Annotated in this window: 71 protein-coding genes (1 of these 71 running past the window's edge); 39 read left to right on the top strand and 32 right to left on the bottom strand. The window is 69.9% G+C overall.

The genetic code is table 11. The features are described from left to right. The 7 genes from AAEP80_RS02855 to AAEP80_RS02825 all read left to right on the top strand — a co-directional run. A protein-coding gene (locus AAEP80_RS02855; RefSeq protein WP_420365887.1) for a hypothetical protein crosses the window boundary here: on the top strand, positions 1-17 show its end. 982 nt of this gene lie to the left of the window's left edge; 17 of the gene's 999 nt are visible here — the last part of the coding sequence; the start codon falls outside the window, past its left edge; it ends in the stop codon at positions 15-17. Between the two features lie 1,906 nt (positions 18-1,923). Then, the gene (locus AAEP80_RS02850; RefSeq protein ID WP_420365886.1) at positions 1,924-2,247 is read left to right on the top strand and encodes a YegP family protein; all 324 of its coding nucleotides are present in this window, start codon (positions 1,924-1,926) and stop codon (positions 2,245-2,247) included. Between the two features lie 85 nt (positions 2,248-2,332). Continuing rightward, entirely contained in the window at positions 2,333-2,572 is a 240-nt protein-coding gene (locus tag AAEP80_RS02845; RefSeq protein ID WP_420365885.1) for a DUF2188 domain-containing protein, read from the top strand. 673 nt (positions 2,573-3,245) lie between these two features. Beyond that, positions 3,246-3,458, top strand: coding sequence for a type II toxin-antitoxin system HicA family toxin (locus tag AAEP80_RS02840; protein WP_420365884.1), 213 nt, complete (start codon positions 3,246-3,248; stop codon positions 3,456-3,458). Further along, complete coding sequence (locus AAEP80_RS02835) at positions 3,458-4,087, top strand: DUF2188 domain-containing protein (RefSeq protein WP_420365883.1); 630 nt, start codon at positions 3,458-3,460, stop codon at positions 4,085-4,087. Before AAEP80_RS02840 ends, AAEP80_RS02835 begins: the two co-directional genes overlap by 1 nt. 44 nt (positions 4,088-4,131) lie before the next feature. Beyond that, positions 4,132-4,494, top strand: a complete 363-nt coding sequence (locus tag AAEP80_RS02830; RefSeq protein ID WP_420365882.1) for a hypothetical protein — start codon at positions 4,132-4,134, stop codon at positions 4,492-4,494. A gap of 199 nt (positions 4,495-4,693) precedes the next feature. Continuing rightward, positions 4,694-4,924, top strand: a complete 231-nt coding sequence (locus AAEP80_RS02825) for a DUF2188 domain-containing protein (protein WP_420365881.1) — start codon at positions 4,694-4,696, stop codon at positions 4,922-4,924. Positions 4,925-4,994: 70 nt separating this feature from the next. On the opposite strand, the gene AAEP80_RS02820 is transcribed toward AAEP80_RS02825, so the two are convergent. After that, the gene (locus AAEP80_RS02820) at positions 4,995-5,345 is read right to left on the bottom strand and encodes a hypothetical protein (protein ID WP_420365880.1); all 351 of its coding nucleotides are present in this window, start codon (positions 5,343-5,345) and stop codon (positions 4,995-4,997) included. A 7-nt stretch (positions 5,346-5,352) separates the two neighbouring features. Further along, the gene (locus tag AAEP80_RS02815) at positions 5,353-5,685 is read right to left on the bottom strand and encodes a hypothetical protein (RefSeq protein WP_420365879.1); all 333 of its coding nucleotides are present in this window, start codon (positions 5,683-5,685) and stop codon (positions 5,353-5,355) included. A 1,621-nt stretch (positions 5,686-7,306) separates the two neighbouring features. On the opposite strand from AAEP80_RS02815, the gene AAEP80_RS02810 reads away from it, so the two are divergent. Beyond that, entirely contained in the window at positions 7,307-7,768 is a 462-nt protein-coding gene (locus AAEP80_RS02810) for a hypothetical protein (RefSeq protein ID WP_420365878.1), read from the top strand. A gap of 70 nt (positions 7,769-7,838) precedes the next feature. On the opposite strand, the gene AAEP80_RS02805 is transcribed toward AAEP80_RS02810, so the two are convergent. The 3 genes from AAEP80_RS02805 to AAEP80_RS02795 all read right to left on the bottom strand — a co-directional run bounded on the left by AAEP80_RS02805 (position 7,839) and on the right by AAEP80_RS02795 (position 11,265). Then, a complete protein-coding gene (locus AAEP80_RS02805) occupies positions 7,839-8,366 on the bottom strand; it encodes a hypothetical protein (protein ID WP_420365877.1) in 528 nt (175 codons plus the stop codon). Between the two features lie 835 nt (positions 8,367-9,201). Then, positions 9,202-10,608 carry an amidase gene (locus AAEP80_RS02800; RefSeq protein WP_420365876.1) on the bottom strand — a complete coding sequence of 469 codons (1,407 nt, stop codon included), beginning with the start codon at positions 10,606-10,608 and terminating at the stop codon, positions 9,202-9,204. A gap of 69 nt (positions 10,609-10,677) precedes the next feature. Next, positions 10,678-11,265 carry a TetR/AcrR family transcriptional regulator gene (locus tag AAEP80_RS02795; protein ID WP_420365875.1) on the bottom strand — a complete coding sequence of 196 codons (588 nt, stop codon included), beginning with the start codon at positions 11,263-11,265 and terminating at the stop codon, positions 10,678-10,680. Positions 11,266-11,401: 136 nt separating this feature from the next. Here AAEP80_RS02795 and AAEP80_RS02790 point away from each other — a divergent pair, with 136 nt between their 5' ends. Continuing rightward, complete coding sequence (locus AAEP80_RS02790; protein WP_420365874.1) at positions 11,402-12,364, top strand: GNAT family N-acetyltransferase; 963 nt, start codon at positions 11,402-11,404, stop codon at positions 12,362-12,364. 45 nt (positions 12,365-12,409) lie between these two features. Here the strand turns inward: AAEP80_RS02790 and AAEP80_RS02785 are convergent, their stop codons facing one another. Next, positions 12,410-12,835, bottom strand: a complete 426-nt coding sequence (locus AAEP80_RS02785) for a MerR family transcriptional regulator (protein ID WP_281266262.1) — start codon at positions 12,833-12,835, stop codon at positions 12,410-12,412. An 87-nt stretch (positions 12,836-12,922) separates the two neighbouring features. Between AAEP80_RS02785 and AAEP80_RS02780 the strand changes: the two genes are divergently transcribed. After that, entirely contained in the window at positions 12,923-13,750 is an 828-nt protein-coding gene (locus AAEP80_RS02780) for an SDR family oxidoreductase (protein ID WP_420365873.1), read from the top strand. An 81-nt stretch (positions 13,751-13,831) separates the two neighbouring features. On the opposite strand, the gene AAEP80_RS02775 is transcribed toward AAEP80_RS02780, so the two are convergent. Then, positions 13,832-14,515 carry an SDR family NAD(P)-dependent oxidoreductase gene (locus tag AAEP80_RS02775; protein WP_420365872.1) on the bottom strand — a complete coding sequence of 228 codons (684 nt, stop codon included), beginning with the start codon at positions 14,513-14,515 and terminating at the stop codon, positions 13,832-13,834. A gap of 64 nt (positions 14,516-14,579) precedes the next feature. On the opposite strand from AAEP80_RS02775, the gene AAEP80_RS02770 reads away from it, so the two are divergent. Continuing rightward, the gene (locus AAEP80_RS02770; RefSeq protein WP_420366838.1) at positions 14,580-15,443 is read left to right on the top strand and encodes a helix-turn-helix transcriptional regulator; all 864 of its coding nucleotides are present in this window, start codon (positions 14,580-14,582) and stop codon (positions 15,441-15,443) included. Between the two features lie 25 nt (positions 15,444-15,468). Here AAEP80_RS02770 and AAEP80_RS02765 read toward each other — a convergent pair whose 3' ends face one another. Continuing rightward, positions 15,469-15,975 carry a VanZ family protein gene (locus tag AAEP80_RS02765; protein ID WP_420365871.1) on the bottom strand — a complete coding sequence of 169 codons (507 nt, stop codon included), beginning with the start codon at positions 15,973-15,975 and terminating at the stop codon, positions 15,469-15,471. Then, complete coding sequence (locus AAEP80_RS02760; protein WP_420365870.1) at positions 15,972-16,682, bottom strand: TetR/AcrR family transcriptional regulator; 711 nt, start codon at positions 16,680-16,682, stop codon at positions 15,972-15,974. Before AAEP80_RS02760 ends, AAEP80_RS02765 begins: the two co-directional genes overlap by 4 nt. A gap of 96 nt (positions 16,683-16,778) precedes the next feature. Here AAEP80_RS02760 and AAEP80_RS02755 point away from each other — a divergent pair, with 96 nt between their 5' ends. Together AAEP80_RS02755 and AAEP80_RS02750 are read left to right on the top strand one after the other, a co-directional pair. Then, positions 16,779-17,519 (top strand): SDR family oxidoreductase, encoded by a 741-nt coding sequence (locus AAEP80_RS02755; protein WP_413600497.1) that lies wholly within the window; start codon positions 16,779-16,781, stop codon positions 17,517-17,519. Positions 17,520-17,651: 132 nt separating this feature from the next. Then, positions 17,652-17,858, top strand: coding sequence for a tautomerase family protein (locus tag AAEP80_RS02750; RefSeq protein WP_420365869.1), 207 nt, complete (start codon positions 17,652-17,654; stop codon positions 17,856-17,858). A 45-nt stretch (positions 17,859-17,903) separates the two neighbouring features. Here AAEP80_RS02750 and AAEP80_RS02745 read toward each other — a convergent pair whose 3' ends face one another. Then, the gene (locus AAEP80_RS02745) at positions 17,904-18,509 is read right to left on the bottom strand and encodes a TetR/AcrR family transcriptional regulator (RefSeq protein WP_420365868.1); all 606 of its coding nucleotides are present in this window, start codon (positions 18,507-18,509) and stop codon (positions 17,904-17,906) included. Positions 18,510-18,560: 51 nt separating this feature from the next. On the opposite strand from AAEP80_RS02745, the gene AAEP80_RS02740 reads away from it, so the two are divergent. Then, positions 18,561-19,439 (top strand): SDR family NAD(P)-dependent oxidoreductase, encoded by an 879-nt coding sequence (locus tag AAEP80_RS02740; protein ID WP_420365867.1) that lies wholly within the window; start codon positions 18,561-18,563, stop codon positions 19,437-19,439. An 87-nt stretch (positions 19,440-19,526) separates the two neighbouring features. On the opposite strand, the gene AAEP80_RS02735 is transcribed toward AAEP80_RS02740, so the two are convergent. After that, positions 19,527-20,525: an AraC family transcriptional regulator gene (locus AAEP80_RS02735; RefSeq protein ID WP_420365866.1), complete on the bottom strand. Its 999-nt coding sequence runs from the start codon at positions 20,523-20,525 to the stop codon at positions 19,527-19,529. Positions 20,526-20,676: 151 nt separating this feature from the next. Between AAEP80_RS02735 and AAEP80_RS02730 the strand changes: the two genes are divergently transcribed. Continuing rightward, positions 20,677-21,729: a hypothetical protein gene (locus AAEP80_RS02730; RefSeq protein ID WP_420365865.1), complete on the top strand. Its 1,053-nt coding sequence runs from the start codon at positions 20,677-20,679 to the stop codon at positions 21,727-21,729. Positions 21,730-21,998: 269 nt separating this feature from the next. Further along, entirely contained in the window at positions 21,999-23,231 is a 1,233-nt protein-coding gene (locus AAEP80_RS02725; RefSeq protein WP_420365864.1) for an ice-binding family protein, read from the top strand. A 107-nt stretch (positions 23,232-23,338) separates the two neighbouring features. On the opposite strand, the gene AAEP80_RS02720 is transcribed toward AAEP80_RS02725, so the two are convergent. The 3 genes from AAEP80_RS02720 to AAEP80_RS02710 are packed head-to-tail and all read right to left on the bottom strand — an operon-like array spanning position 23,339 to position 24,302. Then, positions 23,339-23,662, bottom strand: a complete 324-nt coding sequence (locus AAEP80_RS02720; RefSeq protein ID WP_420365863.1) for an ArsR/SmtB family transcription factor — start codon at positions 23,660-23,662, stop codon at positions 23,339-23,341. Further along, positions 23,646-24,083 carry an SRPBCC domain-containing protein gene (locus tag AAEP80_RS02715; protein WP_402727472.1) on the bottom strand — a complete coding sequence of 146 codons (438 nt, stop codon included), beginning with the start codon at positions 24,081-24,083 and terminating at the stop codon, positions 23,646-23,648. The genes AAEP80_RS02720 and AAEP80_RS02715 overlap by 17 nt, the downstream gene beginning before the upstream one ends. Positions 24,084-24,116: 33 nt before the next feature. Continuing rightward, on the bottom strand, positions 24,117-24,302 hold the full coding sequence (locus tag AAEP80_RS02710; RefSeq protein WP_420365862.1) for a hypothetical protein: 186 nt from the start codon (positions 24,300-24,302) through the stop codon (positions 24,117-24,119). Between the two features lie 131 nt (positions 24,303-24,433). Between AAEP80_RS02710 and msrA the strand changes: the two genes are divergently transcribed. Beyond that, positions 24,434-24,955, top strand: coding sequence for a peptide-methionine (S)-S-oxide reductase MsrA (gene msrA / locus AAEP80_RS02705; protein ID WP_413600505.1), 522 nt, complete (start codon positions 24,434-24,436; stop codon positions 24,953-24,955). Positions 24,956-25,017: 62 nt separating this feature from the next. On the opposite strand, the gene AAEP80_RS02700 is transcribed toward msrA, so the two are convergent. Further along, positions 25,018-25,809 (bottom strand): phosphatase PAP2 family protein, encoded by a 792-nt coding sequence (locus AAEP80_RS02700; protein WP_420365861.1) that lies wholly within the window; start codon positions 25,807-25,809, stop codon positions 25,018-25,020. A gap of 77 nt (positions 25,810-25,886) precedes the next feature. Here AAEP80_RS02700 and AAEP80_RS02695 point away from each other — a divergent pair, with 77 nt between their 5' ends. The 4 genes from AAEP80_RS02695 (at position 25,887) to AAEP80_RS02680 (ending at position 28,678) form a co-directional block, all read left to right on the top strand. Next, a complete protein-coding gene (locus AAEP80_RS02695; protein ID WP_281266246.1) occupies positions 25,887-26,261 on the top strand; it encodes a GntR family transcriptional regulator in 375 nt (124 codons plus the stop codon). Further along, positions 26,246-27,136 (top strand): ABC transporter ATP-binding protein, encoded by an 891-nt coding sequence (locus tag AAEP80_RS02690; protein WP_420365860.1) that lies wholly within the window; start codon positions 26,246-26,248, stop codon positions 27,134-27,136. Before AAEP80_RS02695 ends, AAEP80_RS02690 begins: the two co-directional genes overlap by 16 nt. Further along, a complete protein-coding gene (locus tag AAEP80_RS02685) occupies positions 27,133-27,789 on the top strand; it encodes an ABC-2 transporter permease (protein ID WP_420365859.1) in 657 nt (218 codons plus the stop codon). Before AAEP80_RS02690 ends, AAEP80_RS02685 begins: the two co-directional genes overlap by 4 nt. A 121-nt stretch (positions 27,790-27,910) precedes the next feature. Beyond that, positions 27,911-28,678: an SDR family NAD(P)-dependent oxidoreductase gene (locus tag AAEP80_RS02680; protein ID WP_420365858.1), complete on the top strand. Its 768-nt coding sequence runs from the start codon at positions 27,911-27,913 to the stop codon at positions 28,676-28,678. A 182-nt stretch (positions 28,679-28,860) separates the two neighbouring features. On the opposite strand, the gene AAEP80_RS02675 is transcribed toward AAEP80_RS02680, so the two are convergent. Continuing rightward, positions 28,861-29,145: a YrhK family protein gene (locus AAEP80_RS02675; RefSeq protein WP_413600510.1), complete on the bottom strand. Its 285-nt coding sequence runs from the start codon at positions 29,143-29,145 to the stop codon at positions 28,861-28,863. Positions 29,146-29,296: 151 nt separating this feature from the next. On the opposite strand from AAEP80_RS02675, the gene AAEP80_RS02670 reads away from it, so the two are divergent. After that, on the top strand, positions 29,297-29,542 hold the full coding sequence (locus AAEP80_RS02670) for a PLD nuclease N-terminal domain-containing protein (protein WP_420365857.1): 246 nt from the start codon (positions 29,297-29,299) through the stop codon (positions 29,540-29,542). A gap of 105 nt (positions 29,543-29,647) precedes the next feature. Here the strand turns inward: AAEP80_RS02670 and AAEP80_RS02665 are convergent, their stop codons facing one another. Next, positions 29,648-30,241: a hypothetical protein gene (locus AAEP80_RS02665; protein ID WP_420365856.1), complete on the bottom strand. Its 594-nt coding sequence runs from the start codon at positions 30,239-30,241 to the stop codon at positions 29,648-29,650. 45 nt (positions 30,242-30,286) lie between these two features. Here AAEP80_RS02665 and AAEP80_RS02660 point away from each other — a divergent pair, with 45 nt between their 5' ends. Then, entirely contained in the window at positions 30,287-30,823 is a 537-nt protein-coding gene (locus tag AAEP80_RS02660) for a cysteine hydrolase family protein (protein WP_420365855.1), read from the top strand. 12 nt (positions 30,824-30,835) lie between these two features. On the opposite strand, the gene AAEP80_RS02655 is transcribed toward AAEP80_RS02660, so the two are convergent. After that, entirely contained in the window at positions 30,836-31,705 is an 870-nt protein-coding gene (locus AAEP80_RS02655; RefSeq protein ID WP_420365854.1) for an alpha/beta hydrolase family esterase, read from the bottom strand. 107 nt (positions 31,706-31,812) lie between these two features. Here AAEP80_RS02655 and AAEP80_RS02650 point away from each other — a divergent pair, with 107 nt between their 5' ends. Then, complete coding sequence (locus AAEP80_RS02650) at positions 31,813-32,154, top strand: MerR family transcriptional regulator (protein ID WP_281266238.1); 342 nt, start codon at positions 31,813-31,815, stop codon at positions 32,152-32,154. Positions 32,155-32,184: 30 nt separating this feature from the next. Here the strand turns inward: AAEP80_RS02650 and AAEP80_RS02645 are convergent, their stop codons facing one another. Together AAEP80_RS02645 and AAEP80_RS02640 are read right to left on the bottom strand one after the other, a co-directional pair. Beyond that, positions 32,185-32,610, bottom strand: a complete 426-nt coding sequence (locus AAEP80_RS02645; RefSeq protein WP_420365853.1) for a RidA family protein — start codon at positions 32,608-32,610, stop codon at positions 32,185-32,187. A gap of 4 nt (positions 32,611-32,614) precedes the next feature. Then, positions 32,615-32,854, bottom strand: coding sequence for a hypothetical protein (locus AAEP80_RS02640; RefSeq protein WP_420365852.1), 240 nt, complete (start codon positions 32,852-32,854; stop codon positions 32,615-32,617). A gap of 77 nt (positions 32,855-32,931) precedes the next feature. Between AAEP80_RS02640 and AAEP80_RS02635 the strand changes: the two genes are divergently transcribed. From AAEP80_RS02635 to AAEP80_RS02620, 4 genes are read left to right on the top strand one after another with little or no spacing between them, the layout of a single operon-like run. Further along, positions 32,932-33,471 (top strand): histidine phosphatase family protein, encoded by a 540-nt coding sequence (locus AAEP80_RS02635; RefSeq protein WP_420365851.1) that lies wholly within the window; start codon positions 32,932-32,934, stop codon positions 33,469-33,471. Then, positions 33,468-34,214: a hypothetical protein gene (locus AAEP80_RS02630; protein ID WP_420365850.1), complete on the top strand. Its 747-nt coding sequence runs from the start codon at positions 33,468-33,470 to the stop codon at positions 34,212-34,214. Before AAEP80_RS02635 ends, AAEP80_RS02630 begins: the two co-directional genes overlap by 4 nt. 38 nt (positions 34,215-34,252) lie before the next feature. Beyond that, positions 34,253-34,906, top strand: coding sequence for a GNAT family N-acetyltransferase (locus AAEP80_RS02625; protein ID WP_420365849.1), 654 nt, complete (start codon positions 34,253-34,255; stop codon positions 34,904-34,906). Then, positions 34,903-35,799, top strand: a complete 897-nt coding sequence (locus AAEP80_RS02620; protein WP_420365848.1) for an aminoglycoside phosphotransferase family protein — start codon at positions 34,903-34,905, stop codon at positions 35,797-35,799. Before AAEP80_RS02625 ends, AAEP80_RS02620 begins: the two co-directional genes overlap by 4 nt. Positions 35,800-35,893: 94 nt before the next feature. Here the strand turns inward: AAEP80_RS02620 and AAEP80_RS02615 are convergent, their stop codons facing one another. Both AAEP80_RS02615 and AAEP80_RS02610 read right to left on the bottom strand, forming a co-directional pair. Continuing rightward, complete coding sequence (locus AAEP80_RS02615; RefSeq protein WP_420365847.1) at positions 35,894-36,775, bottom strand: SMP-30/gluconolactonase/LRE family protein; 882 nt, start codon at positions 36,773-36,775, stop codon at positions 35,894-35,896. A 45-nt stretch (positions 36,776-36,820) separates the two neighbouring features. Continuing rightward, entirely contained in the window at positions 36,821-38,221 is a 1,401-nt protein-coding gene (locus AAEP80_RS02610; protein ID WP_420365846.1) for a serine hydrolase domain-containing protein, read from the bottom strand. Between the two features lie 100 nt (positions 38,222-38,321). On the opposite strand from AAEP80_RS02610, the gene AAEP80_RS02605 reads away from it, so the two are divergent. Further along, the gene (locus AAEP80_RS02605) at positions 38,322-38,882 is read left to right on the top strand and encodes an MOSC domain-containing protein (protein WP_420365845.1); all 561 of its coding nucleotides are present in this window, start codon (positions 38,322-38,324) and stop codon (positions 38,880-38,882) included. Positions 38,883-38,913: 31 nt separating this feature from the next. On the opposite strand, the gene AAEP80_RS02600 is transcribed toward AAEP80_RS02605, so the two are convergent. Then, the gene (locus AAEP80_RS02600; protein ID WP_420365844.1) at positions 38,914-39,318 is read right to left on the bottom strand and encodes a GNAT family N-acetyltransferase; all 405 of its coding nucleotides are present in this window, start codon (positions 39,316-39,318) and stop codon (positions 38,914-38,916) included. Positions 39,319-39,497: 179 nt separating this feature from the next. Then, a complete protein-coding gene (locus tag AAEP80_RS02595; protein ID WP_413600526.1) occupies positions 39,498-39,677 on the bottom strand; it encodes a hypothetical protein in 180 nt (59 codons plus the stop codon). An 80-nt stretch (positions 39,678-39,757) separates the two neighbouring features. Between AAEP80_RS02595 and AAEP80_RS02590 the strand changes: the two genes are divergently transcribed. Together AAEP80_RS02590 and AAEP80_RS02585 are read left to right on the top strand one after the other, a co-directional pair. Beyond that, positions 39,758-40,675 (top strand): phosphotransferase, encoded by a 918-nt coding sequence (locus AAEP80_RS02590; protein ID WP_420365843.1) that lies wholly within the window; start codon positions 39,758-39,760, stop codon positions 40,673-40,675. After that, positions 40,668-41,321: a hypothetical protein gene (locus AAEP80_RS02585; protein WP_420365842.1), complete on the top strand. Its 654-nt coding sequence runs from the start codon at positions 40,668-40,670 to the stop codon at positions 41,319-41,321. Before AAEP80_RS02590 ends, AAEP80_RS02585 begins: the two co-directional genes overlap by 8 nt. Here the strand turns inward: AAEP80_RS02585 and AAEP80_RS02580 are convergent. Further along, complete coding sequence (locus AAEP80_RS02580) at positions 41,290-41,790, bottom strand: GNAT family N-acetyltransferase (RefSeq protein ID WP_420365841.1); 501 nt, start codon at positions 41,788-41,790, stop codon at positions 41,290-41,292. The genes AAEP80_RS02585 and AAEP80_RS02580 overlap by 32 nt on opposite strands. Positions 41,791-41,878: 88 nt before the next feature. Here AAEP80_RS02580 and AAEP80_RS02575 point away from each other — a divergent pair, with 88 nt between their 5' ends. After that, positions 41,879-42,604 (top strand): hypothetical protein, encoded by a 726-nt coding sequence (locus tag AAEP80_RS02575; RefSeq protein WP_420365840.1) that lies wholly within the window; start codon positions 41,879-41,881, stop codon positions 42,602-42,604. Between the two features lie 68 nt (positions 42,605-42,672). After that, positions 42,673-43,614, top strand: coding sequence for a prolyl aminopeptidase (pip, locus tag AAEP80_RS02570; protein WP_420365839.1), 942 nt, complete (start codon positions 42,673-42,675; stop codon positions 43,612-43,614). Here pip and AAEP80_RS02565 read toward each other — a convergent pair. Continuing rightward, the gene (locus tag AAEP80_RS02565; RefSeq protein ID WP_420365838.1) at positions 43,571-44,776 is read right to left on the bottom strand and encodes an MFS transporter; all 1,206 of its coding nucleotides are present in this window, start codon (positions 44,774-44,776) and stop codon (positions 43,571-43,573) included. The genes pip and AAEP80_RS02565 overlap by 44 nt on opposite strands. Before the next feature lie 77 nt (positions 44,777-44,853). Here AAEP80_RS02565 and AAEP80_RS02560 point away from each other — a divergent pair, with 77 nt between their 5' ends. Then, entirely contained in the window at positions 44,854-45,423 is a 570-nt protein-coding gene (locus AAEP80_RS02560) for a TetR/AcrR family transcriptional regulator (RefSeq protein WP_420365837.1), read from the top strand. Positions 45,424-45,627: 204 nt separating this feature from the next. Continuing rightward, positions 45,628-45,759 (top strand): hypothetical protein, encoded by a 132-nt coding sequence (locus AAEP80_RS02555; protein WP_420365836.1) that lies wholly within the window; start codon positions 45,628-45,630, stop codon positions 45,757-45,759. Here AAEP80_RS02555 and AAEP80_RS02550 read toward each other — a convergent pair. Then, the gene (locus tag AAEP80_RS02550; protein ID WP_420365835.1) at positions 45,743-46,261 is read right to left on the bottom strand and encodes a phosphotransferase-like protein; all 519 of its coding nucleotides are present in this window, start codon (positions 46,259-46,261) and stop codon (positions 45,743-45,745) included. The two genes, AAEP80_RS02555 and AAEP80_RS02550, sit on opposite strands and share 17 nt — an antisense overlap. Before the next feature lie 46 nt (positions 46,262-46,307). Here AAEP80_RS02550 and AAEP80_RS02545 point away from each other — a divergent pair, with 46 nt between their 5' ends. Beyond that, a complete protein-coding gene (locus AAEP80_RS02545) occupies positions 46,308-46,574 on the top strand; it encodes a hypothetical protein (RefSeq protein WP_420365834.1) in 267 nt (88 codons plus the stop codon). 112 nt (positions 46,575-46,686) lie between these two features. On the opposite strand, the gene AAEP80_RS02540 is transcribed toward AAEP80_RS02545, so the two are convergent. Beyond that, a complete protein-coding gene (locus tag AAEP80_RS02540; protein WP_420365833.1) occupies positions 46,687-47,148 on the bottom strand; it encodes a MarR family winged helix-turn-helix transcriptional regulator in 462 nt (153 codons plus the stop codon). 62 nt (positions 47,149-47,210) lie between these two features. On the opposite strand from AAEP80_RS02540, the gene AAEP80_RS02535 reads away from it, so the two are divergent. Further along, complete coding sequence (locus AAEP80_RS02535) at positions 47,211-47,579, top strand: VOC family protein (protein ID WP_420365832.1); 369 nt, start codon at positions 47,211-47,213, stop codon at positions 47,577-47,579. A gap of 78 nt (positions 47,580-47,657) precedes the next feature. Here AAEP80_RS02535 and AAEP80_RS02530 read toward each other — a convergent pair whose 3' ends face one another. Both AAEP80_RS02530 and AAEP80_RS02525 read right to left on the bottom strand, forming a co-directional pair. Next, on the bottom strand, positions 47,658-48,095 hold the full coding sequence (locus AAEP80_RS02530) for a VOC family protein (RefSeq protein ID WP_420365831.1): 438 nt from the start codon (positions 48,093-48,095) through the stop codon (positions 47,658-47,660). A 10-nt stretch (positions 48,096-48,105) separates the two neighbouring features. Next, positions 48,106-48,684, bottom strand: a complete 579-nt coding sequence (locus tag AAEP80_RS02525) for a TetR/AcrR family transcriptional regulator (RefSeq protein WP_420365830.1) — start codon at positions 48,682-48,684, stop codon at positions 48,106-48,108. Between the two features lie 83 nt (positions 48,685-48,767). On the opposite strand from AAEP80_RS02525, the gene AAEP80_RS02520 reads away from it, so the two are divergent. Continuing rightward, positions 48,768-49,649, top strand: coding sequence for an NAD-dependent epimerase/dehydratase family protein (locus AAEP80_RS02520; protein ID WP_420365829.1), 882 nt, complete (start codon positions 48,768-48,770; stop codon positions 49,647-49,649). A gap of 15 nt (positions 49,650-49,664) precedes the next feature. On the opposite strand, the gene AAEP80_RS02515 is transcribed toward AAEP80_RS02520, so the two are convergent. Continuing rightward, positions 49,665-50,171, bottom strand: a complete 507-nt coding sequence (locus AAEP80_RS02515; RefSeq protein ID WP_420365828.1) for a DUF6611 family protein — start codon at positions 50,169-50,171, stop codon at positions 49,665-49,667. Beyond that, on the bottom strand, positions 50,168-50,707 hold the full coding sequence (locus AAEP80_RS02510) for a hypothetical protein (RefSeq protein WP_420365827.1): 540 nt from the start codon (positions 50,705-50,707) through the stop codon (positions 50,168-50,170). Before AAEP80_RS02510 ends, AAEP80_RS02515 begins: the two co-directional genes overlap by 4 nt. 135 nt (positions 50,708-50,842) lie before the next feature. Between AAEP80_RS02510 and arr the strand changes: the two genes are divergently transcribed. After that, positions 50,843-51,253, top strand: a complete 411-nt coding sequence (arr, locus tag AAEP80_RS02505; protein ID WP_281266208.1) for an NAD(+)--rifampin ADP-ribosyltransferase — start codon at positions 50,843-50,845, stop codon at positions 51,251-51,253. The last annotated feature ends 24 nt before the right edge of the window (positions 51,254-51,277 follow it).

The following is a 51,277-nucleotide window of genomic DNA, read 5'->3' as shown; positions in this document are numbered from 1 at the left end:
TGCCTTCAGAGACTTGACGGCGGGTCGCCTACCTGCAGCCACCTCCCGATGACCGAGAGAACTTGTGGATGCGAAACAGGTAAGCGAGGTCCGATCCCATAGCGGCACCATGCGAGCTTCGTATCTCGCTTTCATGGCGTCCGGTACCCGGACCAAGGCCCGGTAGCGCAGACGGCGTTGATCCGGACGTCGGCGGCGGCATGCTCGGCGTCGTAGCGGGTCACGAAAACACGACCCGATCGAGCGACAGCGATACGAGCGCGGCACGCTCGCCAACGCCATTCGTCGACCGCATTAACATAGACCTCGAAACGAACCGTCGGGCAGAGCGCTCTGAACCTGGCCGCGGCCCGCTGCGCGCTGCGCGCTGCGCGCTGGTGTCGAAGCCTTGCCCTGACCGCGCGAGCAACTCGTTCTCCGAATTGTGCAAACGCCAGACGAACTGGCCGTTCTGCATCGGGACGGACGTAAATCGAAGGGACACTGCGCCCCACTTCTGTCGCGGATGAGGTGAGGACCCCACGATTTGCGGTCTGCTGCTGCGAGTAGCGATGGTGCGCCCGCATCGCTGGGCGGGCGACGAGGTGAAGCCAGGTGCGTGGCCGGCAGCACGAGGCGAGTCCACGAACGATTGGACTGGACGCTCGCTGCCCACCGACCGACACCGACGGGACCCTCGAGGACACCGCACTTGCGTCGTGCTCTGGAGATCAGTTGATGGCCACCGACGTGCCGTGTTCGATTGAGCGCGGATCGCGGTGCACGGTTCGGCTCAGTTGAGCTGGCGCGGATCGTGTGCAGTCGCCGTTCTCGGCCTCGATCTGGCCGAGAGGTGGGCTCTGGTGAGGTGCCCTTGTCCTCACGTTGGCAACCTACATCGCGGAGACGACGTGTGCACCGTTTCCGCTCGGCCGCGCTCGTACACATTGACCCACAGACCACGGCACCCATGGCGCATCGCCTTCTTGCGTGCTGTTGTCGCTGCTCAGCCAACCTGTTGGATGCGCAGCACTATGTGTCAGCGAGGAGGGTCGAGACACGTGCAGCTGCGTGAGCACGGCACGTCGTGAGGTTGTCGGCTGCTGTCGAAGCTCTCTTGCGATCCGGCGTTCGTGGCAGGCGTAGGTCAGCAGCTTGATGCCCGCGCCGCTGACCTCCGGCAAGGCGCCCGGGTCCCCCGCTGCGTCACAACGACCGCGGGCTCCCCTCGTAAGCACGCCGTCCCCGGTCCTGTCCGGAGCGGCCGCGCGCCGAACTGTGACTCAACGGATGCCATCGGGGCGGCGCGACGAGGTAGTCCCCTCAATCTGCCGTGTCGGCTGCACCGCGACACGCCGAACGCTGTCGCTCCACACCGGTGGATAGCTCTCTAGTTGCACTGTGGAGAAGTGCTTGCCGGGGCCTCCACATCGCCCGGATTTCGGGGTACGAGCAGCTGTCCGCACTGTGGAGGACGTTGTGGAGAACTACACGGCTGTAACACTTTCTCTTGTGGTCAGCGCTGCAACCAGCCACCAGATGTAGTGTTTCTGAGGGAGCGGTCATCCGCCTCAACAGCAACAAACCCCCGACCGGGTCTTCCAGTCGAGGGCTGTCACGACGCACGTTGCGCGCCAAAGTTTCCTAGGCCCAAGCGCTCACCGTGCTCTGCACACCAGATCGGAGACACCAATTGGTCACCCTCACCGGCTGAACCTCACTGTACCCACGAGGACCCGACTCGCGTCGCGCAGCCGCTCAATCTTGCGGTTCCCCATCACGCAGTTGGGCGTGTCGGCGCAGCAATACGCTGCCGATCCTCGCGTCGGTCCCTCTCTGTGGACCGACCATGTGCAGCCACGACTTCGTGGCCGTACCTCCTCGCCGCCGATAAGCGGCACCCCCGTTGCAGAACACACTGCCAACACGAGAGGAGAGGGCACCGTGACCCTCCGTTTTCAGATTCAGCCCACCCAGAACGCTCAGTGGTCCTGGTGGCTGTACGCCGCCAACAACGAGATGGTCGCCTGGGCGGGCGAGACATTCGTCTCCTCCACCCACGCGCAGCGCGCCGCCACCGACTTCAGGACGGGGTCACTCACGGCGCGATACGAGGTTTACGTCGACCTCGCCGGCAAGTGGCGCTGGCGAGCATGGCGCTCGAGCGACAACGTCGCTGCCTCGGGTGAGGCCTTCGCATCCATGAGCAACGCGCAGCGTGCAGCGAACACCGTCCAGACGAACGCGTTCATCGCCACCGGCGCGTAACCCCATCACACCCGACGGTGGTCGGCGAGCAACGCCTCGTCGACCACCACCAGCGCCGCGACCCGCGGCAGAACGGACGAACATCGTGACCAAGCCCAACAACCGACACGTCGTTCCCAACCCCAACGGCGGCTGGGACGTGAAGGCACCCGGAGCGAGCCGATCCTCCGCCCACACCGACACGCAGGCGCAGGCCATCAGCCGGGGCCGGCAGATCATCGGAAACGCCGGCGGCGGAGAGCTGAATATTCACGGCGTCGACGGTCAGATCCGGGCGAAGGACACCATCGCACCCGGCAACGACCCCCGCAGCACCCGCGGCTGAGCCGAGATAAGGGTGAGCCAGGTGGCGCCGAACCCGAGGCGGCACCTGGCTCACACGGGACAAGGAGGGACTGATGGGAGCGGGCCCGTCAACGGCGCCGCATCGGTGCCGGCACTTCGACGTCCACCCAAAACGCAAGCTGGAACGAACACGGCGTAGATACGCCCCTGATCAACCATCCCGACAGGGCAGCTCCTGGCGGGTGTCTAGGGGGGCTTGGAAGAAGTCTCCGTAGGTCGGCTCCGCCGGGAGGTCGTGAAGTCGCGCACTCACCAAGGCGGCGAGCTCCTCGGGTGGTGTGAGACCTCGACGCCGCCACTCGGCGGGATCCCGGCGCGCTGCCTCCAAGGAGCGCCCACGACCGTGGATTACGAGAGCTTGCGTGGTTTCGGTTGGGTGCGCTTGTCAGAGCCCAGCAACGGCGCCATCAGGTGTGACGTGTCAACGGGCCGGGTGGGCGGAAGATGAGGGTCCGCGGGGTCGACGCGGCGATAGGTAGGCGAGTGCGGCATCGAGTCGACGTCCTTTTGAGCTCGGTACTGATGTCTTACCGGACACTGTTTTACCCAACAGATTAGCCTGATGCAATCTGCAAGTCACTGCCTCCACGACCTTTCGACGTAAAAGGCAAACGTAACTTGCCTTGCAGGGCAATCCCGCCTAGACTAAGCTCATGAAGCCGCAGAAGTCACGGGACGTGATTAAGCACCTCGGGACCATCGGCTGGGTGCTTCTCTCCGACGCCCCGGGCAGTCACGAAATCTGGGGCCTGCCCGACGAATCGGTGAAGTTCTCATTCCCGTTCGGCCACAAGGAAGTGTCCGCGGGGGTCCTCCAGAAGTTCAGCAAGAAGCCGGGCGCGAACGTCCCGAAGGGATGGAAGTGATGAGCAACAAGAAGGTGGTTCGCAACCCGAATGGCGGTTGGGACCTGCGAGGCGGCGGTGACCGCGCCTCGGCACACACCGACACTCAGGCTGAGGCGATCGACCGCGCCCGGCAGATCGTCCGCAACGGCGCCGGCGGCGGCGAGTTCGTTGTCGGCAAGGCCGGTGCGGGTCGATCCGTTGTCGGCAAGAACGGCGGCGGCCGGTCCGTCGTGGTCAAGAGCGGTGGAACACCGTCCACTGAGAAAAAGCGTACGTATGACGTCACCGTCGAGCGCGAGGGGCGCTGGTGGGTGTTCGAGATTCCCGAACTCGACACCGCAGGTCAGGCGCGCAATCTCGCCGAGGTCTCTGACGAAGCACGCGGCATCATCAGCGCCTGGGAGCACGTCGACATCGACTCCATAGATGTGTCCGTGACGGTGAAAGCGACCGAGGATGCCCGCACTGAATGGCAGCAGGCAGACGCCGAGTTGGCAGCGGCGCAGGCGCATGCCAGCGAGCGCAAGCGCGCTGTGGTAATGGGGCTCCGCAGCCGAGGACTTACCGCTGATGACACCGGCCGGGTGCTCGGAATCAGCAAGCAGCGCGTATTTCAAATCGAGAAGGAAAAGAGCGACGCCAGCTGACAAATCGGGATGGCGTGTCAGTGGTGCATGCGAAGATGCCTCACATGGTATCCATCGAGTTGAACAAGCCCGTCGAACAGCAGTTCCAGGACCTCGCGAGCCTGCGAGCTGGTCTCATCGAGGCGCAGACTGTCGTCATCACCAATCAGCCTGATATCCACCACACCGCCGCAATCACCAAGGGTGAGCGCACCGGAAAGGACGAGGAAGTTGGGAAAGCCTGGGACGCGCTCCACCAGGAGCCCGAAAGCGGACGCATCTTCTCCTGGAAGGGCGGAGGTGGGTTCGAGGTCTCCCTCGCCTTCGGGGAGTCGTTGAAGGTCACCGGCCATGTGAAGGGCATCGACGCAAACGTCGTGGAATTCGTGCACGACCGCGTTACCAAGGCACTCGCCTCGGCCGCATAGAGCGCGGAAGTACCCCGAGCAGTCGGGGGTACTTCTCCTGGAAGCCGTGAGGTAACCCGAGCGCCCTCCCGACCTCGGTCGGGAGGGCGTCTCGCACCTCAAGGGTCGGCCTGTTCATGCAACCGTAATCTGTCACGCGGCGTGTCATATGTGAGTGTCGAAGCCCGGGGATACCTTCTCCCTGACGAAGGAGGTGAGAATGAGCACGAACAGGAACGTGATTCCCAACCCGAACGGCGGTTCGGACGTGCGAGGCGGAGGTGACCGCGCCTCGGCACACACCGACACCCAGGCGGAGGCGATCGACCGCGCGCGGCAGATCATCGGCAACCAGGGTGGCGGGGAACTTTCCGTCCACAACCGGCAGGGTCAGGTGCGGGCGAAGGACACGATCGCACCGGGCAACGACCCGCGGAACGTGAAGGGCTGACCCGAACGTCCCTTCACGGCAGGACCCGATCACCGCTTGGTGGTCGGGTCCTGTGCCGTTGCGCGAGCGCTCAGACGCCCGGGAAGCCGTGCTTACGGGCAGTCTCGTTCCACTCGTCGAGCCGTTCACCGAGCATGTTGCTCAGCTCGCGCGCGGTCGTCGAGTGCAGATAGTGACGCACGCCGTGGATGGTGATCTCAATGCACTCGTCAGCAGTGGGGTCAGTGATGGCCACACCGACGTGGCCGCTCGGCCAGTTCCGCGGTACTGCCGGCTCGTGCGTTTCTGCCGGTAGCGGTGCAGACGCCCGCTCTGCTTTGAGTCGCGCTCCCTTGCCCATGTGGCAATGATCGCAGCTCTGCGCTGCGTCCGGTAGCAGATCGATCACCGGACGTCCTGACCGGGTCACTGCGTCGACCATGTCAACATCACGGTAGGTCGTGAGGCCCTCTGAGCTGACCCCATCCGAATCGGCTCTCCGCGATGAAGTCTTGGAGATCACTCTGCACGTTGCGAACGAGGGCGTCGAGGCCATCCTCGACCCACAGACCGCCGGACCAACCGCGTTCGCGCATGATGCGCCAGCGGACCACGGCACCGTTCTGCTCGACGAGATCGTCCCCGTCCAGCGCTGAGCCGGTGACGTCGTCGATCGGCACGATCTCCAGCGTGAGCGTCGCGAGTTCAGGGGTCGTGAGCATGACCTGGAACATCGGCCGCAGCAGGGCGATGACTTCTGACACCTCGAGGATCTCGTCCACCGCTCGAAGCTAATGCCTGCAACCAGCGGCGGCTCTGCGTGCTCCGGACGGATAGCTCATGCCCGTCGGTGATCCGCGCGACCCGCGCGACGGCAGCAAGATGCTCGTACGATCGTCGCGACCGCTGAGAGGTCTCGTCCCTCAGACCGGCCCGTCCGCTTGACGATCCCCTGGTGGGACGGGTTTCAACGCAGGCGAGGGTCAACTACGTGGAGGCCGCACGATCCCCAGCACGACGCAGGCAAGGCCGGCCACCAGCGCCACGATCAACATCACGAAACTCGCCCCATGAAGCGTCGGATTTATGATCCACACAAGTAGTGCGAGCGCGATCACAACGACACCGATTACGGTAAGACTCCGAGCAGACATGTGGCGAGTCAATCAGGACGCGTGCCGTTCCGAGGGCCGGTAGTGTGAGGGACGCCGCAGAGGGGCGGGAAGCTACTCATGCTCCGGTCGCTCTCTACGCGGAATGCGGATCGCAGCGACGGTCATGGTTACGACGAGAAGGATTAGTAGCGCGACGATCAGGACGCGTTAGTCGGCGGCAAACCCGCCAGCGAAGAGCGTCCAGATTGGCGTGATCGCGCAGCTCGCTCCGAGCAGAGCGACGGTCACAACGCGCGTGGGATGTGTGTTCCTCACCGCGACGAGAACGATGGTGGGGGCAAGGAGTGCGGCTATGAGGCCGGTCCCGACCGCGGCGGGGTGGTTCGCACTCCCGAGCCGCACGGCTCAGGGGCCGGGTAGATCGCTGGGCATACCTGCTCGGCGCCGATCCCGAGCCATGTTGCGACAAGCCCGCACGCGGCGATTGTGGTGAGTCGAAGCACAGAGGTCCCCATCCCGACATGATCTCCGTCGGGACGCGTGAATTGTCGAAGTAGCGACGACGTTCCGGAAGCCGATGCCATTCCGGACGCTTCGGTGGGGACTACCTGTAGGGCGCTCACAGCTGATCAGGCGCGGGCGTCCCATGCGTAGAACTTGCGCTCGCGCGCGACCCATCTTGATCAGGGGTTTTGCTGAGGCGACAGAGAAGGCTGCAAAGCGGGCGCGACACCGAGCTTGCAAGTGGTGCACTGACGCGGACCGCTGCGACACTTTGCGGCGACGCTCACATTGTCGCTGTCGGTGTCCCAGCTAGATGGTCTCTCCGCCTAGGGGATGGTCCCTTCCAGTGGGACTGACCATCTGCAAGGCGGACGATTCGAGTAGCTAGCCGACCAGTGCGCGACGTTCTGCAGGATGGCATCCACATCTTCGGGAAGACTCACGGGCTCGAAACTAGACACTGAGCCCGCGGCCGTCGTCCAGTTCGGCAGGAGGAGATCGAGAGATGCTCCGACGATCCAGTCGGCGGTGGAAGACTCACCCCACTCAACGACGACCAGGGCCGCGGCGTCGGCGTCCCACAGGTCGTTCAGACGCTGCCTGTCCGGCCACGCATGGACGACGCGGCGCCCAGTCAGGGAACCGGTGGAGAGGCCGTCCTGATGCGGCCCGTCCATGGGGAGTGGTCCTCCCTAAGGTGGGGCCGTGCATTCGGGTTGCACGGCCTCACCCCTCCCCCGAGGCAGCTGAGTACAATTGCGGCAACTCATGGGGGAGGCTCGTGATGCACCGTTCAACACGCACAGTCCTGGCCACGATCCTGGCGATTGGTCTACTGCTCTCGCTCATCGCTGAAACGTGGCTCATACCATTTGCTTTGGCGCAAACCGCAGCAGTGTTCCCGGAGGTAGCGCCCACCGTCGTGCCGGCGATCGCGTGGGAAGTCGTCGGCTTCGCCTGCTGGCAGCTGATCGTCGTACTGCTGCTCTACCGCCTGCTCGGGAAAGCACCGCAGCAGGACGCCGGTGTCCGCCGGAGAATCACCGTCGGGATCGTCATAGCTGCCGGCGTCTTCGTCCTGATGAGCATCGTCGCGGTCGTGGTACTGAGCCGCGCCGACTTCGCGACCCCGGTGGTGATGTTCGCCCTGATCGGATCTGCCGTCCTCGCCGCGCTGGTCTGCGCAGGCGCCGCGTGGCGGCTCGGCGCGACCGCGCAGGTCCGCCACCAGCCGTCGACGTCCTGAGGAACCAACAAAGCCCCTGCCCCCAGTTCTGTGGACCGGGGGGCAGAGGCTGCGCTGTTGCGGGCGCGGGTCAGCCGCGCGGGTCGATTCGGGTGCTCTTCACGTGGAATATGGTCTGCGGCACGTTCGAGCCCAGCGAATCGCTGAAGCTCGAGTGGACCTCGCCGCTGGCGCGCCAGCTGCCGTTGACGAAGGTCGCTGTGGCGCATGTCGTCGGCGACGTCGCGCCGGTTCGGGTCCACCAGTAGCACATCTGGATGATGCGCTGACCCTGGTAAACATTCGCTGCCGCCTTCGCGGTTCCCACGTACTCGACGTAGAGCTGCTCTTCCGAGAAAGCGTAACTCGAGCCGAGCACGATGTTCGTGTGCACGCCCCCAGGCGTCGACGTCGTCGGCAGGTTCTCGCCGACCTGGCCGCCGGACCCGACGGGATACGAGTGCTCCACCACGGTCAGCCCATCCGCGGTTGTCAGGTGCTGACCGCTGATCACCACCCCCGGCTCGGCTGGAAGCTCCGCAGCAGTAGCCGCAGTCGCTCCGGCCGAACTCAACAGCGCGAGCGCACCGATCAACGACAGTGCAGGCTTGATCTTCATCTGTTCCCCCTCTGACGATTCTTCACACCTTTGTGTCCTGCCAGGAAACGCCCGATGCGGCCACACGAATAGGCGGCTCTTCTGCGGACTCGCCTGTACCCCGGAATGGGTGCGCCCCGTCCCCGACCCATCTCTCGCGATCGCGGCAGCATTGCCAGCCGCCGCGACCACACCCACTCAAGGTCGAGACGTCATCCCTCACCTTGACATGCCGGAACGCCTCGACGTCGACGTCTCAGTAGCCGATCGGCTATCGGACAGCCGACTCCGCCTTCACCCAAGCGTCACGGATGGACGCGATCTGGTCGTCAACGGTCATCCCTGTGACGTTGAGGTTGCGGTCACCAGGCGAGCTGCGTGTCGTCCTCGAAGACCGCGCCGCTGGGACCATCAGCAGGCAGGGTCGCGAGTCGCACCGCCGCAGCCTCACGTTCATCGGCGGTATGCGTGCCGCGAAAATCCCGCAGACCCGGCTGGGCCTCGCGACGCGTCGCGTCGCGGACGCGGTGATGACCTCGACGCCGTTCGCGCCGCTGATCGCGAAACTGATCCGAGTCGCGGACAGCGACCGCCTCTGCCGCCGCTGCGGATCGATCCGGCCGCCGCCTGACGGACGGGAGGCGCGGCGCGAGTCCGCTCCGCGCCTCCCGGCCGACAACGGCTCGCGTCGGGGACGCGCAGTCGCCGCGCCAGCCCTGGATGGCTGGCGCGGCTACCGTCAGTGGTGGGCGAGGAGCGACCGGGAGAGCGGGACGGTGCCGGTTCCGGTGAGGGCGTTGCTCCGGTTGACGTAGTCGCCGGTCACCGTGGTCGTGGTGGTCATGATGTGGTGCTCCTAGATCTCGGGGTGCTGGTCGCGGACGGGGCTGACGGACTCGAGCACCTTGGCGACATTGAAGACGGTGGACTCGGCGTGCCACGGTCCCGCGATCTGGACGCCGATCGGGAGGCCGTCGGAACTCGTGCCGAACCGCATGGAGAGGGCGGGCATGCCGGTGATGTTGAACTGAACGGTGAAGGTCTGGATGTGGGTGGCGTCGACGGTCTGCCCGTCGATGACGAACTCGGTCTTGTCGTGTTCGTGTGCGGGGATCGGCAGCACCGGGAGCAGGACCGCGTCGAACCTCGTGAACACCTCGGCGTAGGCGTCGCGGATCCGCTCGAAGCCCTGTTCGGCGGCGACGTAGTCCTCGACGGAGGTGTCGGGGGTGGTGAGCATGGTCTTCGACATCGTGAACCGCTGGTCCTCGTGGCCCTTCGTGGCCTCGGCCATCGCGGGCTTGAGTTCCATGACGTGTTGCTTGTTGAACAGCGCAAGGGGGGTGTCGTGGTGCAGGGTCGGGATGTCGATCTCCTCGACGTGGACACCTGCGGTCCGCAGCGCTTCCGCTGCCTGGCGGACGGTGTCGGCGACCTGCGGGTCGACGGGGCCGAGGCCGGAGTCGGTGAACCACGCCACGCGCAGGTCCGACGGGGCGGCTCCGCGCTTGCCGGTGTCGACGGTGTTCGGGGTGATGGCGAAGCCGTCCTGCCCGTCCGGGCCGCGCATGATCTCGTAGCCGAGTTCGAGGTCGCGGATCGTGCGTGCCATCGGGCCGACGTGCCAGTCGCGACGGGGGACCCGCGGCCAGACGCCGGTCATCGGGATGCGGCCGTGGGTCGGCTTGATGGCCGCGATACCGGTGTGGGATGCCGGGCCGCGGACCGAGATCGCGAGGTCGGTGCCGAGCCCGATCGGGCTGAGACCGGCCGCGATCGCGGCGGACTCGCCGCCGCTGGAACCACCGGACGTGCGGTCGAGGTTCCACGGGTTGTTCGTGCGTCCGGAGAGCAGGTTGACGCTCTCGGTCGAGTAGGAGAACTCGGGCAGGTTCGTCTTGGCGAGGACGATCCCGCCGGCCGCCTTCATCCGGGCGACTGCGACGGCGTCGGCGTCGGGGGTGCGACCGGCGAAGACGGGCGATCCGCGCTGGGTGAGGATCCCGTCGGCGTCGATGGAGTCCTTCACGGTGAACGGCACCCCGTGCAGCGGTCCGACCTCCTCGCCCGCGGCGAGTGCGTCGTCGGCAGCCTTCGCCTCGGCGATGGCGTTCTCGTTGATGGTGACGATCGCGTTGATCTTCGGATCGACCGCCTTGATGCGGTCGAGGTGCGCCTGGACGACCTCCACCGAGGTGAGTGCGCCGGACCTGATGCGGGCGGACAGCTCGGTCGCGTCGAGGAAGAGGATGTCTTCAGTCATGTTGTACTCCTATTAGTAGACCAGTCGTCTAGCGATAGCGGAAAGAAAACCGGGCCGGAGCCCGGTGGGTCAGATGTGCAAGCGGGACTTCGTCAGATCGAGGGCGCGCTGCAGGGAAGCGGGGGTGCGCTGGATCTTCGCCATGGTGCTGGCGCCGAGCCAGGCGTCGTAGAGCTGCTCGGCGAGGACCCGGGGTTCTTCGGGAGCTCCGACCGAGCCGTCCTGCTTGCCGGTCGAGATCATTCGCTCGAGGTTGTCGATGATGCCCGCTGTCCCGTCGACGAGCTGCAGCCGCATCGGTTCGGAGAGGTCGGAGACCTCGGTCGCAAGCTTCACCACGAGGCACTTCCCCTGGCAGTCGTCGTACGACTGCAAGTCGTAGAAGCGCTGCCAGTACTCCTCGAGCTGGTCGGCGCCGGTCTTGCCGGTGTTGCCGGCGATGCGGCGCATCGTGGCGAGGTAGTCGGAGAAGTAGAACTTCATCAGCTCCTCGCCGAAGTTCTCCTTCGACGAGAAGTAATAGTAGAACGACCCCTTCGGGACGCCGGCTTCCGACAGCACCTCGTTGAGACCGACCGCGGTGTAGCCCTTGCGGGCCATCAGCGTCTGGGCAGTGGCGAGGATGTGCTGCCGAGTGTCGGTCTCTGCGGTGGGCATGACCCGACCATACGCCGCTATTAGACCAGTCGTCTACAGCGGTTCCGTCCCAGCGTGTCCGCAATGCCCTCGAAGCCGCCGTTGGCGGTCGTCTGATGCCTTGCCGCAGTTCCGTCCACCGCCGTAGCCTGGCCGGATGGACGAACCGGAGTTCCGCGCTGCCCTGGAATCGTGGTCGTCGAGCACCGTCCGAGGGTGGGACGCGGACTGGCGCGAGTTGCTCTTCCGCTGGGCGGAGCCGGAGCTGGCACTCGTCGGTGACGCGAGCTGGGGAGCCGCGGTGCGGGACGCCGTGGGCCTACCGGTCCAGGACCCGTTGCGCTGGGCGAACCGCGTCGTCGAGCTCCCGTCCGGCGGCTGGGCGGTCACGGGGATCCGGTTCCGCGGACGCGACATCGCGAAGCCGTTCGTCGACGTCATCGCCACCAGCGTCGCTCCCGATGCGTCGGGTCTCGCCGAGCTCGGTGCGACCCTCGATGCCCACGCCGAGTTCGCACCCCTCTGCTTCCGCGTGGCGCTGCCGGGCGATGCACGCGGAGACCAGGCGCTGGTGTCGTCCGCGTTCGACGCCCGTCCCGACCAACTCGTCGTCGCCGCTCCGCTGGCCGCGATCCGGGCGCGCCAGCCGGTCTCCGGGTCCGTCGAACTCCGCGCGACCTCCGCCGAGTCAGCCGCGACCCGGGTCCGGTCGATGTACGACGATGTCCGGGTGCACGAGCCACGACTCGATCAATGGGCGACATCATCCGACGTCGCCACGCTCCGGGACGCTGAGGAGGAAGGCCTGCTGTTCGACGTGGTGATCGAGGGCCGGGTCGCCGGGGTCGTCGCCGCTTCCCGCGAGGACGCCCGCGGCTTCACCGGGTACAGCGTCGAGGAGATCGTCCTGGACGACGCCCACCGGCGCCGTGGTCACGGTCCCGTGGTGCTGCACTGCCTGGCGGACCGGCTGCCGGATGGCGGTTCCGACGTGCTGTGGGGACACATCCACGCAGGCAACACACCGTCCTTGCGCAACGCCCTCGCGAGCGGTCGGGTCGTGACGTCCACTCTCGTGTGGGTGGTTCCCGACGGCTCCCCGGGGATGCCGGAGTCCTGACCCGCCGCGGGCACCATCGGGGAGACCGACCGATCGGCCTGCGCCTCAGTCGCACTCCGGCCCGTTCCGCCACAGCCCGTCCGCCGTGCCCTCGGAGAGCCGCCGCTCGTAGAGGTCCACCTTGTGGTGGATGACCGCGAGCGCGTCCTGCAGGTCGGCCACCTGCCGCCGGACGTTCTCCTCGTGCTCCTGGAGGACCGCGAGCCGTTCGTGCTCGTTCCCGGGTCCGGCGACGACGAGCTCCACGTAGGCCCGGATCGACGGCAACGGCATGCCGGACGAACGCAGCTTCGTGCAGACCCGCAGCCATTCGACGTCCTCGACCGAGAACACACGGCGGCCGGCCGAGTCGCGGCGCACCGGCATGGGGAAGAGCCCCTCCTTCTCGTAGAAGCGGAGGGTGTGGGTGGTGAGCCCGGTCCGCTCGCCGACCTCGCCGATGGTGAAGGTGCGCTCCTGGGTCGTCGTCATGTCCCGAGCATAAGCACTTGACTTCGAGTCGACTCGAACTCCTACCGTGCTCATGTCGCCGAGAGACTCCCGGCGTGGAAGGACACCATGACCACCTGGTTCATCACCGGCACGTCGACCGGCTTCGGTCGGCTCCTCACCGAACAGCTCCTCGCCCGCGGCGACCGCGTCGCGGCGACGCTCCGCCGGCCCGGAGCGCTCGACGACCTCCGCGAGCGCTTCGGCGACCGCCTCTGGGTCGCGCGGTTGGACGTCACGGATCCCGACGAGGTCCGCGAGGTCGTCGACCGTGCGTTCGCCGAGCTCGGCTCGATCGACGTCGTCGTGAACAACGCCGGCTACGGCGTCTTCGCTTCGGTGGAGGAGGCGTCGGACGAGCAGATCGAGCGCGTCGTCGACACGAACCTGCTCGGTTCGATCCGGGTCGTCCGCGCGGCCCTCCCCCATCTCCGGGCGCAGGGTTCTGGGCACATCGTGCAGGTCTCGACCGCCGGTGGACAGACCACGTACCCGAACTTCAGCTACTACCACGCGTCGAAGTGGGGCATCGAGGGCTTCGCGCAGACCCTCGCCGCCGAGGTGGCCCCGTTCGGCATCACCGTGACCATCGTCGAGCCCGGCGCGACGCCCACCGGCTTCGGGAGCGGGCTGGACCGTGCGCCCGTCATGGAGGCGTACGACGCGACCCCTGCCGGTGACGTCCGGCGCGCGCTGGCGGACGGCGGGTTCCCGCTGCCGAACGACCCGCACAAGATCGCCGCCGCGATCGTCGCGCACGTGGACTCCGGCTCGACGGTGCTCCGGGTGCCGCTCGGCTCGGACACCTACGAGGACGTCCGAGGGGCGCTCCAGGCGCGCCTCACCGAGCACGAGGCGGGGCGGGACACCGCCTACTCGGTGGTCGCCGCGAGCTGACGGTCGCGAGTGCCCACCGGACTGGAGGCTCGGTGCGGGCCCGCACCGTGCCTCCAGTCCGGTGATGGTCCCGTCGCTCCGTCACCAGGCGAGTGGGCCGCCTTCGTCCTGGAGGGTGCCCGTCGGGCCGTCCGCGCCGAGCGTCGCGAGGCGGACGACGACCCGTGCGCTCTCCTCGACCGGTCGGCCGATGCCGAACCCCGCGGTCATGTCCGTCGCGGTCGGGCCCGGCTCGACGGCGTTGAACCGGATCGCGGGGTGTGCCTTCGCGTACTGCACGGTCAGCATCGTGGCCGCCGCCTTCGACGCGGAGTACAGCGGCAACGGCAGGGTCGACTCGACGCGCTCCGGGTTGGTCACCGCCCAGAACGAGCCGAGGCTGCTCGACACCGTGACGACGTTCGGGTCGTCGGAGCGCTGCAGGAGCGGGAGCGCCGCCTCGGTGACCCGGACGATCCCGACGGCGTTCGTGTCGAACGCGCGGAGGGCGGTCGGGCCGTCGATCGTGGTGTCGAGCACGCCCGCGTTGTGGACGAGCACGTCGAGGCGACCCTCGGCGGCGTCGATCGTGGCGAGGGCGGCGCGGACCGAGTCGTCGTCGGTCACGTCGAGCTGCACCGACCGCGCTCCGATCGACTCGGCCGCCCTGGCACCGCGTTCGGCATCGCGTGCGCCGATGTAGACGGTGTGCCCCAGGTCGGTGAGCTGGCGGGCGGTCGCGAAGCCGATGCCCTTGTTGGCGCCGGTGATCAGGGTGACGGTCATGCGTGGGTCCTCTCGAAATGCTGTGCCGGGGTCGGCCGTTGTCGACGGTATGCGCGCTGACGTCCTGCTCCCAGAGCCCTCTCGTCCCGGGGGTCCCGCGGGACCCCCGCTCGACCAGCGCCCTCCTGCCGGGCGGAGTAACCCCCTCGGGGAGTATCTCCGGGCCCGTCGAGAGCTCGTCACGCCGGAGGTCGCCGGCATCTCCGTGATCGGCGTCCGGCGGGTGCCCGGCCTCCGCCGCGAGGAGGTGGCGATGCTCGCCGGCATCAGTGCCGACTACTACCTGCGGCTCGAGAAGGGACGCGACCGGAACCCGTCGGTGCAGGTGCTCGATTCCCTGGCCCGCGTCCTCCGGCTCGACGACGACCACCGTGCGCACCTGCTCGGCCTCGGAGGCGGCGACCCGGCGCACCGTCGTCCGCGGCAGGGAGCGACCGAGGTGCCGGACAGCGTCCGGAAGCTCCTCGACTCGATCGACCAGCCGGCGTTCATCGAGGACCGACACTTCGACGTCATCGCGTCGAACGAGTGGGCTCGGGCCCTCTCGACCGGGTTCGACGTCGGTGGCAACCAGTTGCTCGCGCTGTTCGAGGACCCGTCCGAGCAGGCGATGTACCCGGACTGGGAGAGCGTGACCGAGTGCTTCGTCGGGAGCTTGCGGCAGGTCATCGGCAACGACGGCGATCGGCGCTTCGAGGAGCTGATCACGGCGCTCGCCGGGAACCCGCGGTTCCGTGAACTGTGGGCGCGGCACGAGGTGCAGGGGCAGAGCAGCGGAACGGTGCGGATCGTGCACCCGCACGTCGGGCCGCTCACCCTGAACCGCGACCGTCTGGAGGTCAGCGGCACGGACGGTCTGGCGCTCGTGGTCCACCACGCGGACGCGGGGTCCGTCGACGCCGAGCGGCTCCGCGCGCTCCTGCCGTAGCCACTCGGACGTCGCGGCGCCCTGGTCAGCTGCCGAGCGCGGACCTCGCGGTCCTGCGACGTCGATCGGCCTTGCAGATGACGAGGGCGACGAGGGCGGCGAGGAGTGCTCCGACGGCGTTCATGAACCAGTCGTTCGTGTCGCAGCGACGACCGAGCACCGGCGCGAGCGCCTGCACGACCTCGATCGAGACGGAGAGCACGAGCGCACCGACGAGGACGACGAGGGGGCGGTTCGTCGCCGTTCCGAGGAAGAGCACGAGCGGCAGCAGCATCGCGACGTTGGCGAGCGTGTCGATGCCCTGGAACCGCGCGGAGAACTGCACGGTGCAGGTGATGCCTCCCGACCGGGCGCCGTCGGGCAGCAGGGTCAGCACGAGCACCGCGACGAGCGACGCCCCGGACAGTCCCAGCAGCACGCCGCGGAGCCGCAGGCGGTGGAGGAACCATGCGAGCGCGACCGCGACGGCGACCGCCACCCAGAACGCGGGGCGGACGAGCGGTGCGTGTTCGACGAGGAAGGTGGAGATCACCGGGAGTCCGCCTCGGAATCGAGTCGGTCGAGCCACAGCCGCATGAGAGCGGATTCCTCCGGGAGCAGGGCGGTCGATCCGCCTGCCTCGAGCCGCGCGCGGAGCTGACGTCGGGAGGCCGCGTCGACGTCGTGCTGGTCCCCGCTGGACGAGCCCAGCAGAACCGCGTCGAGGACCGCGTTCCGGAGCGCGTCGGCGACGTCGTCGGAGTCGTCACGGCCGTTCGTGTCCATCCGGTCGAGCGCGAGTCCGACGTTCGCGGCGAGCAGCATCGTCGCCGCAACGCCGACGTCGACACGGAGCACGCCGGCGGCCGCGCAGCGGGTCAGCGTCCGTTCGAGCAACGCCGTCACGCCGTCTCGCGCCGAACTGCTCGCCCACGGCCGGGGAGCGAACATCAGTCGGTAGAGCGCCGCGTGCTCGCGTGCGAACGCGAGGTGGTCGTCCCAGCCGCGGCGCAGGTCCGCTGACGGGTCGTCGGACACCTCGAGCTCGGCCTTCCGAGCCGCGTACCGCTGCAGTCCCGCGTCGGCGAGGGCGTCGAGCAGCCCACGCTTGTCACCGAAGAGGCGGTAGAGGACGGGTTGGGTCACGCCGACCGCTTCGCAGACGGCACGGGTGGCGATGTCGCCGTCGGGAGCTGCGATGAGTTGCTCCTCCGCCGCGCGGAGCAGCGCGTTCCGGAGTGCTTCGTCAGATCGGGCCATGGAGTGATCGTAGCGCAGGTGCTATCAGTGATCGTAACCGTGCTACTCTGCGGATAGCGCTGAAATCACGAGCGCATATCACTGAAAGGAACCGCAATGAGCAGCACTCCACAACGCGTCGCCGTGGTCACGGGTGGCTCCCGCGGCATCGGCCGCGCGGTCGCGACCCGCTTGGCGGCGGATGGCTTCACCGTCGTCGTGAACCACGCCAGCGGGTCAGCGGCCGCCGCCGCCACCGTCGAGGAGATCGAAGCCGCTGGCGGTCGCGCCGTCGCCGTGCAGGCCGATGTGGCCGACGAGCACGCCGTCGCCGCGATGTTCGACCGGATCGAGGCCGACCACGGCGGCGTCGACGTCGTCGTCCACTCCGCTGGACGGCTCGCACTGTCGACGATCGCCGACCAGGACCTCGATGTCCTCGACGCACTGCACCGGACGAACATCCGCGGCACCTTCGTCGTCGCGCAGCAGGCCGCCCGTCGTCTGCGGTCCGGTGGCGCGTTCGTGTCCATGTCGACCTCGGTCGTCGGGACGCAGTTCCCGACCTACGGTGCCTACGCCGCGAGCAAGAGCGCCGTCGAGGGCATGACGATGATCCTGGCGAAGGAACTCCGCGGTCGGGACGTCACCGCGAACGTGGTCGCGCCGGGCCCGACGGCGACCGAGCTCTTCCTCGACGGCAAGACACAGGAACAGATCGACACGCTCGCGAAGGTCCCGCCCCTCGAGCGCCTCGGCACGCCGGAGGACATCGCCGGTGTCGTCGCGTTCCTCGCCGGGCCCGACGGCCACTGGGTCAACGGCCAGACGATCCGTGCGAACGGCGGGATGGTCTGATGTCCGGCTCGGCGGTCGCGGACCGCATCCGAGCCGAGTCCTACCGCCGCGTCGGCATCGAGGACCTCATGTCCTCGAACGCCGCACTCTGACCCCCGGACCGTCCGGGACACCCCAACCGAGAGGAACACCATGCCCTTCGCCAACATCAAGGTCCCCGCTGACACCCTGACCGCCGAGTCGAAGAAGCAGCTGCAGGACGCGGTCACGGACGCCATCGTCGACGTGTACGGCGAGCGAGCGCGCCCGACGACGCTCGTGATCCTCGACGAGGTCGCCGACGGCGGCTGGATGCTCGGCGGTACCGTCCTCAACGAGGCGATGCTCGGCCGCGTCTGAGTCGCTGCTGCCGGCGTGACGGGATCCCGGCGAACCGGGCGCTCGTCACGCCCTGGTGGCGCCGCCGAGCTGCTCCTCGATCTGCGGCAGGAGCATCCGCACGGCCGTGACGACGACCTCGTCCACACGATCCGGCGGAATCCGGCCGGCTGCTGCCAGTGCGCTGATGCCCTCGGTCGTCGCTGCGAGCAGGAAGGGAACCGGGCCCATCGACCCCGGGTCGCGCTCACCGAGCAGTTCGGCGCCCAGCGCGAAGAACCGCTCCGCCGCGGACTGCGACTCCGGGTCGCGCTCGGTGCGCGAGCCGTCGTCGGTCGACGTGAACATCAGCTGGACGAGAGGACCGTTCTGCTGGGCGAACCGGACGTGTGCTCGGACGTACTCGGTGAGACGGCCTTCGAGGTCCCCGGTGCCACGAGCGACTTCCAGGTGACCGCGCAGCTCGTCGAAGCCGTCTGCGGCGATCGCGTCGAGGACGGCGCCGCGGTCGCGGAAGTGCCGCAGCGGTGCCCCGTGACTGACACCGACGCGGCGCGCGAGCTCCCGCACCGTCACGGCGTGCTCCCCTTCTTCGATGAGGAGCGCGCGGCCTTCCCGCACGAGCTCCTGTCGGAGTGACCCGTGGTGGTACGGACGTGCTTGCCCACTCATGACTCCAGTGTAGACGTTGACAACAAAGTGGTCACTGTCTACATTGGCGACATGGACGACATTAGGACCGGTCGCGCTCCGACCGACGAGACAGTGATCATCACCGGCGGCACGAGCGGCATCGGCCGAGCGACCGCCGTCGCATTGGCCGAGTCAGGAGCGCGCGTCATCCTCGCGGTCCGCAACGAGGAGAAGGGGCGCGCGGTCGCATCCGAGCTCCCCGGCACCCGCGGAACCCATCGGGTTCGTCACCTCGACCTCGCCAGGCTCGAGACGGTCGAGGCCTTCGCGGGGGGCGTCGACGAGCCCGTCGCGATCCTCGTCAACAACGCCGGAGTCGAGTCCAAGGACCTGCAGCGGACGGCGGACGGGCACGAACTCCAGTTCGGGACGAACCACCTCGGGCACTTCCTGCTGACGACGCTGCTCCTGCCGCGGATCACCGACCGGATCGTCACCGTCGCCTCCCAGGCGGAACGCATGGCCCGGCTGGACCTCACCGACCTCGACTGGTACCGGCGCACCTACAACGGCGGCCGCGCGTACGCCGATTCCAAGCTCGCCAACCTGCTGTTCACCTCCGAACTCGACCGGCGCCTCCTGGCCTCGGGTTCCCACGTGCGCGCGTTCGCCGCCCACCCCGGCCTGGTGAAGACGGCCATCTACCAGCGACCGGCCGGACAGCGCCCCAACCTGTGGGACCGTCTCGTCCCGATCCTCGGGCAGGAGCCGGAGGACGGTGCGCTGCCGTCCCTCCTGGCCGCGACCGCCGACCTGCGGGGCGGGACCTTCGTCGGACCACAGCGCATGATGCACATGCGCGGCGGGGCCGAGGTCATCGGCCGGTCGAAGCAAGCCCAGGACCCGGAGACCGCGGCACGCCTCTGGTCGATCTCCGAGCAGATGACGGCAGTGGACGCCCGCCCGTGAGCATCGTCCTCGATGACCGACGGCTCGACTCCGTCGGCGGTCTGCGTCGCGCGCGTACCGAGTCCAGCAGGCGCGCCGACCGGTCCACTAGCGACCCGTTCTCGGTGCTCCCCGCAGGGTCGCAGACGGCAGTTCGGCGAAGCGTGCGGCGTACTCCGCGGCGAAACGACTGACGTGCAGGAAACCCCAGCGGGCGGCGACGTCGGACACGGAGACGCCCGGACCGGCGGCGATGAGGTCCTCACGCGCCAGCTCCAACCGGAGCCGACGCAGGTAGGCCATGGGCGTCGTGTCGAGCGTCCGACGGAAGCCCTCCTGGAGACTGCGGACACTCGTCGAGACGGCGGAGGCGAGTTCCCCCACGGTCCACGCACGCGCCGGATCGTGACGGAGCATCTCGACAGCGCGGGACACCGATCGAGCCCCGGAGCTGCCTCTCGGGATGGCGAGTGCGACCGAGTGGTTGTGCGGCTGCCCGAGCAGGAGACTGTGCAGGAACACCTGCTCGAGGCCCCGCACGGCGAGTGGGTGCGCAAGGAGACCGGCCGTCTGCCGTGAGCCTTCGTCGACGAGCCGGACGGCCTGCGACACCGCCCGGCCGCCGTCGGTCGTGAGGTCGAACACGCCGTCGAACTCGAGCGGCGCTGAGACAGGCGTGTCCAGGAGGAGCTGCAGCTCGGTCTCGAGGTCGCGCTCCGGGATCATGACGGCGACCTGCGCGAACCAGTCGCCGCAGTCGAGCTCCACGGAACGGCCAGGCATGAAGAGCCCCGCGATCTGATTCGTTCCTCGGACCTGCGTCCCCCGGGCAGCGCGCATGGTCATCTCGGACTGGATCGGGATGTCGAGGTGGTAGTCGGTGGGCTCCGCGGTGCGGATGTGGACGGCCTCACGGAAGCGCATGTACCCGAAGGTGATCCGCCCAGCGACGACCGCGTTCAGCTGCATCCGAAGGTCAGGGGACGACACGGACGGGGCGACCCGCACCGGGAGGAACACGTCGCTGAGCACGGCCGCGGCCTCGTCGGCGGTCGTGCTGTCGGCGACGCGATGCGTGGCGAACATCTCCGACGCGGGCCTGGCCATCCGGCGACTCTACCGGCGGCGCTCGTGCCGATCGGCCACGATCCCGCGCTCGCTGACAGTGATCCTGCGCGCACCGGATGGTCCGAGGTCATCGGGCTGCCTACCGTCGACTTCCATCGAAGCGCAGCTCACTCGGAGAGGAAGGTCGACCATGACGATGACGGGCACCCCGCAGCCCCGCAGTCACGCCCAGCCGCCGCGTGTCGTGACCGCGTCCGCGAGCGGCCTGGACCGCGACCGGATCCTCGTCTTCGGCGATGCGGTCCTCGCCGCCGAGGACTCGCTGCACGACGCCGCCCTGAGGACTGCGAACGCGCTCGGCGCACGGACAGGACGGGGTGCCGACGTCACCGCGGTGCCCTGGTCGAGCTGGACCGGGATGACGCTGCTCTCGGCGGGCGTCGGGATGCACCTCGACAACTACGACGTCGTGGTGGTCTGCCTGTCGGGCAGCGTCGTCCACAGCCGCACGACGAACACCGCGGTGGTCGGTGCTGCCCGACAAGCCCTCGTCCTGGTCGACCAACTGCGCCCGCATCTGGCACCGACCGCGGAGATCGTGGTCGCGCTCGCGCACAAGGGGGACCAGACCGGCCTCGTGACCGCGCTGCAACAGGCACGGCACGACCTGGTCGTGCTCGACACCGCACCGGACGCGACGGCCCCTGCGCTGTTCCTGGAGGTGACGCACCTCCTGCTCGAGCAACAACGTGCCCGTGCCGGCAGTCCGCAGTGGCTCCGTTCGAAGCCGCAGCCGTTCGAGCACCGCTACGACGCGATCCGTCGCCTCGGCATCGTGGACGCACCAGCGGACTCTGCGCTCGACCGGATCGTGCAGCAGATGGCGGTGCTCTTCGAGACGGAAGGAGCCGCCATCACGTTGCTGCCCGCGGGACGGCAGTGGTCCGCGGCGAGCCTGTGGCTGCCACGAGGCACCGCGGCGCTGCAGGACTCGTTCTGCCGCTCGACGGTGCTGCGTTCCGGACCGATGGTCGTCGGTGACGCGTGGGATCCCGATCGCCCGCCGGTCGTGCGACGGGGACCCATCCGCTTCTACGGGGGCCACCCGCTCGAGGACCTCGACGGAACGCGCATCGGCGCGGTCTGCGTGTTCGACTCGGCGCCACGCCGGGAGGACACCGTGGAGACGGACCTCCTGCGGGACTTCGCCATCGTGACGCGAGACACGCTGTACCGGCACTGAGACCTCCACCGGATTCGGGTCTGGTGGAGCGCACGCGGCCGATGGCCGAGCGGGCGAGTGACAGACGGGAGGTACGGAATCGGGTACCGAACCTCCCGTCTGGCACGGCCGGAACCGACGTTCCGGACCGGACGTTCCTGACCGTTCGCCTGCGATCCGGGCGATCCTCACCATTCGGGGTGGATGACGCGCATACTGCGGAGACCGGAGATCATGTTCGCGTCGTCGACGTTCGCTTTGTGCCTCTCCCGCTCAGACAGAGGCCTCCGATGGCAACGTCCCGTTCCTTCCAACCGGTCCTCCTCGTCCTCACGGGCCTCGGTCTCGCCGCGTGCCTGGCGGTGACCGCACCCTCGTCCGCATCGGCAGCCACGGTGATCGACGGTCCGGTGGGCCTCGGCACCGCGTCGACGTACGGCGTCCTCGGCGCCAGCGCCGTCACCAACACCGGCCCCTCCGTCGTCAACGGTGACCTCGGGGTGTCCCCCGGCACGTCGATCACCGGGTTCGGCACCGCACCGAACGGCGTCGTCAACGGCACCGTGCACCAGACCGACGCGGCCGCTGCGCAGGCACAGCGGGACACGACGACGGCGTACGACGTGGCTGCGTCGCTCACCCCGACCCGGACCGGCATCACCGAGCTCGACGGGTTGTCGCTCTCCCCCGGCGTGTACTCCGGTGGAGCGCTGCAGCTCGCGGACACCGGCGCACTCACCCTGGCCGGCAGTGCGAACTCGGTGTGGGTCTTCCAAGCCGCGTCGACGCTGACGATCGGATCCGGGAGCCGCATCACCATCACGGGCGGCGCGAACGCGTGCAACGTGTTCTGGCAGGTGGGCAGCTCCGCGACCCTCGGCAGCGGCGCACAGTTCCAGGGCACCGTCCTCGCCCAGCAGTCCGTGACCGCGACCACCGGCGCCACCGTCGTCGGACGCCTGCTCGCCCGCACCGGCGCGGTGACGCTCGACACGAACACGATCACCGCCTCGAGCGGCTGCCCCACCCCGGGAACTCCCTCGGAGACGACCGCGCCGGTGATCTCCTCCGGAGCACCCACTCCGGCCACCGCCGGGACGCCCTACTCGTACACCGTGACCGCGACGGGCACCCCGACCCCGACGTACACCGCGGCCGGGCTGCCGGCGGGGCTCACGATCGACAGCACGACCGGCGTCATCAGTGGGACACCGACGACGCCGGGAACCTCGACGGTGACGATCACCGCGTCCAACGGGACGGCGCCGAACGACACGCAGACGGTCACCATCACCGTGCAACCGAGCGCCGCCGCGACCCCCACGCCGTCAGCAGCCGCGCCGACGCCCGCCCAGTCCACGCCGACCGCGGCAGCCGTCCGCGCCGGCAACGGACCGGGCCGTGAGCTCGCCTACACCGGCAGCGACCCCACCGTCCCCCTCGGGATCGCGGGAGCGCTGCTCGCCGCCGGCACCGCACTCACCGTGGTCGCCCGCCACCGCCGACGCGCCAGCCGCGCCTGATCCGTCAGCGGGACCGGCGGTGAACGCACCGCCACCTGCCGGACTGGAGGCTCGGTGCGGGCCCGACCCGTGCCTCCCGTCCGGCGGTCGGAACGCGTGACGAGCGGTCACGGCTGCGCTTCGGCCACCCGCTTCAGCAGGGCGAGCTGGCTGGTCCAGGTGGAGACGGACTCCGAAAGGTCGGCGACGGCCGGCTCCAAGGGTGCGGTCACGGCTTCGTAGACGGTCTGGCGTCCGACGCGTTGCGACCGGACCAGGCCGACCGTCTCGAGGACCGCGAGGTGCTTGGTCGTCGCCTGACGCGTGATGGGCAGATCGCGCGACAGCGTCGTGATGCTCGCGGGAGAGCGCGACAGGGCGTCGAAGATGGTGACACGGGTGGGGTCCGAGAGCGCGGCGAGGACGCTCCGCGTCTCAGGGGCGAGGGGCATCGGACTCGCGCTCCGACCGCTGCCGGAGCAGCCCGAGCTCCTCGGTCCAGCCGGACACGTTGTCCCCGTAGTTGCGTCGGTGCTGATCCGGGTCCATCTGCGCGAAGCCACTCTCCACGACGGACACGCGCACGGTGTCCGGATCAACGGTCGTCAGCGTGAACTCCACCGTCGTGCGCGGGACGTCGTCGCCCCCGGGTTGCCACGTGAAGACCGCCCTCGTCATCGGTTCCAGCGCGACGACGCCGACCGTGAAGGCACCGAGCGTGGCATCGGTCACCGTCCACTCCGCTCCACTGCGCTCGATCCGATGGCCGCCGAGGGTGCCGGTGTTGATCCACCACCCGGGCTCGGAGACGAGTTCCCACACTCGCGCACGGCTGGCGGTGATGTCCACGCTCGACTCGATGCGATCCTTCATGCAACCAAATGGTTGCCGTTGTCGACGGTCTTGTCAAGGGATCTGCTGAGCGAGCCAGGCGCGCACCACGTCCTCGTCGGCAGGCGTGATGCCGTGGCCGACATCGGGTGTCGTGTGCTGGACGGTGGCGCCCGCGTCCCGGAGCCTGCTCGCCACGTCGATCCCGTCCTCCGGCACCCGCCGCGCATCGTGTCGGGCATCGAGCACCAGGATCGGCATCGAGAGGCGCGCAGCAGCCGGCGGGAGGATGACATGATCCGACTCTGCCCCCGACGACGGGAACAGGGAACGCCCGTCCCGTGTTGCACCGAGCAGTGCCCGAACCAGTGGCACGACTGAAGGAGGCCAGCATGACCACCACCGAAACCGCCATCCTCGCCGGCGGCTGCTTCTGGGGAGCGCAGCAGCTCCTCCGTCGTCGACCCGGCGTCATCAGCACCCGCGTCGGTTACTCGGGTGGCGACACCCCGAACGCGACCTACCGGAACCACGGCGACCATGCTGAGTCGGTCGAGATCGTGTTCGACCCGTCCGTGATCTCGTACCGCGACCTGCTCGAGTTCTTCTTCCAGATCCACGACCCGTCGACGAAGGACCGCCAGGGCAACGACGTCGGCCGCAGCTACCGGTCGGCGATCTTCTTCACGTCGCCCGAGCAGGAGCGGGTCGCACGCGACACGATCGCGGACGTCGACGCCTCGGGGATCTGGCCAGGCCCGGTCGTCACCGAGGTGGAGCCCGCCGGAGCCTTCTGGGAGGCCGAGGAGGAGCACCAGGACTACCTCGAGAAGTACCCGGCCGGGTACACCTGCCACTTCGTGCGGCCGGGCTGGAAGCTGCCGCACCGTGACGAGGCGACCGCGGCGGTCTGACCCGGTCACGACGCAGGACGGGAGGCGCGGTGCCAGCTGGCACCGCGCCTCCCGTCGTCCGTTCAGTCGGCCTGGCCCGCGTCGCCCGCCCGGTCCTCGGAGAGCGACAGGTGGAGTCGGTGCGCGGTGATGACCGCGGTCGCCCAGCCGAGGCCGGTGGTCCACCCCATCACGACGTCGGTGAACCAGTGCGCGCCGAGCAGGACCCGGGACGCTCCCACTGCGGCGATGGTCGTGCCGGCGGCGGTGGCGAGGGCGACCTCGTTCCCTCGCCGCCGCTGCTGCAGCATGAGCAGGTACGCGACGACCGCGCCGACCGAGGCCGCGTTGATGGTGTGTCCGGACGGGAACGACGGCGAGTGTTCGTACGGCGGCGCCGCTTCGCGACGGGGCGGCCGGTTGCGGTGGACGATCCGCTTCCCGAGCAACGTCATCGTCAGGGAGCCACCGCCGGCAGCCGCGACGAACGCGAGCGGTGTGGCGCTGCGGGACCGCAGCGCCAACACGGCGCCGGTCCCGAGCGTGAGCAGTGGCATGCCGACCGGTCCGAACCCGTACGCGATCGAGCCGGCGGCGGTGTTGACCGACGGTGAGCGGAGGCGCTTCGCGAGTCGGAGCGCCGGACCGTCGAGTCGCTGTACCCCGGACCGACCGGTCACGTCGTCGTAGACGGCGATCGCGGCGGCGGTGCTCATCGCGATGACGACGCCTCCGGCGACGAGGCCGAGCGTGGACGCCGCGCGCCCGCCGACCCGTTGCGCGACCTTCCGGTGCGCGCGGGCGAGCCGTTCGCCCGGTCGGGTCGACCACGTCCGTACGTCTCGCCCGAACACCGTCGTCGTCGCATCGGTCACGACATCATCGTGCTCCTCTTGACTGGCTGTTGTCGGTTCCGTACTGTTCTGCTGTACATAAACAGTTGGAGCACGGCTTGCGGATCATCCTCTCGAGCACCAGTTCGGTGCCGATGTACGAACAGATCAAGACCCAGGTCCGCAACGCGGTGCACGCCGGGGAGCTCGCCGAGGGTGCGCTCCTGCCGTCGCTCCGCCAGCTCGCCCTCGAACTGCGGGTCAGCGTCATCACCGTGACGCGCGCCTACAACGATCTCGTGGCCGAGGGGCTCGTCCGGAACGAGCACGGCCGCGGGTTCGTGGTCCGGGCCGTGGACGCCGGGGCCGCGGGGTCCGCCCTCGCCGCACGGGTCGACGGCGCGACCGACGAGCTCGTCCAGGCGGCCCGCGCAGCACGCATGACCATCGACGACATCCGACGGAAGGTCGAAGACGCATGGAACCGACACTGACCGACACCGCGATCGCGGTCCGTTCCCTCCACAGGCGACAGGGGACGTTCGCCCTGCACGACGTCGACGTCACGGTCCCGACCGGGCTCGTGACCGGGCTGGTCGGGCCGAACGGCGCCGGGAAGACGACCCTCGTCAAGAGCATCCTCGGCCTGGTCGGCACGGACTCCGGCTCCGTCGAGCTCTTCGGCACAGGCGGCCCGCAGGACACCGCGGTCCGCGAGCGGATCGGCGTCGTGCTCGACCAGGTGAGCGCGGCCCCGGAATGGAAGGTGGGCGCTGTCGGCCGCTATGCCGGGCTCCTCTACGAGCGGTGGGACGACCGCAGCTTCCGCGACCTGCTCGACCGGTACGACGTCCCCGCCGAGAACCGCGTCGGCGGACTGTCACGCGGGCAGACGGTGAAGCTCTCGCTCGCGATGGCGCTCGCCCACGACCCCGAGCTGCTCGTGCTCGACGAGCCGTCGAGCGGCCTCGACCCCGTGGCACGGCGCGAACTCGCCGACACGATCCGGGAGTTCGTCCTCGACCCCGGCCACACGGTGCTGTTCTCGACGCACATCACCGAGGAGCTCGACGACCTCGCCGACCACCTCGTGGTGCTCGCCGGTGGGACGGTCGCGTACGAGGGTGCCGTCGACGAACTGCACGATCGCTTCGCCGTCGTACGCGGTGCCGGTCCGTTCCCCGAGGTGGCACGACCGTCGACGATCGGCGTGCGGCACGACACCACCGGTCGGTGGGAGGGACTCATCCGCTCCGACGACACGGCCTGGTTCGGGCCAGACGTCGTCATCGACCAGGCCACCACCGACGACGTGGTCGTGCACCTCGCCGGGGACACCCGTTCCACCAGGAAGGAGATCACCGCATGAGTGCCGCCGTCATCCGCTTCGCTCGGTTCGACCTCGTCGCGATGGCTCGCACGCAGCCCCTGCGCGTGCTGCTGCCGTTGCTCTTCACCGTCGTGTGCTGCGTCACCCTGCCGGTCCCGGGCATGGGCATCGCCGTGGGGGCCGTCGTCGCGGCGGTCTCGGCGTCGATCCCCTTCCAGGGCGACGAGCGTGGCCGGCTCGACACCCTCTACGGCATCGCACCGATCGGCCGCACCGCCGTCGTGCTCGGTCGCTACCTGTCGATGCTGGTGTTCGCGGTCGTCGCGGTGGGCATCGGGACGGCGACGACGCTCGTGATGGGGGCGGTCCGCCACCAGGACATCGGGTGGCCGCTCGTCGCGACGATGCTCCTCGGAGCTGCCGCCTGCGTCGGGGTCTCGTTCGCCGTTCAACTGCCGTGGTTCTTCGCGCTGGGGTTCACCCGCGGGCGGCCGATGATCTACATCCCGGTCGGCATCATCGCGGTCGTCGGGTTCATCGTCGGGCAGACCGGGTGGTTCGAAGGGATCGGCCCCGCGGACGTCCTCACACCGGCACCGTGGCTCGCGGCGCTCGTGCTCGTGGCGGTGGGCGCGCTGTTCGTCGGGTCTGCCGCGGTCGCCGTGCGCGTGTACCGGCGGCGCGAACTCTGAACCGGGCCGTCACCCGGTCACCGCAGCGCCCCGCCTGCGCGATGCTTCAGCGGATCGTGCGGGCGACCCCAGCCGCGGCGGAGCACCGTGGGATGCACCATCCCCCACACAAGGAGTCCGCATGCTGCTCGAGGGCAAGACCATCGTCGTCACCGGCGGGAACAGCGGGATCGGCGAGCAGATCTGCCTCGCCGCCGCTGCCGAAGGCGCAAACATCGTCATCGACTACGTCGCGCATCCGGACGAGACGGACTCGCTGATCGACCGGATCGAGCAGGCCGGCGGTCAGGCGGTCGGGGTCGACGCGGACATCACGACCTCGGCCGATCTGCACCGCATGGTGCAGAAGGCCGTCGACTCGTTCGGGTCCCTCGACGTCCTGGTCAACAACGCGGGCATCGAGGACCGGAAGTCCCTGCTCGAGGAGACCGAGGAGGGGTACGACAAGGTGATGGCCGTCAACATGAAGAGCGCGTTCTTCGGGACGCAGGCGGCCGCCAAGCAGTTCATCGCGCAGGGCTCCGGCGGTCTGGTCCTGAACATCTCCAGCGTGCACGAGGACTGGCCGATGCCGGGCAACCTCGCGTATTGCGTGTCGAAGGGCGGGATGCGCATGCTCGCGCGGAGCGGTGGCGTCGAGCTCGGCCCGCACGGTGTCCGGATCGTGAACATCGCCCCCGGCGCGGTGGACACCCCGATCAACACGGCGACGACGTCCGATCCCGACAAGCTCAAGCAGCTCGACGCGGCCATCCCGCTCGGACGGCCGGCGAAGCCGCACGAGATCGCCGAGGTCGTCGTCTTCCTGGCGTCCGGGAAGGCCGCGTACATGACGAGCACGACCGTGACGATCGACGGCGGGATCTCGCAGGGCAGCGTTGGTCTCTGACCCCGGCTCGGAATTCGTCCTCCCGGTGGATGTCGCTGGCCGACCGGCCGACGCAGACTCGTGGTGGGGAGTGAATCCGATGGGTCGCGGCTGCCGTCTCCAGGGCAGCCGCGATCACCCGGAGGACTCGGTTCCGACGTCCGTACGGGAGACCGTTGTCGGATCGGAACAGTCCCGCGCGGTCAGAAGTCTCGGGCGGACGACGCGGGTGAACCGGGAGCGATGCGGCCGAGGTGGACGCGGCGCGCGAGTCGGATGACGGGGCGGATGAGCAGCTGGACGCTGCCGATCAAGAAGAGCCACGTCCCTGCGATCGTGGTGGACTCCGAGAAGAACAGGATGCTCCCGACCACGAACCAGAGGGCGACCATGACGTCGTTGACGATGCTGATCGTCTCGTAGAGCCCACGGATGCGTAGTTCGTCCGGTCCGATCCGGAGGGTGACGTCGTGCTGGCTCCCGCTCATCCGTGCATCAAACCAGAGTCGTCGCGTCGCTGGCCGCCGGACGGTTCCGCGGCCGCGAGTCGGTGCGCCGGCCGGACACGATGTCGTTCGCGCGAGGGACGCGATGCCGTCGACGCCTTCGTAACGTTGCCGTCGACCTGTTGGAGGACGGATGGAGGACGACGTGCTCGAGAACATGAGTGGGCTGCACCTGCTGGTGACCGCGCTGATCCTGGCGCTGGACGTGGTCGCGCTGGTCCAGGTGTGGCGTGATCCGCGCCGCTCGGACGTCGTCAAGGTCGCCTGGACCGTGGCCGTCCTGTTCCTGCCGGTGATCGGCTTCGTCGGCTGGGCGGTGAACTGGCTGCTCGGCCGTGCCGCAGACCGGCTGAACCGCTCCGGGGCCGCGGGCAGCTGATCCCTCACACCGGATCCGGGGCTTCCGTACCGGACTGGAGGCTCGGTGCCAGGCCGCCACGAGCCTCCCGTCCGGTGACCGCTCACCGCCACCGGACGGTGCCGGTCAGCGACCGGTGCCGAGTGCGGACTCGATCCGACTGATCGTCCGGCGCATCGCGTACTCGTCCTGCGCTGGCTGGTCGTCGGCCACCCACAGGTGGACCGCTCCGGGGCCCGACCTCCTCGGTGCGAGGCGGACCACGATCCCCCATCGGTACGCGACACCGCGCGGCGTGGGCTCGCTGAACACGTCGAAGCCGAGCACCTCCGAGCGGAGGGCGATCGGCATCCCCGCCCCGTCGTCGCGCGTCGACCAGCTCCTGATCCCCGTCCGGTCGAAGCCGAGGTCGCACGGGAACCAGATGCGCAGGCTGGGGTTCCAGGCCGCGAGGTCGGCGGCCGTCGAATCCGTCGCGTGCGCGGTGACGAACGCGGTGCCGGGATGGGCGTCGGTCTTGTGCCGGAGGCGTGCCCGCCGGCGGTGGTTGACCTCGGTGGTGACGCAGGCGACGCCGAACGCGACGGTGACGAGGATGCCGAGACGGAGCTCGGTGGACAGGGCCTGTCCCTCGTCGGGACCGATCAGGACCGCGAGGACGACCGTCGCGACTCCGAAGACGACGGTGATGGCGGCGAGGAGGATCGTCGACGGGCGCACGGCTCGACGATGCCAGAGTCCGGCGTGCAATGGGACACTTGCGCTGTGACCGTCTCCAGCGCTCTGCTCGTCATCGACCTGCAGCGCGGTGTCGTCGTGGACTGCTTCGACGCCGACGCCGTGCTCGACCGCGTCGCTCGGCTCGTCGATCGTGCCCGTGCCGAGGGGGTGCCGGTCGTCTGGGTGCAGGACCACGACGACTTCGCCGAGGGGTCAGACGGCTGGGCGCTGGCGGAACCGCTCGTGCGCGATGCCGACGAGCCGCTCGTGCGGAAGGAGTTCCGGGACTCCTTCGCCGGTACGGACCTGGCCGAGGTGCTCGACGGGCTGGGTGTGCAGCACCTCGTCGTCGCCGGGGCGCAGAGCGACTACTGCGTCCGGACGACCACGCAGGCAGCGGCGGCACGCGGGTTCGACGTCACGCTGGTGTCCGATGCGCACACGACGACGGACGCCGAGCACGATGGCGTCGTCATCACCGGCGAGCAGATCGTCGCGCACACGAACATGTACTTCGCGGGCCTGCGGTACCCCGGTCAGCGGTTCGCCGCCGTGCCGCACGACCGGGTGGAGCTGTCGTGAGCCCCACGTCGGTCAGCGGGACCCGCTCGCAGCGCGCGTCCTGACCCCGAAGAAGGTCGCGATCTCGTCGGCCATCGACCAACTGCGCTCCGTCCGGCCGATGACGAACGGAGCGCGCTTCGGCCCCGGCACGGTGTGCCCGGCACCGTGCACGGCGAGGAACCGCACGGGCGCACGTCCGGGCTCGGCGTGGTCGACCTGTTCCGTCCAGACCTTCCCGGAGCCACGACGCGCGGTCGTCGGAGCTGCCGCGATGCCGTTGCGCCGGGCGAAGTACGCAGCTGTGTCCGGTGCCGAGAGCGCCGTGCCGCCCACCTTGAAGGCGCGTTCGGCCCAGCGCTTCATCGGGCCGCCGCCGAACGGGACGATCGGATCAGACGTGCCGTGGACGAGCAGCATCGGCATCGGGACAGCGAGGGCATCGGCGGCGAGGAAGTCCTCCGCCGCCGGCATCGTCGCGGCGATGACGGTCGCGCCTGCGAGGAGCTCCGGCACCTCGTGGACGAGGCGCATGACCATCTGGCCGCCGTTCGAGTAGCCGACGACGAAGACGCGCGTCGGGTCGATGCCGTGCGAGTCCACGAGCGACGCGATCGCTGCCCGGACGAAACCCACGTCGTCGAAGCCGTCGAGTCGGGCCGGGAACGAGCTCTGTCGCCTGGCGTCGTTCCAGTTGCCACGGTGTCCGTCGAGGTACGCCACGACCGCACCCCCGTCGGCTGCGAATCCGTCGTACATCCGCCCGGTGAAGGCGCGGTGGGACTCGCCCTGCTGCCTCGACCCGTGCAGCACCAGCAGCAGGTCGCGTGGTCGGTCGGCAGCCGTGGCCCCGACGATGGTCATCGTGCGTGCACGTCCACCGACGTCGATCGTCTTCCGCATGGTCCTGCTCCTCGTTCCGTGGTGGGATGCCGTGGTCGGTGTCCCTCGTCGACCGTCACGGTAATGTCTGACATCATGTGAAGGTCAAGCGGGCAGGAGGCCTCGGGATGAACATCGGCGAACTCAGTGCCCGCTCCGGCGTCAGCCCACGATCCCTCCGCTACTACGAGGAACTGGGGCTGCTCACCGCGGAGCGCTCGGCGAACGGCTACCGGAACTACTCCGAACCGGCGGTCGAGCTCGCCAGGACGATCCGCACCATGTTCGAGATCGGCTTCTCGCGGGACGACGTCCGACAGATCTCCCCGTGTGTGACCGGCCGGCACGACACCGTCGACCGGGAAGCCGTGATGGACACCGTGGAGCGGATGCGCGACGAGATGACGCAGCGGATCGACGAACTCGTCGCGACGCGGGCGTCCTTGACGGACTTCCTGGCGACCCGCTGATCGGGTCGGTCACGCCGGCGGGAAGGCGGGTCACCCGACGGCGGGCTCGCCGTCGCGAACCGCTGCCACTGCCTCGATCTCGACGAGTTGGTCGTCGTAGCCGAGGACGGTGACGCCGAGCAGTGTGCTCGGGACGTCGTGGGTTCCGAACGCGTCCCGTACGACCTCCCATGCGGCGACGAGGTCGGCCTGTCGGGCGGACGCGACGAGCACCCGCGTGCTGATGACGTCCTCGGTGGTCGCGCCGGCGGCTCGGAGCGCCTCCTGCATCGTCTCGACGCACTTCGCCGCCTGCCCGGCGTAGTCCCCGACCGCCGCCGTCGAACCGTCCGCCTCGAGCGGGCAGGCACCCGCGAGGAACACGAAGCGCGTGCCGCTGGGTGCCGTGGCCGCGTACGCGTACTCCGCCGCGTCGCTGAGGGCTGCGGAGCGGATGAGGCGCACGACGCTGTTCACCACGTCATCGTGGCAGGGCCCGCCACGCTCGGACGATCTGCCACACGGCAACGGCGACCACGACCGCGCCGATGATCGACACCACCCAGAGACCGGGAACGCCGATCGCGGGGCCGGAGGTGCACACGCTCTCGCCGTGCCCCGGCGCGGCATCCGCACAGATGCTCACCTGGTACATCGCGAAGAAGACCACGATCAGCGTGCTGGTGATCGCAACCGCAGTCCATGCCGCCAGCCGGTTCACTGCATCCCCCGTTCGCCTGCAGCCGAGCCTGCCCCGTCTCGACACGCTTGTCGAGGGAGCCGTCCTAATGTGGAGCGGTGTCCCGAATCCATCTGCTCCGGCACGCGCAGCCGGACTACGAGGCGATCGAGGCACGCGGTCTCGACTTCCGGTCTCGGGACACCGCGGCGTTGTCGCGAGCGGGCCGACAGCAGGCGCACGAAGCCGCCGCAGTGCTCGAGCGCCTCGGACTGTCGGAGATCGTGAGCTCACCGATGACCCGCACGCTCCAGACCGCGGCGATCATCGCGCTGCGGTTACGGCTCCCGCTGACGGTCGACATCGACCTCCGCGAGTGGGAATCGGGCATCTCCCCAACGGAGACCCATGCCGGGTGGCAGCGGGCGACCCAGCAGTTCCGCGACCATCACGGAGTCCCGCAGGCCGGTGCACGCTGGGAAGGGGCCGAGCAGATCCGTGAGCGCGCAACAGCAGCGCTCGCGCGACTCCCGCGGGACGGCGCTGCGGTGCTGGTGGTCACGCACGCCTTCGTCATCGAAGCGCTCACGGGCGTCGATGGCAGGGCCGTCGGATTCTGCGAGCACGTCCCGTTCCCGGATGGCGGGCGGTCGAGATGAGCACCACCAGCGACGTCGCGCTGGCCGTGACCTGCCACGACCCGCTGGGCCGCTTCGCCCCGGGTATCGAGGACGCGGGCCGCAGCCTCTCCGAGGTGTTCGGCGCCCTGGCAGTGAACGCGACGGCAGAGACCCACCCGGCGACCATCGACGCGCTGCGGGCACTCGACCTGCCGACGTCCTTCGGCGAGCACGGTGCCGGCACGGCGCGGCAGGACGCCCTCGCGCTCGGCGTCGGGAGTGGCCTCGCCCGGGTGTTCTACTCCGACCTCGACCACGTCCTGCGCTGGCTGAGCACCGCGCGGGACGAGGTGGAGCGCTGCCTGGCCGAACGCGACCAAGACCTCCTCGTCGTCGGGCGTTCCGCAGCCGCGATGGCGGAGGCGCCGGAGCGACTCCGACGCACCGAGGAACTCGTCAACCACGTCTACGGACTGGCGAACGGACTCGAGGGCCGGTGGGATCTGATGATCGCGATGCGCCTGATGAACCGTGCGACCGCGCAGACGATCGTCACGCACAGCCGCGAGACCTCGATCGCGAGTGACGTCACGTGGCCGATGCTCGTGGCCGCGCGAGGCGGGACCGTGGGTGCGTTCCACGGTGACGCCATCCGGTTCCGGGCGCGAGACGACTTCGGGCAGGACGTCGATCGGCGTGACGGTGATCCCCGCGAGTGGCACCAGCGCATGGTGACGGCGACCGCTCACGTGACGGCGATCGTGGAGTTCGACCGAACCTGACCCGTGATCCGACGGGGGCCACGTTAGCCTTCGTCGGTATGGGGATCGACGACGTCTGGCCGCTGTTCGCACTCGAGATCAGGACGCCGCGGCTCACCCTCCGCCCGATCCGCGACGAGGACCTCCCCGCGCTGGCGCTCGCCGCACTGCAGGGCATCCACGACGCGGACCGCATGCCGTTCGGTGTGCCGTGGACGGATGCTGCCCCCGAGGAGATCCCCCGGAACCTCGCGATGTACCAGTGGAGTCTCCGTCAGGTGTCGCCCGAGAACTGGTCGATCGCGTTCGGGGTCCACGTCGACGGAGCACTCGTCGGCGTGCAGGACCTCAGCGCTCGCGGTTTCGCCGATCGCCGGACCGTCGGCTCCGGCTCGTGGCTGACGGCGTCCGCGCACGGCCGGGGGTTCGGAACGGAGATGCGTGCCGGCCTGCTGCTCTTCGCGTTCGACGTGCTCGGTGCGGAGTGGGCGGAATCGAGCGCGGCGTCCTGGAACGAGCGGTCACTGGCGGTCTCCCGCTCGCTCGGCTACGAACCGAACGGTGTGACGCGCGTGGCACCTCGCCCCGGTGAGCCGGTCGACGAGGTGCGCGTCCGGCTCGATCGGCGGCGGTTCCGACGCCCGGACTGGCGGGCCACGGTCCACGGCGCGGATGCCGCTCTCGCACAGCTCGGGATCGCGGGTCCCGGATGATCGACGTCCCCGACGGCCTGACCCGTGCGACGACGAGCCGCGAAGGAGCGGCCGGGACCGCCTGGCTCGCCGAGCTGCCGGCCATCGTCTCGCGGCTGCTCGACGAGTGGGGCTGCGAGCTCGACGGTGCCCCGACCCACGGCGAGGTCGCCGTCGTCCTGCCGGTTCGTCAGGGCGATGTGCCAGCAGCGCTGAAGGTCTCGTTCCCGCACCCGGGCAACCGCAGCGAGCCACATGCGCTCCGCAGCTTCGCTGGCGACGGCGCGGTCCGGCTCCTCGACGCCGACGAGGACGTCTTCGCACTGCTCCTGGAACGGGCCGGGCCGCAGTCGCTCGACAGTGTCGCGACGGCCGAGGAAGCGATCGACATCGCGGGCGACCTCGCTCGCCGGCTCGCGGTCCCGGCACCGGCGGGCACGCCGGCGCTCGCCGACACGACCGAGGGTTGGGCGGCCGAGCTCGATCAGCAGGTCGCCGCACTTCCCGACGCCCTGCCGACGACGGTGGTCGAGCGTGCGAGGAGCACCATCCGCGAACTGGCGACCGAGTCGACGCCCACGATGCTGCACGGCGACCTGCACTTCGGCAACGTGCTGGGCGCGGAGCGGCAGCCGTGGTTGGTAATCGACCCGAAGGGCTGGCGCGGCACGGCTGCGTACGACGCGTTCACCGTCGCCGCGGGCAAGCGGGAGGCGCTGCTGGACGCGGCCGACCCGGAGCGTGCGTTCCGCGATCGGATCCGGCGCTTCGCGGCTGCCGCCGACGTCGACGCCGGACTCGCGCTCGCCTGCGTGCAGGCACGCGCGACCAGCTCCTACCTGTACCAGCGGCTCCACTCCGGCGACTCGTTCGCCCTCGAGCTCCTCCGCCGCGTCGCGCACCTGGACGGGTGACCGGCCCGACCACGCACCGGACGGGAGGCACGGTGCGGGCCCGCCACGAGCCTCCCGTCCGTCCGTGGCCGGCACCGGAGCGCCGGCCGGACCGTCAGTGGCCGGCTGCCTGGCCCGGCACCGCGACGCGGACGGCGCTGATGCGCCCGGCCCGCGTCCGCGCGGTCGTGGCCGGGTCGTAGCTGTCCGCGGTCGCGAGGTAGAGCGTCCGCCCGTCCTGACCGCCGAGGGCGCAGTCGATCGCGCACCGACCCGGGGCATCGATGCGGTCGGTGACCTCGCCGCCTTCGAGGACGCGGAGGAACTCACCGGTGTCGACCGAGCAGACCCAGATCGCCCCCTCGGCGTCGACCGTGCTGCCGTCGGGGGTCACACCATCGGGCAGCGCCGCCCACTCGCGCCGGCCGCTCAGTGACCCGTCGGGTGCGATGTCGAACGCGGTCAGGCGGTGCGCCCACGTCTCGCTGACGACCAACGTCCGCGTGCCAGGGAGGACGTTCGCGCTGTTCGGGAAGACGAAGCCATCGGCTGCCAGGCGGACGGAGCCGTCCTGCTCGATGACGTACAGGGGCCCCGGGCGCAGTTCCTCGCCGCCGTAGAGGTCGTAGCCGAACGCGCCGATGTAGGTCCGGCCGGTGACTTCGTCGACGACCAGGTCGTTGACGAGCGACGACTCGACCGCTGACAGGTCGGCGAACACCGACGTGGTCCCGTCGTGCTCGACGGCCACGACCGTGCGGGACTCCATCGCGCTGACGATCAGCCGCCCGTCGGCGAGCCACCCGAGTCCCGACGACTGGCCGTCGACGGTGGCCTCGAGCCGTGGTCCGGCATCCGTGTCAGAGTCCGGGTCGATCGAGAAGACCTCGCCGGTGTGCATGTCAGAGAACCACAGCCGTCCGTCGTGCCAGCGGTTGCCCTCGGGGAAGCGGATGCCGGTGACGACGTCGGTCGCGGAGTCGAGCGTGGTGTGCACGGTCCCAGCCTGCCAGTCGGAGCGTGGCCGGCAGGCAGACCGCGCTCAGGCCCGCCGCTCGGCGATCCGCGCCTTCGCGAGCAGCCGGAACCTGCCGTGCTCGTCGGGCTCGAGGAACTCGACGTCGCCGACGAGCTGTTCGTCCGCGACCAGTCCGAGTGTGTCGGCGTGAAGCGGACGGAGCTCGTACCTCGAGACGGTGGTCGTCGCCCCGGCAGCGCGGTACATGGCAGCGCCCTCGCGCACCGGTTCCTCGGTGAGCCAGAGCCGCCCATCAGCATCGCGGGTGACCTCGGACTCGGTCTGCCGGGTGGCGTAGCGACCGAGGTACGGCGTCGCGTCGGGGACCAGGCGTGTCGGCCCCGGGGCGGGCGGAGGCGGGGTCGGACGGATGTCGGCGAACTCGGCGAACACCGGGTCCAGCAACTCGCGCGCGAGCTGCCCTCCAGCGTCGGCGTTCGTGACGACGGCAGCGGCCACCGACCCGTCCTCTGCGATGGCCAGCTGGGTGGCCACGCCGGGGGCGCCGCCACCGTGCTCGGCGATGCCCGGCCGGAGCAGGGCCCAGCCCAGCGACTGGAACGACGGCACCGGGCCGATGCCGCGGATCGGTACCTCGGGTCGGAGCATCATCGCGGTCGACGTCCCCGAGAGCACCTGCTGCCCGGTCGGGCCCACCCCGCCGGCCAGGAAGAGCCGTCCGAGGGCGAGGAGGCCCGGCGCGGACATGGCGAGCTGGTTGCCGGCGGCCGGGTTCGACGGCGGCATGAGTACCCACTCGCGGGACGGACCGAGCTCGCCCGTGTCCGATCCGTGGACGTGGGGGATCGCTGTCCCGTACGCCAGGGCCTGGCTTGCTGAGAAGGCGACGTCCTCGATGCCGAGGGGCTCGAGCAGGAACCGCCGGAGTGCCTGCTCGTACGTCGTGCCCCGCGTGACCTCGACCAGCCGCCCGAGCGTGCCGTAACCGGCGTTGCAGTAGGCCCACCGCTGCCCCGGCGCACTGTGCTGCGGAGCGTGGCGCACCAGGTCGCGGACGAAGCGGTCGAGCGCGTCCGGGCCGTCGGTCGTGGGCTGCCAGAGGTCGCCCTCGAAGCCGCCGGTGTGGGTCAGGAGGTGCCGGACGGTGATCCCGGCGCTGACCGCCTCGTCGGCCGTGCGGAACTCCGGCAGGTACGTCCGGACCGGTTCGTCGAGCTGGACGAGCCCGTCGTCGACGAGCTGCAGCACGAGGGTCGCGGTGAACACCTTCGTGATCGACTGGATCTGGAACAGCGAAGCAGGGGTGACCGGGGTTCCGGTGCGGGTGTTCAGCACGCCGGAGGCCGCTTCGACGACGTCGGACCCCACCGCGATCGCCACGGAAGCGCCCGGGACGCCGTGCTGCTCACGGAGCCGGGTGAGCTCGGACTGGATGCGTTCCTGCAGCGCTGCAGTGGTGGTCATGCATCCACCATGCCCCTACCAGCGGAGTGCGTCGAGGTGACCGGATCGCAGTGCAACCCTGGGGGTCGCGCGATCACGTGCAGTCCGAGAGGATCGAGCCATGAGCGGGGAACTCGAGGACGAAGCAAGGGTGGTCGCGGTGAGTCGCGACGGAGAGCATCGGTTCAGCAAGCCGGTGGTGGACGAGGTCACGCTCGTTGCGGGGTGGGGCATCGAGGGCGACGCGCACGCCGGCACGACCGTGCAGCACCGCTCCCGGGTGGCACGGGACCCGTCGCAACCGAACCTGCGTCCGGTGCACCTGATCCACGCCGAGCTGTTCGACGAGGTCGCTGGATCCGGGTACACGGTCGAGCCGGGGCAGATGGGCGAGAACGTCACGACCCGCGGGGTCGACCTGCTCGGGCTGCCGACCGGCACGCTGCTCCACCTCGGCGACGATGCGTGCGTCCGGGTCACCGGGCTGCGGAACCCGTGCCAGCAGATCAACGACTTCGAGCCGGGTCTCCTCCGCGAGGTGCTCGGCCGAGCGGAGGACGGTTCGGTCGAACGCAAGGGCGGCGTCATGAGCGTCGTCGTGACCGGCGGGACCGTCCGACCGGGAGACCGCATCCGGGTCGAGCTCCCGGCGGGTGAGCAACAGCCGCTCGTCCCCGTCTGACCACGCGACCGCTGCCATCGCTCCCGCCCCGTCAGCGGAGGTGGACGAGGCCCGCCCGGGTCGGAGCGAACCCGCACGCGTCCTCGTAGAACGGGGCCATGTCGGCGCTGTAGTCGACGAAGAGCCACTCGCACCCGGCAGCGCGCGTCTCGGCCACCGCGTGCCGGACGACCGCGGTGCCGAGTCCCTGGTGCTGGTGCGACGGGTGGGTCTTCGTGTCGATGAGGAACGCGTGGTCGCCGCCGTCCCACGCGACGTTGACGAAGCCCACGAGCGTTCCGTCGGGCGTTCGAGCAGCGACCCAGCCGAGCGAGTGCGGTCGGACGCGGTCCCACCACCCGGCCTCGGGGGTCCCACCGTGCGCGGCGGTGAGTTCCACGAGCTCCCTGTCCTCGACGGGGGTCCGCCAGCCGAGTGTCACGTCGTCGTGCGTCATCGACACAGCATGCCGGAACGGAGCACGCGACGCTCGGCGACCGGGGGTTCGGAACGGGCCGTGACCGATCTGGTTCCCGAAACCCGGGTTCCGGGTACCGGATCAGTCACCGACGGATTCGAACCTGCCACCTCGTGGGCGGGTGACCATCGGGGTGCCCCGCGCGACCAGACGGTTGTTCAGCGGGTGGGCCGTGCTCGCTGTCGACGCATGCGGACGAGCATCGCGATCAGCGCGGCGCCGATCAGGAGCGGGATCCACACGGACCCGGATGCGATGGGTGCGACGATCAGCCCGAGGACGACGCAGATGCCTGCGCATGCCGCGATGACGATCTCACTCACAGTCCACTTCCCCATGTGTTCCCCCTGTCGTTGCGCTCGACCCTACGTCGGACACGGGCAGACGTCACCCCCAAGCACCGGGCCATGATGGGTCCGTGTCCAACGAAGCGGTCGGCGAGCCCTGGTTCGGTGCGGTCCTGGGGGCGGTCGGTGCCACGACGCAGCACGTGGCCCCGCTCGCGGGCGGTTCGGTCAACCACACCCTCCGGGTGGAACGAGTCGATGCGTCTCCGATCGTCCTGCGTTTCCCCGTCGATCCGCTCCGCGAGGACGAGTTCCCCGTCGAGGCGTGGGCTGCGGCGCAAGCGGCGCAGGTCGGCATCCCGGTTGCGGCACCCGTCCTGCACGGCGTCGAGGCCGGCATCCCGTTCGCGATCTCGGAGTACGTCGAGCCCGATCCGCGTCCGATCGAGCAGCCGTGGGCGTGGCTCGGTCGATACGCGGTGGCGGTCGGCACGATCCCGCTCGACAGGGCGCCGGTGTCGCTGTACTCCCGGTTTGGGCCTGACCTACGCCAGGCCTGGGCGGCGCACCTGGACTACAACCTCGCCGCACTCGTCGAGGAGGACCCCCTCCGACGAGACGGCGCGTACGCAGCGGCCGTGGACGTCCGATCACTGCTCGAACCGCTGACCCGCGAGGAGGTCCAGTTCGGGCTCGCGCACGGGGACCTCGCCCCGCGGAACCTCATCTCGCGCGGTCCCGACGCGCCGCCCGTGCTCATCGACTGGGGTGCCGCCGAGACCGGCCCGACGCCGTGGACGGACGCGCGACGAGTGTTCCGGTGGGCCTTCGTCGACGGGTCCATCACCCGTCAGGAGTACGACGCGTTCGTCGCCAGCGCCGGACTCGGGTCGGATGCTGCTCGACGGACGCTGGCCGCGATGACGGCACTGCACCTCGTCGACGTCACGCGGTGGGCCCGCGACCAGCGTCCGGACCTGTACGACGAGTACCTCTCGCAGTGTCGCGCCGGGCTCGGGCGCATCCGGGAGGAGGTCGGACGTGGGTGACGGACTCGAGCACGACGAACTCGTGCGTCTCTACGGCCCGTGGCGTCCGCGCACTCCTGCGGACGTCGCAGCGCTCTTCGCGGGTTTCCCCGGCATCTGGTGGATCGCCGGCGGATGGGCGATCGAGACCTTCACGGGTCGCAGTCGACCGCACGGCGACATCGACCGGAGCATCGCCCGCTCCGACCTGCCCCTGCTTCGCGCGCACCTCGCGGGCCGGATGGACGTCTGGGCAGCCGATCAGGGAGCCCTGCGGCCGTTGGTCGACGAGACGGACGCCCTGTCCGAGACCTGCGGCAACCTCTGGCTCCGTCCGAGTGGGTCGGACCCGTGGGAGTACGACGTCCTCCTGATGGACATCGACTCCGGGAAGTGGGGCTACAAGCGAGACCGGAGCATCACGCTGCCGGTGTCGGAGCTCCTCTGGGAGCGCGACGGGATCAGCTACCTCCGGCCAGAGGTCCAGCTCCTCCACAAGGCGCCTGGACTCCGGCCGCAGGACCAGCAGGACTTCGACGCCTGCCTGCCGCTCCTGAGCGAGGCCGCCGCGGCATGGCTGCGCAGCGCTCTGGAACGGGCGCATCCAGGGCACCCCTGGATCCACGCGCTCGCACTCACCCCACCGCGAGCTCCCAGAAGCGGGTGACGCTCGTCAGGTGGTCGTATCGGTACGGCTTCTGCTCGCCGGTCAGCCTGTAGCCCAGAGCGCGGAGGAACGGAGCGGCCTCGCGCCCGACGCTGTCGACGACCCCGACCCGCACCACGGAGACACCCGCAGTTCGGGGGTCCGAAAGCAGAGCATCGTGGAGGGTACGGCCGTGTCCACGCCTCCGGCGATCGCTCCGGACGATGAGCAGGCCGAGGTAGGCGGTGCGGGGATCCAGGTAGCCGAACAGGACGTCGGCGAACGCGGTCAGCTCCCCGTCGACCCAGAGCCCGACGCCCCGTTTGCCCGCCGGGTCGTACCCGGGAGGGACTGCGATGAGGGCGCTCAGCGCATCCGACGGTCCCGGCGGGTAGCCGGTGACCTGCTCGGAGTGGTCCGGGGTCGCCTCGAGCAACGCCTGGAGGGCGTCGACGTCGGAGCTGTCGAGCGCGCGGATGTCGGACGGCATGGTGGACCGGAGTGTGCACCCCGGGCTGACGCCGCGCCTCCCGAACGAGGGCGTGAGAGAACCTCGACCCCTCCCGTACGCTCAGCTCATGGGTTCCGAGGCCGCTGACGTCCCAGCGCCGTCGGCACGTCGCGACCTGACCGACGTCCTCGTCCCCGTGGTCGCCGTCCTCGTGGCCGTCGTCGCCACTGCAGCGTCCCCGGACCCGGTCGCCGAGCCGTTCACGCCGTCGGTCTTCCCCCTGGCGACGCAGCGGCTCCTCGCCGTGTGGATCCCGCTGCTCGTCGCCGGCGCCTGGCTCCTCCGTGGTCGACGGTTCCGGTCGGCGCTCAGGGGGCTCCGCATCGGCTTCCCCGAGGTCGTCGCCGCCCTCGCCGCAGTCGTCCTCTGCCGCGTCGTCGAGGCGGCGTCGCAGGTGCTGCTCGGCGATCCACCCGAGATGGTGCTGGCGTTCGTGCCGTCGCGCGCTGAGCTCGCCGTGCTCGCGGCGGTCGGCCTCCTGGCCTTCGTCCTCGGACCGCTCTTCGTCGCCACGATGGTGCACGGCGTGTTCCAGCAGCGGCTGGCCGCCCTGCTGTCCCGCCGACTGCGTGTCCTGACCGTCGTCGTCCCGGCGCTCGTCGTCGTCGTCCTCGAGGTGGGCACCGCCTGGATCGCGGGCATCGCGCCCGCTGCATCGGGCGCCGTGGTCACCGCCGCCGTGCTCGCCCTGCTCGCCGGCATGCTCGCCGCCGTGACCGGTCGGATCGGTGTGGCCGCCGCCACCTACCTGCTCTGGAACGTGACGTGCGTCTTCCAGGTCCCGTTCGCCTGAGACCGACGAACTCGCGGTGAGCCGGGCCACGAACGACGGTGCCGCCCCGGCCGCCCTAGGCTGCCGGGATGCACCCGGAACTGGAACCCTTCGACTCGGGGACCCTCGAGCGCCCGGACGGCAACCGGATTCACTGGGAGACCTCGGGGAATCCCACGGGGCGTCCGGCCCTCTACCTGCACGGCGGTCCCGGTTCGGGCCTGGGAGCCGGAGGCTACCGTCGGCGGTTCGACCCCGCGCAGCACCTGATCGTCGGACTCGATCAGCGTGGCTGTGGGCGGAGCACCCCGTGGGCGATCGACGGTCTCGACGCGCTCGACACGAACACGACGCAGACGGTGATCGCGGACATCGAGGCGCTTCGGGAACGGCTCGGCATCGAGTCCTGGCTCGTGCACGGCGTCTCGTGGGGCAGCACCCTCGCCCTGGCGTACGCCCTCGCGCACCCGGACCGCGTCACCGAGATCGTGCTCGTGGCGGTCACGACCGGCGCCCGTCGGGAGCTGGACTGGATCACCGAGGGCGTCGGCGCGCTGTTCCCGGAGGCGTGGTCGGCGTTCGCCGCCGGTGTCCCGGACGGCGTTCGCGTGGTCGAGCACTACGCCGGGCTGCTCCGCGACCCGGACCCCGCGGTGCGTGTCGCTGCTGCCGAACGGTGGGACGAGTGGGAAGCGACGCACATCTCGTTCGACCTCGGATCGCCTGTGGGCCCTTTGCACCCGGACGCGCGCCACCGGCAGGACTTCGCGACCCTCGTCACGCACTACTGGGCGAACGACTGCTTCCTCGGCCCGGACGAGATCCTGTCGCGCGCGGGTGAACTCGCGGGCATCCCCGGTGTCCTCATCCACGGTCGTCGGGACGTCAGCGGTCCTGTGGTCACCCCGTGGGAACTGCACCGGGCGTGGCCGGGAAGCCGCCTGGAGGTCGTGGAGGACGAGGGGCACGGCGGGCCGACCGAGATGCTCATCGCGCAGCGGGCGATCGACTCGTTCGCGGCCCGGCGATGACCGCGACCAGGACCAGGACGACGACGAACGCCCCGTACGCGAGCACGGTGGGCTCGAGCCCGACCGCCGCGGTGGCGAGGCCGGCCGCGAGCGCCGGCACGCTGAACGCCGCGTAGCTGACGATGTACATCGTCGCGAACACCTGGCCGCGCTGGTCCTGGGGAGCAGCCGCGCCGAGCGTCGTGACGGCGTACTGGAACGTGCTGCCGAAGCCCAGCCCGGCGATCGCGGACCCCACGACGTAGATCGGCAGGGCTGTCGCCATGACCGCCACGAGCATGACCACCACGCCGCCGGCGAGCGTCCCGTACCCGAACCACTGCCGGGTCGACGGCGGCAGGACCGTCGAGACCGCGCCGCCGATCGTCCCCGCGACGAAGAACGCCCCGAGCACCAGCCCCACGACGAAGTGATTGTGCACCCCGAGCAGCGTGCCGATGACCGACGACCCGAGTGACAACGACAGGCCGGACAGCGCCCAGGTCGCGACGATCGACGGGACGAGCGCGAGGAACGCCGGACGGACGACGGACGGCAGCGCCGCGCTCGGCAGGAGTGCGCGCCAGAGCGGTCCCTGATCGGTCGCCGCCGGTCGGCTGCGCTCCGGGACCCACCACACGAGCACGGCGAGGAGCAGGTACGCGGCCGCGAGGACCCAGAACACGAGCTGGCGCGGGAACGGCGCGAACTCGACGAGTGCTCCTGCCAGGACCGCGCCGATCGTGATGCCGAGCGACGGGACGGCGCTGCTGACGATCGACCCTCGCCGCGGGTCCTTGGCGGCGTCGAGGATCATCGCCGTGACCGTGCCGGTCGCCGCGCCCACCGCGAACCCCTGCACGACCCGGGCGACGACGAGCCCGCCGGTCCCGCCGGCGACCACGAAGAGCAGCATGCCGAGCGCGAGCAGCACCATCGCCCCGGACGCCACGGGTCGACGTCCGATCCGGTCGGAGAGCGACCCCACCGTGAGCAGGGCCACGAGGAGTGCTCCGACGTAGACGGCGAAGACCACCGTCAGCGTGAACGCCGAGAACCCGAAGAGCCGCTGGTACACGGGGTAGAGCGGCGACGGAGCTGAGGCGGCCGTCAGGGTCGCAGCACCGGTGGCCCCGGCGACCAGGAACGCGACCGGGCGAGGGAACACCATGGAGTCCTCCATCAAAAGCAATGAACTTTGCTTTTGGGAGAGTAGCCCGCACGGTTCCGGAAAGCAAAGAACTTTGCGATAGTTAGACCATGTCCGCGACGTCGACGACCAGGCCAGGCGGGCGGAGCAGCCGCGTGCTCTCCGCCGTCTACTCGGCCGTCGGCGCGCTCGTGGGCGAGGGCGCCGAGCGCATCACGTTCCCCGTCATCGCCGAGCGAGCGGGCGTCAACCCGACGACGCTCTACCGACGGTGGGGTGACGTCGACGAACTCCTCGAGGAGGTCGCGGTCGCGGCCCTCACCCGCGACGGCGACGAGCTCCCGGACACGGGCACCCTCGCAGGCGACCTGACCGAGTGGGCGCTGATCGTCACGCGCGACATCACCCGGCCGGAGCGCGCTCGGTACCTCCGGGCGATGGTGGCCGCCCGTCAGGACGTCGTCGCGCACTGCGAGGTGACCGACACCCGTCTCGAGCAGGCATCGGCGCTCATCCGCCGCGCCGACGACCGGGACGAGGCCGTCCCGACAGCCGAGCAGGTCCTCGACCACGTGATCGCGCCGCTGTACTACCGCGTCGCCTTCGCCCTGCCGGTCGACGAGGAGCGCCCGCGGCGCTTGGTCCGCGACGTCCTCAGCATGATCGCGCCGATCCGGTAGTCGCCACCCGCCGGACGGGAGGCTCGGTGCGGGCCCGACCCGTGCCTCCCGTCCGATCCTGGCGACTCCACGGCCGGAACCGGCCATCGGGGTCGGCCCGCTTGCCAGCATCCCGGATCACCATCACGCACGGCGCGCCCCGCGTCGGGAATGCCGCGTCGCTCCCCGGTGTCGTACTCGTCACCCCATGCGAAGGAGCAACCGATGAGCCACGAACTCGACCGGACGAACACCACCCTCGACGACCGCGACTGCTGGCCAGCCCAGCGTGCGCTGCGTGACGAGCCGAAGCCCCGCTTCGGCCGCTACCTGGGCCTGATCAACTCCGGCGACTGAGCAGCAGCCGCCCGGCGATGCGCTCGACGCTCGCCTCCGTCGGCTCCGCGCTCGTGTCGATCTCGATGTCCAGCGGGACGTTGTCGTTCGCCGCTGCGGCCCCCGACCTCGCCCACCCCAGGTCCGACCCGGGTCGTGCCGCGGCGCGGGTCGGGAGGCCGTCTGGGTCGGTCCGAACGCCGACGAAGAACGCTCCCCGCTCGAGGCAGAGTTCGAGACACTCCCAGAAGTGCCCCGTCTCGGGGAAGGGCAGGGCGCCGTCGAGGACCACGTCGTACCCTGCGTCGAGCCACGTGAACGCGGCCAGGTGGAGCGTGCGCGCGAACCGTGGTGGGTCGAAGTCGTCCGAGGAACCGAGGGTCGGCGCGGCGGTGTCCGCTTCGACCAACACCCAGTCGTGACCGAGCCGTTCGACGAGTGCGCGGGCGAGGGTCGACTTCCCCGCGAGGCTCCCGCCCGACACGACGACGAGTGAGCCGGGTGTCCGTCGCTGGAGATCCACGCTCCCCACCGTACGTGTCCGGTGCGCGAGCTGGTTGACTCGGCCAATGCTCGATGAACGACCCAAACCCAGGCGCTCGCCGTGGGTGGTGGTGCTGACCTGCGCCGTGGTCGTCCTCTGGACCGTCGCCGTCGCGCTCCCGACGTGGATGCTCGTGGTGATCGCACAGCTGCCCGGCGAGGATTCCGCGCGGACGCAACGGTCGATCGTGATCGCGCTCGGAGCGTTCCTGTCCATCGCGATCCCCGCGATCGGGGCATCCGCTGGCCTGTTCGCCCTCCGGCGGCACCGCCGGTCCGACCCTTCGGCGTAGCGGCCCGACCGAAGGACATCCGCGTGCGCTCCTGACGAATCCGGTTCCGCGCACCCGCGTTTCGGGAAACGGATTCGTCATCGGAGAATCCGAACGTCCGTCCCCGCGAGCGTCACCCGCCTGGCTGCTCGTCGTCCCGCAGTGAGCGGATCATGCTCCGCAGGCTCCGGAACGCGACCGCCCGGTCGTCCGTCGACATCCCGGTGAGCATCCGGTCCTCGACCGACCGCACGGCGGCGCTCGCGTGCTCGAGCAGGTCCCGACCGGATGGGGTGAGCTGTGTCGGGAGCGCCTTCCCCACCGGGGGTGCCGCTGGGCGGGTCACCAGGCCGTCGCGCTCGAACGCCTGCAGCAGCACGTTCATCGACTGCCGGGTGACGAACGCTCCCCGTGCGAGGTCGGAGTTCGACAGACCGGGTCGCTGCGCGAGCAGTTCCAGGCACGAGTACTGCGTGACCGTCAGCCCGAGCGGGCGCAGCACCGACTCCATCGCGGCGCGCAGAGCACTCGCCGCCTCTTTCAGCAGGTACCCGAGCGAGGTCTCGAGGTCGATGCCGACCGGGTCTTGACTCATGTCAGTAGTCTGACATAGGTTGGTACGTGTCAGAAGACTGACACACCATGAAGGAGCACCACATGCCCGTCACCGGCCCCGACTTCATCAACCTCCAGGCGACCGACCTCGCCGCATCCCAGGCGTTCTACGAGCAGTACCTCGGCCTGGTCCGCTCGCAGGCCGGCCCGCCGCACGCCGTCGTCTTCGAGACGACGCCGATCGCGTTCGCGCTCCGCGACGTCATCCCGGGTACGGACATCGCCGGCACCCCGCAGCCCGGCATCGGCGCCGCGATCTGGCTGCACGCCACCGGGGTCCAGGAGATCCACGACGCCCTCGTCGCCGACGGACACACCATCGTCTCGGCGCCGATCGACGGCCCGTTCGGCCGCACGTTCACGTTCGCCGACCCCGACGGCTACCAGATCACGCTGCACGACAAGGCCTGATCCGTGTACTCGCCCAGCGCCGGACTGGAGGCTCGGTGCCGGGCCGACCCGTGCCTCCCGTCCGGTGGCCAGCCGCGGTCAGCCCTTGCGGAGATCCTGCGCGAGCATCACGATGATCCCGCTCGGCCCGCGCAGGTACGTGAGCAGGTACACGTCCTGGTGGTTCGCGACGCCGCGAAGCGGTGTGCAGCCGTGGCGCGCGGCGATGGCCAGCGACTCGTGGAGGTCGTCCACCTGGAACGCGACGCGGTGCATGCCGATCTCGTTCGGCAGGGTCGGCTCGGTCTCGATCGCGTCGGGGTGGACGTACTCGAACAGCTCGATGTGGCCGTGTCCGTCCGGGGTCTCGAGCATCGCGATCTTCGCGTGGTTTCCGTCGAGCCCCACGGCGGTGTCGGCCCAGGCGCCACTGATCTCGTCCCGACCGACCTCGGTGAGGCCCAGGTCGGTGAAGAACGCCATCGTGGCCTCGAGGTCACGGACGGCGATGCCGATGTTCTCGAACGCGATGCCCATGGCCTGCAGGCTAGCCGAGGGTTGCGGCCGCTTCCCGGAGCTCCGACAGGGCGGTCAGGGTGTGGTGGTCGAGGCGGTCGTCGTCCGAGCGGTCCCCGCCGGACCAGCGATCGAACCCCTGCTTGAACGCGAGCACCCCCATCTCGCTGGCGAGGCGAGCGGGCGCTGTGCCGACACCGCGCGCGACGAGCGCCTCGGTCATCGCGGCCGCCATCCCGACGCTCTTCAGGGCATCCCGTTCCTGGAGTTCGGCGCTCGCGGCGACGGCGGCCTTGAGTCGCGGTCCGAGTTCGCGGTTCATCGGGCCCATCTCGTCCGATGCCCGCTGGAGCCCGGCAGCCACGGCGTCGAGCGGCGTCGCGTCGGCGGGGGCTTCGGCGATGCCCGACGCGAGCAGCCGGCTCAGCGTCTCCTGCCCGGCGACCAGGAGTTCGCGCTTGTCGGGGAAGTGCCGGAAGAACGTGCTCTTCGTCACACCGGCGCGCTCGGCGATCTGCGTGACCGTCGTCTCGTCGTAGCCCAGCTCGGAGAACAGGTCGACCGCGGCCAGGACCAGTCGTTCCCGAGCACCGGGTTCCCATCGCGCCATGGGACGATCATACTGACGGGACAATCGTCCCGTCGCGGGTGTACGGTGATGAGACAACTGTCCCATCACTTCAGGAGCATCCCATGCGCGTCTTCATCACCGGCGGAACCGGCACGATCGGCACGGCCGTCGTCGCCGAACTCATCGCGGCCGGGCACACCGTCGCCGCCCTCGCCCGTTCCGACCGACCGGCCGCAGCGCTCACCGCGGCCGGCGCGGAGCCCGTCCGTGGCGGGCTGTCCGACCTCGACGTCCTCCGAGCCGGTGCCCGTGACGCGGACGGTGTCGTGAGCCTGGCCTTCTCGAACGACTTCAGCTCGCCCGAGTCGCTCGCCGCGGGCATCGCCGAGGAGTCTGCAGCGATGGCCGCCCTCGGTGAGGAGCTCGTCGGGTCCGACCGGCCGTTCGTCGTCGTGTCTGGCACGGCCTGGGTCCCCGGCCGGCCCTCCGTCGAGTCCGACCCGCTCCCGCTCGAGGGTCCGGTCGCCGGCCGTGCCCGATCGGTGCTCGCCGCGCTCGACCTGGCCTCGCGCGGCGTGCGGGTCTCCGCGATCCGTCTCCCCAGGACCGTGCACGCGGACGGAACGGGCGGGTTCGCCGGCATCCTCACCGAGACCGCTCGCCAGAGCGGGGTCGCCGGGTACCCGGGCGACGGCGAGCAGCGGTGGCCGGCCGTGCATGCGCGTGACGCAGCGGTGCTGTTCCGGATCGCGCTGGAGCGTGCCCCGGCTGGTACCGCGTGGCACGCCGTCGCGGACGAGGCCGATCGGGTCCGCGACATCGCCGACGTCATCGGACGGCGGCTCGGGCTGCCGGTGGAGCGGGTCGCGGACGATGCGTTCGGGCCGTTCGCCCCGATCTTCGCGATGGACCAGCCGTCGTCGAGCGAGTACACCCGGCGGACACTCGGGTGGGAGCCGACGCACGAGAGCCTGCTCGAGGACTTGGAGAACGTCGAGCGCTGACGGCCCGACCGCGTGTCACGGTCGGTGCGTCCTCGGCGGGAGGGTGTTCCAGACGTCGGCCCAGACCATCTCGAAGTCGACCGGCCGGACCTGCTGTGCGCGGAGCGTGCGTTCCAGCACGGCCAGGGCGTCGAGTGATCGGTCGAGCAGCCGGGCGTCGCCGTGCACCTCGGGGCGGCCGTTGCCGTAGAAGGTGGTCACCGTGATCGACCGGACGCGGGGCCGGAGCGTGCGGGTGGCCCGGCCGAGGACGAGGAACCCGCACGCGTAGGTGGCGAGCGCGGCGACCATCCCGACGGCCGGAGTCGGGTTCGTCGCGGCCATGATGCCGACCGCGAGGAGCGCGCCGAGGACCGTCCAGCCGTGCCATGCGCGGAGGAGTGCCCGCTCGCGCGTGCTCGTCCCCGGCGGGAACACGACGAGCGTCCGCGAGCTCCACATGGACCGGCTGGCGGGGTGGACGGAGTACCGACCCCAGAGGTGGATCCCCGCCGTCGTGCGGTCCCGGGTGATCGCGCTCATCGGATCTCGGCGCCGAGCGCGGCCCGGACGGGCTCGACCACGTCCCGGTGCCGCAACGCCGCCAGGCATGGGAAGCAGAGCAGGTCGCCCTCGTGCACGTCGGTCGGGACCGGTGCCGGGAGCCGGTGGAACGGGCCATCGGCGGCGCCGTCGCACGGGGTCACGACGTACGTCTCCGCCGTCGGCGCCGTCGTGACCCGCCCGATCAGGCGGACCTCGTCGAGCACGGCGCACGCGGGCAGGACGGCGTCGAGTTCGAGGAGCACGATGCCGGTTCGCGGTCGTCGCACCCGGGTGACGGACGCGACCGCCACGCTGACCTCGCGCGGTGTCCACGCCGGCGGCCGGAACCGCGGCGCAGCCTGTTCGGCGGTGTGCACGCAGGGGGTGCCGACGGTCTCGGCGAGCCGGACCATAGACACGGCGGAGATCACCACGTCGCCGATGGTCGGTGTCGTGCGCGCGGGCCACCGGGATGCGTCGAATGGATCGGGAAGCGACGCTCGGAGCGTCGGCATGATCGCTGTCAGTGTCACGTCGGCAACGATCGTCCCGGACGGCGGGGGCGATCCGGACCCTGACGGATCCCCTACGGCTGGACGGGACTTCATCACGCCGTCCTGACAGGACTGAGACGACGCGACCGCGACGGAGGTCGTACGCTGACCGTCGTGACCGGAGCGCTGGACGACGGGCCGTTCTTCCACGGGACGAAGGCCGACCTGCAGGTCGGGGACCTGCTGACGGCGGGGTTCCGCTCGAACTACCGTCCCGAGATCGTGATGAACCACGTCTACTTCACCGCGCTCCCCGACGGCGCCGGCTTGGCAGCCGAACTCGCCGCCGGTGATGCCGCGCCGCGTGTGTACGAGGTGGAGCCGACGGGCGACTACGAGAACGACCCCAACGTCACGGACAAGAAGTTCCCCGGCAACCCGACCCGGTCGTACCGGAGCACGTCGCCGGTCCGGATCGTGCGTGAGGTGCACGACTGGACCCGCCTGACGCCGGAGGCCCTCCGAGGGTGGCGCGAGCGGCTCGCCGCGCTCCGGTCGGAGCCCCGCGGCGAGATCATCAACTGACCCCCATACGGGGGTGATCCGTCG

The sequence above is a fragment of the Curtobacterium sp. L3-7 genome (genome assembly GCF_048756585.1).
GTDB lineage: Bacteria > Actinomycetota > Actinomycetes > Actinomycetales > Microbacteriaceae > Curtobacterium.
Note: the sequence above shows the minus strand (reverse complement) of the source record. Positions and strands in the feature narration are given on the sequence as shown.

Coding starts and splice junctions, on each gene's coding strand:
- AAEP80_RS02840 (WP_420365884.1), top strand. CDS start 3,246: ATGAAGCCGCAGAAGTCACGGGACGTGATTAAGCACCTCGGGACCATC.
- AAEP80_RS02835 (WP_420365883.1), top strand. CDS start 3,458: ATGAGCAACAAGAAGGTGGTTCGCAACCCGAATGGCGGTTGGGACCTG.
- AAEP80_RS02830 (WP_420365882.1), top strand. CDS start 4,132: ATGGTATCCATCGAGTTGAACAAGCCCGTCGAACAGCAGTTCCAGGAC.
- AAEP80_RS02825 (WP_420365881.1), top strand. CDS start 4,694: ATGAGCACGAACAGGAACGTGATTCCCAACCCGAACGGCGGTTCGGAC.
- AAEP80_RS02820 (WP_420365880.1), bottom strand. CDS start 5,345: ATGGTCGACGCAGTGACCCGGTCAGGACGTCCGGTGATCGATCTGCTA.
- AAEP80_RS02810 (WP_420365878.1), top strand. CDS start 7,307: ATGCACCGTTCAACACGCACAGTCCTGGCCACGATCCTGGCGATTGGT.
- AAEP80_RS02805 (WP_420365877.1), bottom strand. CDS start 8,366: ATGAAGATCAAGCCTGCACTGTCGTTGATCGGTGCGCTCGCGCTGTTG.
- AAEP80_RS02800 (WP_420365876.1), bottom strand. CDS start 10,608: ATGACTGAAGACATCCTCTTCCTCGACGCGACCGAGCTGTCCGCCCGC.
- AAEP80_RS02795 (WP_420365875.1), bottom strand. CDS start 11,265: ATGCCCACCGCAGAGACCGACACTCGGCAGCACATCCTCGCCACTGCC.
- AAEP80_RS02790 (WP_420365874.1), top strand. CDS start 11,402: ATGGACGAACCGGAGTTCCGCGCTGCCCTGGAATCGTGGTCGTCGAGC.
- AAEP80_RS02785 (WP_281266262.1), bottom strand. CDS start 12,835: ATGACGACGACCCAGGAGCGCACCTTCACCATCGGCGAGGTCGGCGAG.
- AAEP80_RS02780 (WP_420365873.1), top strand. CDS start 12,923: ATGACCACCTGGTTCATCACCGGCACGTCGACCGGCTTCGGTCGGCTC.
- AAEP80_RS02775 (WP_420365872.1), bottom strand. CDS start 14,515: ATGACCGTCACCCTGATCACCGGCGCCAACAAGGGCATCGGCTTCGCG.
- AAEP80_RS02760 (WP_420365870.1), bottom strand. CDS start 16,682: ATGGCCCGATCTGACGAAGCACTCCGGAACGCGCTGCTCCGCGCGGCG.
- AAEP80_RS02755 (WP_413600497.1), top strand. CDS start 16,779: ATGAGCAGCACTCCACAACGCGTCGCCGTGGTCACGGGTGGCTCCCGC.
- AAEP80_RS02750 (WP_420365869.1), top strand. CDS start 17,652: ATGCCCTTCGCCAACATCAAGGTCCCCGCTGACACCCTGACCGCCGAG.
- AAEP80_RS02745 (WP_420365868.1), bottom strand. CDS start 18,509: ATGAGTGGGCAAGCACGTCCGTACCACCACGGGTCACTCCGACAGGAG.
- AAEP80_RS02740 (WP_420365867.1), top strand. CDS start 18,561: ATGGACGACATTAGGACCGGTCGCGCTCCGACCGACGAGACAGTGATC.
- AAEP80_RS02735 (WP_420365866.1), bottom strand. CDS start 20,525: ATGGCCAGGCCCGCGTCGGAGATGTTCGCCACGCATCGCGTCGCCGAC.
- AAEP80_RS02730 (WP_420365865.1), top strand. CDS start 20,677: ATGACGATGACGGGCACCCCGCAGCCCCGCAGTCACGCCCAGCCGCCG.
- AAEP80_RS02725 (WP_420365864.1), top strand. CDS start 21,999: ATGGCAACGTCCCGTTCCTTCCAACCGGTCCTCCTCGTCCTCACGGGC.
- AAEP80_RS02720 (WP_420365863.1), bottom strand. CDS start 23,662: ATGCCCCTCGCCCCTGAGACGCGGAGCGTCCTCGCCGCGCTCTCGGAC.
- AAEP80_RS02715 (WP_402727472.1), bottom strand. CDS start 24,083: ATGAAGGATCGCATCGAGTCGAGCGTGGACATCACCGCCAGCCGTGCG.
- AAEP80_RS02710 (WP_420365862.1), bottom strand. CDS start 24,302: ATGCCGATCCTGGTGCTCGATGCCCGACACGATGCGCGGCGGGTGCCG.
- msrA (WP_413600505.1), top strand. CDS start 24,434: ATGACCACCACCGAAACCGCCATCCTCGCCGGCGGCTGCTTCTGGGGA.
- AAEP80_RS02690 (WP_420365860.1), top strand. CDS start 26,246: ATGGAACCGACACTGACCGACACCGCGATCGCGGTCCGTTCCCTCCAC.
- AAEP80_RS02685 (WP_420365859.1), top strand. CDS start 27,133: ATGAGTGCCGCCGTCATCCGCTTCGCTCGGTTCGACCTCGTCGCGATG.
- AAEP80_RS02680 (WP_420365858.1), top strand. CDS start 27,911: ATGCTGCTCGAGGGCAAGACCATCGTCGTCACCGGCGGGAACAGCGGG.
- AAEP80_RS02675 (WP_413600510.1), bottom strand. CDS start 29,145: ATGAGCGGGAGCCAGCACGACGTCACCCTCCGGATCGGACCGGACGAA.
- AAEP80_RS02670 (WP_420365857.1), top strand. CDS start 29,297: ATGGAGGACGACGTGCTCGAGAACATGAGTGGGCTGCACCTGCTGGTG.
- AAEP80_RS02655 (WP_420365854.1), bottom strand. CDS start 31,705: ATGCGGAAGACGATCGACGTCGGTGGACGTGCACGCACGATGACCATC.
- AAEP80_RS02650 (WP_281266238.1), top strand. CDS start 31,813: ATGAACATCGGCGAACTCAGTGCCCGCTCCGGCGTCAGCCCACGATCC.
- AAEP80_RS02630 (WP_420365850.1), top strand. CDS start 33,468: ATGAGCACCACCAGCGACGTCGCGCTGGCCGTGACCTGCCACGACCCG.
- AAEP80_RS02625 (WP_420365849.1), top strand. CDS start 34,253: ATGGGGATCGACGACGTCTGGCCGCTGTTCGCACTCGAGATCAGGACG.
- AAEP80_RS02620 (WP_420365848.1), top strand. CDS start 34,903: ATGATCGACGTCCCCGACGGCCTGACCCGTGCGACGACGAGCCGCGAA.
- AAEP80_RS02610 (WP_420365846.1), bottom strand. CDS start 38,221: ATGACCACCACTGCAGCGCTGCAGGAACGCATCCAGTCCGAGCTCACC.
- AAEP80_RS02605 (WP_420365845.1), top strand. CDS start 38,322: ATGAGCGGGGAACTCGAGGACGAAGCAAGGGTGGTCGCGGTGAGTCGC.
- AAEP80_RS02600 (WP_420365844.1), bottom strand. CDS start 39,318: ATGACGCACGACGACGTGACACTCGGCTGGCGGACCCCCGTCGAGGAC.
- AAEP80_RS02595 (WP_413600526.1), bottom strand. CDS start 39,677: ATGGGGAAGTGGACTGTGAGTGAGATCGTCATCGCGGCATGCGCAGGC.
- AAEP80_RS02580 (WP_420365841.1), bottom strand. CDS start 41,790: ATGCCGTCCGACATCCGCGCGCTCGACAGCTCCGACGTCGACGCCCTC.
- AAEP80_RS02575 (WP_420365840.1), top strand. CDS start 41,879: ATGGGTTCCGAGGCCGCTGACGTCCCAGCGCCGTCGGCACGTCGCGAC.
- pip (WP_420365839.1), top strand. CDS start 42,673: ATGCACCCGGAACTGGAACCCTTCGACTCGGGGACCCTCGAGCGCCCG.
- AAEP80_RS02565 (WP_420365838.1), bottom strand. CDS start 44,776: ATGGAGGACTCCATGGTGTTCCCTCGCCCGGTCGCGTTCCTGGTCGCC.
- AAEP80_RS02560 (WP_420365837.1), top strand. CDS start 44,854: ATGTCCGCGACGTCGACGACCAGGCCAGGCGGGCGGAGCAGCCGCGTG.
- AAEP80_RS02555 (WP_420365836.1), top strand. CDS start 45,628: ATGAGCCACGAACTCGACCGGACGAACACCACCCTCGACGACCGCGAC.
- AAEP80_RS02545 (WP_420365834.1), top strand. CDS start 46,308: ATGCTCGATGAACGACCCAAACCCAGGCGCTCGCCGTGGGTGGTGGTG.
- AAEP80_RS02540 (WP_420365833.1), bottom strand. CDS start 47,148: ATGAGTCAAGACCCGGTCGGCATCGACCTCGAGACCTCGCTCGGGTAC.
- AAEP80_RS02535 (WP_420365832.1), top strand. CDS start 47,211: ATGCCCGTCACCGGCCCCGACTTCATCAACCTCCAGGCGACCGACCTC.
- AAEP80_RS02530 (WP_420365831.1), bottom strand. CDS start 48,095: ATGGGCATCGCGTTCGAGAACATCGGCATCGCCGTCCGTGACCTCGAG.
- AAEP80_RS02525 (WP_420365830.1), bottom strand. CDS start 48,684: ATGGCGCGATGGGAACCCGGTGCTCGGGAACGACTGGTCCTGGCCGCG.
- AAEP80_RS02520 (WP_420365829.1), top strand. CDS start 48,768: ATGCGCGTCTTCATCACCGGCGGAACCGGCACGATCGGCACGGCCGTC.
- AAEP80_RS02515 (WP_420365828.1), bottom strand. CDS start 50,171: ATGAGCGCGATCACCCGGGACCGCACGACGGCGGGGATCCACCTCTGG.